Annotated in this window: 47 protein-coding genes (1 of these 47 running past the window's edge); 22 read left to right on the top strand and 25 right to left on the bottom strand. The window is 68.7% G+C overall.

What is annotated here, in order from left to right; genetic code table 11:
- The 5 genes from EIL87_RS18410 to EIL87_RS18390 form a co-directional block, all read right to left on the bottom strand.
- Nucleotides 1-1,261 carry the 5' portion of a BCCT family transporter gene (locus EIL87_RS18410; RefSeq protein ID WP_125091803.1) on the bottom strand. 341 nt of this gene lie to the left of the window's left edge, so the window shows 1,261 of its 1,602 coding nt (coding positions 1-1,261); it begins with the start codon at nucleotides 1,259-1,261; its stop codon lies beyond the left edge, outside the window.
- A gap of 26 nt (nucleotides 1,262-1,287) precedes the next feature.
- Nucleotides 1,288-1,722 carry a hypothetical protein gene (locus tag EIL87_RS18405; protein ID WP_199740497.1) on the bottom strand — a complete coding sequence of 145 codons (435 nt, stop codon included), beginning with the start codon at nucleotides 1,720-1,722 and terminating at the stop codon, nucleotides 1,288-1,290.
- A gap of 334 nt (nucleotides 1,723-2,056) precedes the next feature.
- Nucleotides 2,057-2,953 (bottom strand): DUF4429 domain-containing protein, encoded by an 897-nt coding sequence (locus EIL87_RS18400; protein ID WP_125091802.1) that lies wholly within the window; start codon nucleotides 2,951-2,953, stop codon nucleotides 2,057-2,059.
- 332 nt (nucleotides 2,954-3,285) lie between these two features.
- Nucleotides 3,286-3,684, bottom strand: a complete 399-nt coding sequence (locus EIL87_RS18395) for a ribonuclease domain-containing protein (RefSeq protein WP_125091801.1) — start codon at nucleotides 3,682-3,684, stop codon at nucleotides 3,286-3,288.
- Nucleotides 3,685-3,815: 131 nt separating this feature from the next.
- Nucleotides 3,816-4,757 carry a hypothetical protein gene (locus EIL87_RS18390; RefSeq protein ID WP_125091800.1) on the bottom strand — a complete coding sequence of 314 codons (942 nt, stop codon included), beginning with the start codon at nucleotides 4,755-4,757 and terminating at the stop codon, nucleotides 3,816-3,818.
- Between the two features lie 209 nt (nucleotides 4,758-4,966).
- Here EIL87_RS18390 and EIL87_RS18385 point away from each other — a divergent pair, with 209 nt between their 5' ends.
- Complete coding sequence (locus EIL87_RS18385) at nucleotides 4,967-10,456, top strand: ATP-binding protein (protein WP_125091799.1); 5,490 nt, start codon at nucleotides 4,967-4,969, stop codon at nucleotides 10,454-10,456.
- Nucleotides 10,457-10,497: 41 nt separating this feature from the next.
- Here the strand turns inward: EIL87_RS18385 and EIL87_RS18380 are convergent, their stop codons facing one another.
- The 4 genes from EIL87_RS18380 to EIL87_RS18365 all read right to left on the bottom strand — a co-directional run bounded on the left by EIL87_RS18380 (nucleotide 10,498) and on the right by EIL87_RS18365 (nucleotide 14,566).
- A complete protein-coding gene (locus EIL87_RS18380; protein WP_199740496.1) occupies nucleotides 10,498-11,196 on the bottom strand; it encodes an enoyl-CoA hydratase/isomerase family protein in 699 nt (232 codons plus the stop codon).
- 98 nt (nucleotides 11,197-11,294) lie between these two features.
- Entirely contained in the window at nucleotides 11,295-12,053 is a 759-nt protein-coding gene (locus EIL87_RS18375) for an enoyl-CoA hydratase/isomerase family protein (RefSeq protein WP_125091798.1), read from the bottom strand.
- Nucleotides 12,050-12,970 (bottom strand): SMP-30/gluconolactonase/LRE family protein, encoded by a 921-nt coding sequence (locus EIL87_RS18370; RefSeq protein ID WP_233576356.1) that lies wholly within the window; start codon nucleotides 12,968-12,970, stop codon nucleotides 12,050-12,052. Before EIL87_RS18370 ends, EIL87_RS18375 begins: the two co-directional genes overlap by 4 nt.
- 87 nt (nucleotides 12,971-13,057) lie before the next feature.
- A complete protein-coding gene (locus EIL87_RS18365) occupies nucleotides 13,058-14,566 on the bottom strand; it encodes an acetyl-CoA hydrolase/transferase family protein (protein ID WP_125091797.1) in 1,509 nt (502 codons plus the stop codon).
- Nucleotides 14,567-14,724: 158 nt separating this feature from the next.
- Between EIL87_RS18365 and EIL87_RS18360 the strand changes: the two genes are divergently transcribed.
- Nucleotides 14,725-15,390, top strand: coding sequence for an MmyB family transcriptional regulator (locus EIL87_RS18360; protein WP_267898862.1), 666 nt, complete (start codon nucleotides 14,725-14,727; stop codon nucleotides 15,388-15,390).
- Nucleotides 15,391-15,533: 143 nt separating this feature from the next.
- On the opposite strand, the gene EIL87_RS18355 is transcribed toward EIL87_RS18360, so the two are convergent.
- Entirely contained in the window at nucleotides 15,534-16,574 is a 1,041-nt protein-coding gene (locus tag EIL87_RS18355; RefSeq protein ID WP_125091795.1) for an NAD(P)-dependent alcohol dehydrogenase, read from the bottom strand.
- A gap of 161 nt (nucleotides 16,575-16,735) precedes the next feature.
- On the opposite strand from EIL87_RS18355, the gene EIL87_RS18350 reads away from it, so the two are divergent.
- From EIL87_RS18350 to EIL87_RS18325, 6 genes are all read left to right on the top strand, one after another.
- Entirely contained in the window at nucleotides 16,736-17,080 is a 345-nt protein-coding gene (locus EIL87_RS18350) for a hypothetical protein (RefSeq protein WP_125091794.1), read from the top strand.
- 366 nt (nucleotides 17,081-17,446) lie between these two features.
- Entirely contained in the window at nucleotides 17,447-17,842 is a 396-nt protein-coding gene (locus tag EIL87_RS18345; protein WP_125091793.1) for a hypothetical protein, read from the top strand.
- A gap of 283 nt (nucleotides 17,843-18,125) precedes the next feature.
- Nucleotides 18,126-18,998: a hypothetical protein gene (locus tag EIL87_RS18340; RefSeq protein WP_158628662.1), complete on the top strand. Its 873-nt coding sequence runs from the start codon at nucleotides 18,126-18,128 to the stop codon at nucleotides 18,996-18,998.
- A 10-nt stretch (nucleotides 18,999-19,008) separates the two neighbouring features.
- A complete protein-coding gene (locus EIL87_RS18335; RefSeq protein ID WP_125091791.1) occupies nucleotides 19,009-20,598 on the top strand; it encodes a hypothetical protein in 1,590 nt (529 codons plus the stop codon).
- Nucleotides 20,599-20,601: 3 nt separating this feature from the next.
- A complete protein-coding gene (locus EIL87_RS18330; protein WP_125091790.1) occupies nucleotides 20,602-20,958 on the top strand; it encodes a DUF5955 family protein in 357 nt (118 codons plus the stop codon).
- 21 nt (nucleotides 20,959-20,979) lie between these two features.
- A complete protein-coding gene (locus EIL87_RS18325; RefSeq protein WP_125091789.1) occupies nucleotides 20,980-22,482 on the top strand; it encodes a protein kinase family protein in 1,503 nt (500 codons plus the stop codon).
- A 46-nt stretch (nucleotides 22,483-22,528) separates the two neighbouring features.
- Here the strand turns inward: EIL87_RS18325 and EIL87_RS18320 are convergent, their stop codons facing one another.
- Entirely contained in the window at nucleotides 22,529-23,416 is an 888-nt protein-coding gene (locus EIL87_RS18320; RefSeq protein WP_125091788.1) for a LysR family transcriptional regulator, read from the bottom strand.
- A 111-nt stretch (nucleotides 23,417-23,527) separates the two neighbouring features.
- On the opposite strand from EIL87_RS18320, the gene EIL87_RS18315 reads away from it, so the two are divergent.
- A complete protein-coding gene (locus tag EIL87_RS18315) occupies nucleotides 23,528-24,499 on the top strand; it encodes an FAD-dependent oxidoreductase (protein ID WP_233576355.1) in 972 nt (323 codons plus the stop codon).
- A gap of 44 nt (nucleotides 24,500-24,543) precedes the next feature.
- Here the strand turns inward: EIL87_RS18315 and EIL87_RS18310 are convergent, their stop codons facing one another.
- Both EIL87_RS18310 and EIL87_RS18305 read right to left on the bottom strand, forming a co-directional pair.
- Nucleotides 24,544-25,254: a cache domain-containing protein gene (locus EIL87_RS18310; protein WP_125091787.1), complete on the bottom strand. Its 711-nt coding sequence runs from the start codon at nucleotides 25,252-25,254 to the stop codon at nucleotides 24,544-24,546.
- A gap of 32 nt (nucleotides 25,255-25,286) precedes the next feature.
- Nucleotides 25,287-26,030 (bottom strand): FadR/GntR family transcriptional regulator, encoded by a 744-nt coding sequence (locus EIL87_RS18305; RefSeq protein WP_158628661.1) that lies wholly within the window; start codon nucleotides 26,028-26,030, stop codon nucleotides 25,287-25,289.
- A gap of 250 nt (nucleotides 26,031-26,280) precedes the next feature.
- Here EIL87_RS18305 and EIL87_RS26870 point away from each other — a divergent pair, with 250 nt between their 5' ends.
- From EIL87_RS26870 to eutH, 3 genes are all read left to right on the top strand, one after another.
- Nucleotides 26,281-26,436, top strand: coding sequence for a hypothetical protein (locus EIL87_RS26870; RefSeq protein WP_158628660.1), 156 nt, complete (start codon nucleotides 26,281-26,283; stop codon nucleotides 26,434-26,436).
- 126 nt (nucleotides 26,437-26,562) lie between these two features.
- On the top strand, nucleotides 26,563-27,825 hold the full coding sequence (locus EIL87_RS18300) for a D-arabinono-1,4-lactone oxidase (RefSeq protein WP_125091785.1): 1,263 nt from the start codon (nucleotides 26,563-26,565) through the stop codon (nucleotides 27,823-27,825).
- A 29-nt stretch (nucleotides 27,826-27,854) separates the two neighbouring features.
- Nucleotides 27,855-29,093, top strand: coding sequence for an ethanolamine utilization protein EutH (gene eutH, locus EIL87_RS18295; protein WP_125091784.1), 1,239 nt, complete (start codon nucleotides 27,855-27,857; stop codon nucleotides 29,091-29,093).
- 76 nt (nucleotides 29,094-29,169) lie between these two features.
- Here the strand turns inward: eutH and EIL87_RS18290 are convergent, their stop codons facing one another.
- Nucleotides 29,170-29,961 (bottom strand): DUF1684 domain-containing protein, encoded by a 792-nt coding sequence (locus tag EIL87_RS18290; protein ID WP_125091783.1) that lies wholly within the window; start codon nucleotides 29,959-29,961, stop codon nucleotides 29,170-29,172.
- A gap of 250 nt (nucleotides 29,962-30,211) precedes the next feature.
- Between EIL87_RS18290 and EIL87_RS18285 the strand changes: the two genes are divergently transcribed.
- Nucleotides 30,212-32,044 carry a C69 family dipeptidase gene (locus tag EIL87_RS18285; RefSeq protein WP_233576354.1) on the top strand — a complete coding sequence of 611 codons (1,833 nt, stop codon included), beginning with the start codon at nucleotides 30,212-30,214 and terminating at the stop codon, nucleotides 32,042-32,044.
- Nucleotides 32,045-32,159: 115 nt separating this feature from the next.
- On the opposite strand, the gene EIL87_RS18280 is transcribed toward EIL87_RS18285, so the two are convergent.
- From EIL87_RS18280 to EIL87_RS18265, 4 genes are all read right to left on the bottom strand, one after another.
- Entirely contained in the window at nucleotides 32,160-33,449 is a 1,290-nt protein-coding gene (locus EIL87_RS18280) for an MFS transporter (protein WP_125091782.1), read from the bottom strand.
- Nucleotides 33,446-34,408, bottom strand: a complete 963-nt coding sequence (sbnA, locus tag EIL87_RS18275; RefSeq protein WP_267898866.1) for a 2,3-diaminopropionate biosynthesis protein SbnA — start codon at nucleotides 34,406-34,408, stop codon at nucleotides 33,446-33,448. The genes EIL87_RS18280 and sbnA overlap by 4 nt, the downstream gene beginning before the upstream one ends.
- Nucleotides 34,409-34,649: 241 nt before the next feature.
- Nucleotides 34,650-35,135: a hypothetical protein gene (locus tag EIL87_RS18270; protein ID WP_125091780.1), complete on the bottom strand. Its 486-nt coding sequence runs from the start codon at nucleotides 35,133-35,135 to the stop codon at nucleotides 34,650-34,652.
- A gap of 391 nt (nucleotides 35,136-35,526) precedes the next feature.
- Nucleotides 35,527-36,513 (bottom strand): hypothetical protein, encoded by a 987-nt coding sequence (locus EIL87_RS18265; protein WP_125091779.1) that lies wholly within the window; start codon nucleotides 36,511-36,513, stop codon nucleotides 35,527-35,529.
- Between the two features lie 407 nt (nucleotides 36,514-36,920).
- Here EIL87_RS18265 and EIL87_RS18260 point away from each other — a divergent pair, with 407 nt between their 5' ends.
- Nucleotides 36,921-37,787 carry a GH25 family lysozyme gene (locus EIL87_RS18260; protein ID WP_233576353.1) on the top strand — a complete coding sequence of 289 codons (867 nt, stop codon included), beginning with the start codon at nucleotides 36,921-36,923 and terminating at the stop codon, nucleotides 37,785-37,787.
- Between the two features lie 172 nt (nucleotides 37,788-37,959).
- Here EIL87_RS18260 and EIL87_RS18255 read toward each other — a convergent pair whose 3' ends face one another.
- Together EIL87_RS18255 and EIL87_RS27955 are read right to left on the bottom strand one after the other, a co-directional pair.
- The gene (locus tag EIL87_RS18255) at nucleotides 37,960-38,565 is read right to left on the bottom strand and encodes a DUF305 domain-containing protein (RefSeq protein ID WP_125092032.1); all 606 of its coding nucleotides are present in this window, start codon (nucleotides 38,563-38,565) and stop codon (nucleotides 37,960-37,962) included.
- Between the two features lie 67 nt (nucleotides 38,566-38,632).
- On the bottom strand, nucleotides 38,633-39,028 hold the full coding sequence (locus EIL87_RS27955; RefSeq protein ID WP_407690560.1) for a DUF6153 family protein: 396 nt from the start codon (nucleotides 39,026-39,028) through the stop codon (nucleotides 38,633-38,635).
- Between the two features lie 150 nt (nucleotides 39,029-39,178).
- Here EIL87_RS27955 and EIL87_RS18250 point away from each other — a divergent pair, with 150 nt between their 5' ends.
- Nucleotides 39,179-39,901, top strand: a complete 723-nt coding sequence (locus EIL87_RS18250; RefSeq protein ID WP_125091777.1) for a TVP38/TMEM64 family protein — start codon at nucleotides 39,179-39,181, stop codon at nucleotides 39,899-39,901.
- A 1,260-nt stretch (nucleotides 39,902-41,161) separates the two neighbouring features.
- Here EIL87_RS18250 and EIL87_RS18245 read toward each other — a convergent pair.
- Nucleotides 41,162-42,361 carry an MFS transporter gene (locus EIL87_RS18245; RefSeq protein WP_125091776.1) on the bottom strand — a complete coding sequence of 400 codons (1,200 nt, stop codon included), beginning with the start codon at nucleotides 42,359-42,361 and terminating at the stop codon, nucleotides 41,162-41,164.
- Nucleotides 42,362-42,840: 479 nt separating this feature from the next.
- Between EIL87_RS18245 and EIL87_RS18240 the strand changes: the two genes are divergently transcribed.
- The gene (locus EIL87_RS18240; RefSeq protein WP_125091775.1) at nucleotides 42,841-44,721 is read left to right on the top strand and encodes a glycoside hydrolase family 15 protein; all 1,881 of its coding nucleotides are present in this window, start codon (nucleotides 42,841-42,843) and stop codon (nucleotides 44,719-44,721) included.
- A 405-nt stretch (nucleotides 44,722-45,126) separates the two neighbouring features.
- Here EIL87_RS18240 and EIL87_RS18235 read toward each other — a convergent pair whose 3' ends face one another.
- A complete protein-coding gene (locus EIL87_RS18235) occupies nucleotides 45,127-45,384 on the bottom strand; it encodes a hypothetical protein (protein ID WP_125091774.1) in 258 nt (85 codons plus the stop codon).
- 57 nt (nucleotides 45,385-45,441) lie between these two features.
- Here EIL87_RS18235 and EIL87_RS18230 point away from each other — a divergent pair, with 57 nt between their 5' ends.
- From EIL87_RS18230 to EIL87_RS18220, 3 genes are all read left to right on the top strand, one after another.
- Nucleotides 45,442-47,358, top strand: a complete 1,917-nt coding sequence (locus EIL87_RS18230; RefSeq protein ID WP_199740494.1) for an MFS transporter — start codon at nucleotides 45,442-45,444, stop codon at nucleotides 47,356-47,358.
- Nucleotides 47,359-47,381: 23 nt separating this feature from the next.
- Entirely contained in the window at nucleotides 47,382-48,326 is a 945-nt protein-coding gene (locus tag EIL87_RS18225; protein ID WP_125091773.1) for a PrsW family intramembrane metalloprotease, read from the top strand.
- A 240-nt stretch (nucleotides 48,327-48,566) separates the two neighbouring features.
- Nucleotides 48,567-49,097: a phosphate-starvation-inducible PsiE family protein gene (locus EIL87_RS18220; RefSeq protein WP_125091772.1), complete on the top strand. Its 531-nt coding sequence runs from the start codon at nucleotides 48,567-48,569 to the stop codon at nucleotides 49,095-49,097.
- A gap of 125 nt (nucleotides 49,098-49,222) precedes the next feature.
- Here EIL87_RS18220 and EIL87_RS18215 read toward each other — a convergent pair whose 3' ends face one another.
- Nucleotides 49,223-49,651, bottom strand: a complete 429-nt coding sequence (locus EIL87_RS18215) for a DUF2267 domain-containing protein (protein WP_125091771.1) — start codon at nucleotides 49,649-49,651, stop codon at nucleotides 49,223-49,225.
- An 887-nt stretch (nucleotides 49,652-50,538) separates the two neighbouring features.
- Here EIL87_RS18215 and EIL87_RS18210 point away from each other — a divergent pair.
- Together EIL87_RS18210 and EIL87_RS18205 are read left to right on the top strand one after the other, a co-directional pair.
- Nucleotides 50,539-50,997 carry an Hsp20/alpha crystallin family protein gene (locus EIL87_RS18210; RefSeq protein WP_125091770.1) on the top strand — a complete coding sequence of 153 codons (459 nt, stop codon included), beginning with the start codon at nucleotides 50,539-50,541 and terminating at the stop codon, nucleotides 50,995-50,997.
- 297 nt (nucleotides 50,998-51,294) lie between these two features.
- Nucleotides 51,295-51,861, top strand: coding sequence for a nucleotide exchange factor GrpE (locus EIL87_RS18205; RefSeq protein ID WP_125091769.1), 567 nt, complete (start codon nucleotides 51,295-51,297; stop codon nucleotides 51,859-51,861).
- Between the two features lie 1,138 nt (nucleotides 51,862-52,999).
- Here the strand turns inward: EIL87_RS18205 and EIL87_RS18195 are convergent.
- Together EIL87_RS18195 and EIL87_RS18190 are read right to left on the bottom strand one after the other, a co-directional pair.
- Entirely contained in the window at nucleotides 53,000-53,440 is a 441-nt protein-coding gene (locus EIL87_RS18195; RefSeq protein WP_233576388.1) for a DUF1931 family protein, read from the bottom strand.
- Nucleotides 53,441-54,030: 590 nt separating this feature from the next.
- Nucleotides 54,031-55,140 carry an acetate/propionate family kinase gene (locus tag EIL87_RS18190; protein WP_125091767.1) on the bottom strand — a complete coding sequence of 370 codons (1,110 nt, stop codon included), beginning with the start codon at nucleotides 55,138-55,140 and terminating at the stop codon, nucleotides 54,031-54,033.
- A 373-nt stretch (nucleotides 55,141-55,513) separates the two neighbouring features.
- On the opposite strand from EIL87_RS18190, the gene nhaA reads away from it, so the two are divergent.
- Nucleotides 55,514-57,370, top strand: coding sequence for a Na+/H+ antiporter NhaA (gene nhaA / locus EIL87_RS18185; protein ID WP_199740493.1), 1,857 nt, complete (start codon nucleotides 55,514-55,516; stop codon nucleotides 57,368-57,370).
- Nucleotides 57,371-57,671: the final 301 nt, after the last annotated feature.

Genomic DNA, 57,671 nt, shown 5'->3' with positions numbered 1-57,671 from the left:
CCAGGACGATGACGAGCGCCGTGATCACCGCCGGGATCGGGAGGGCGTTGATGACGGCGAAGATCTGCGTCTCCTCGCCTCCGGCAGCCGTCACGTCGGTGCCGTGGCGCTGCAGGTCGATCGCGGTGCCGCCGAAGACCGCGAACCACACCACGCTGACCGCGCTGGGCACCAGCAGAACCCCACCGACGAACTGGCGGATCGTGCGTCCCCGGCTGATGCGGGCGAGGAAGGTCCCCACGAACGGGGCCCAGGAGATCCACCACGCCCAGTAGAAGATCGTCCAAGCTGACAGCCACTCGTCCACCGCATCGTCCCCGGTGGCCCCGGCGCGCCCCGCCATCTCGGCGAAGTCGGCCACGTAGTTGCCGATCGCCGTGGGGATCAGGCTCAGCACGAACACCGTCGGTCCGGTGATCAGGACGAACAGCAGCAGCGACGCGGCGAGCGCCACGTTGATCCCCGACAGCCACTGGATTCCCCGGGCGACACCGGACACCGCCGAAGCGACGAAGCAGATCGTCAGGACACCGATGATCAGCACCAGCGTCGCACCGCCCGCGGCCCCGATCCACCCTGCGCTGCGCATGCCGCTGTTGATCTGCAGGGTGCCGATGCCCAGCGATGCCGCGGATCCGAACAGCGTCGCCCACAGCGCGAGGACGTCGATCGCCTTGCCGATCGGTTTGGTGGCCGGGCGCGAACCCAGCAGCGGGGTGAACGCGGCGCTGATCGTCTGCTTCCGCCCGCGGCGGAAGGCGCCGTAGCCGATGGCGAGCCCGACCACGGAGTAGATCGCCCACGGGTGCAGCGCCCAGTGGAACAGCGTCGTCGCGAGCGAGGCGCGCACCGCGGCCTCGCCCGTCGGTGCGAACGAGTCCGGCGGAGGCTGCGCGTAGTGCGCCAGCGGCTCGGCGACGCCGAAGAACATCAGGCCGATCCCCATGCCGGCGATGAACATCATCGCGATCCACGACGGCGTGCGGAACTCCGGCTGCTCTCCGTCGCGGCCGAGCGGGATCGCCCCGTAGCGGCTCAACGCCAGCCACCCGACGAACACCACGAACCCCGTGGTGACCAGGGCGAAGACCCATCCGATGTCCTTCACCGCCCAGCGCAGCGCGGCGTCGGCGAACGCCCCCAGCGACCCGGGTGACGACACACCCCACCCGAGGAAGATCAGGACGAGCAGCGCCGCGACGCCGAAGACGACCCGGTCGGTCGGTGCTCGGGTCGGCTCGTCCGGTGCCGGTCGTTCCACGTGCCCACCCCAAGATCAGTTGATCGTCACCGGCCGCGCATGCGGAACGCGAGCACCGTGGTCGTCGCGAGGACGACCACGCCGATCGATTCCACGACCACGGAGGTCGGTGCGAGCGTGTAGTCCAGGCTCGACCGCAGCCCGAAGAGCCCGGTGGGGGTCAGCGCGATCAGCAGTGCCAGGAGCGTCCCGAGGACGAGGAGCAGGCTCAACGCGCTCACCAGCAGCAGTTTCTCGCGGGTGACGACCAGGGCGACCGCCAGCACGAGGGAGGCGACCGCGTTCACCACGAACGACGCGCCGAGCAGGCCGCCGGTGCCGGTGAGCACGAGGAACAGGTGGATCTCGCCCATGCCGAGCAGGAGCAGCGCACCGACCACCCGCAGCACCAGCAGCGGCCGCCTGCGGCCGGCCCCAGCGGAGGCTGCACCCCCAGCACGACGCTCAGCTGGCATCTCCACGGCCTCGTCCTCCGCCCCGCCACCCGGGGGCCTCCACGACACGTACGCGCCCACCCAGTCCACCACACCTCCGCGGGTGCCGCTGAACCGCAGGAAAGATCCACTGTGGACGCGTTCCTCGAGCTCCGGACGGAGGGGTGGGCCGCTGGCGGGCAGTGGGGCTCACGCCGACGAGATCGGCTCACGCGCACTTGGCTCGTGGGCCCACGGTCCCGGACGGTGACCTCCCGGAGGTCCGGCTCCCCGTCCGTTGCGGGGGTGAGCGCCGTCTCCGCACGACCGCTGTCCTAGGAGGACAGACGGCGACACCGATCGCGTCCGGATCAGAGCGCGGTCAGAGGCGGTCGAGGAGTTCCCGCTTCTTCTGCTCGAACTCACCCTGGGTGAGGATGCCGTCGGCGTGCAGCTTCCCCAGCTCGCGGATGGTCGCGAGGATCTCCTCGCGCGACATCTCCGGCCGCGGCGTGGTTGACGGCAGCGCGGGACGGCTCGCCGCGCTGCGCAGCCCGAGGGGGGCCTCGGGTTGCGCTTGCTGGATCGCCGCCTGCACGGCCGCGGCGAAGGGCAGCGAGACGGCCGTGGTGCCGAAGCCGAATCCGAACAGCAGGGTGCGGACGTTGTCCACGGGCGGTGCGTCGCTCCGCTCGCCGTGCGGCACCAGCAGGAGGTGGCCGGAGGTCAGGCCTGGCTTGACCCACTCCACGCCGGCGAGCTCGGTCAGTTCGTGGCGCCGCTTCGGCGAGCGGTGCTTGACCCGAGAAGCGTCCGGGTGCCACTGGAACTCGACCGCGGAGCCGTCGAAGGACGCCTCTCCGTCGTAGCCCTTGAGCCGCCGAGGTGATTGGTCGACCTCGACCAGGAACCGAGGGGCGGGTGAATCGGAATCCGGGTTCAGGTCGCAGTGGTCGTTGATGTGATCGGCGTAGTACGTCGCCAATTCCTGCTGCTCCGGTTCGAGCTCGATCAGGTGCGGCTCGGATTCGTCCGAGAGCTGTCCGGCGGCGACGTCGGTCAGCGGGTCCGCCCCGGGACGCAGGTGCAGCATCACCTGCGGATTGCCGTCACCACCGGACGCCGTGGCGCGGGAAACAGCTTGGTACGGGATGGTTCGGTGCTTGATCTTCCGCAGCAGGCGGGGTTGGCCGAGACCGCTGGAGTAGTTGATCTCGATCCGGTCCTGTTCGAAAACCCACGTGGCGTTCGTCCCCGCCAACTCCAACCCCAGTCCCATGCTGGGCAACCTACCAGCGTGCGAAATCACCCGGCAAAATTTCCGAGCACTTTTCAGGGTTTTGGAGGTTGCGCACACGAAGTTCCTGTGCTGGCAGTTGTTTCCCGGTTTCGCCCGGAGCGGTGTGATGACCACGAGGGCCGTTCACGAGCGGAATTCGCGACAACCGCGCCGAATCTGCACCTCGTGATCGACCACGCGCGAGAAGACGTGTTCTTCCGGGCGAACGGTGCCGAGCGTTCCTCGGCAGGCAGGGCCAGCGGTGGCCGTCGACGCGGGTTCCGGCTGGGCGGATCCGGCCGGAACCCGCGGCCGTCAGGCGTTGTCGACCGTCACAGCAGGTGGAAGGTGCTGTAGTGGTCGGGGGAGAAGTAGACCTCGTTGGTGGTCGTGTCCAGGACCAGGCGGTAGGCCTGGCGCTGGGCGCCGCACTCGCGCGGGGTCACGTCGAACTCGAGGTAGTCGTGGCCTTCGGGGAGCTGGCCCTCGTAGTTGTTGTAGGTGCCGCCGGCGAAGTTGCACTGCCCGTCCGGCCAGTCCACCCAGCCGCGCTCCGACGGGTAGTTCAGCGACGCCCAGATCTCGTTCGAGCTGCGCGCTTCGTCGCAGCCCTTGACCTCGCAGACCTGCTCGACCGCCGGTGCGGCGGGCTGTGCGAGCGCGACGCTGCCCCCGCTGAGCAGGCCGAACACGGCGAAGGCGGCGACGAGCAGCTTGACCACTGGGTTCATGCGATGGAGCTTCACGTGTCCTCCCGGAAGTAGTCGGCGCCTCTGGAATCTAGAGGCGTCTCAGCTTTTCCGGGGCCGATCTGCGACAACTGGACACGCGGATCACCGGGACGTGAACGTTCGGCGACGCGTCAGCTCGTGCCCGGGCCCTGCTCCGTCACCGCTTCGACCTGGGTGTGCATGAGCGCCAGCGTTTGGTCGAGCGTGAGGCCCGAGTTCACGGCGTGGTCGAGGTAGGTCAAGATCCGCTGCGCGTCCTCGTTGAGGACCGCGTTGGTGGCGTCGGCGGTGGCCGCGTCGAGGGTGCCCAGGCCCGCTCGGTGGTGCGCGCCGCGGATCGCCCGCCGCAGGACGGCCGTCTCCTCCGCGGTGGGACGCCGGCGCTCCTCGGTGAGCCGGGCGAGGACGCGGCGCACGGTCGGGTCGTGCCGGACCGTCGCGGCGCGCGCGGCGTAACCGGCCACCAGCTGCGAGTCGCGGCGGGCGTCCGGAGCGTTCTGACCTGCGTTGACGTGGGCGGGCGGCAGCTCGCTGCCCAGAGCGTCCAGCGCCCGCTGCAGCCGGGCGTCGCGAGCGCGTGCCCGCGCGACCGGATCCGGACGGCCCTCGTTCGCGCGCTCTCGCGCCCGCTTGCGGGCCTCCTGACCGGCTGCGGTCAGCTTCCTGGGCCGGGAGACGAGCCCGTCGTTGATCTGCTGCTGACGCTTGAGCCGCAGGTGCATGTCCAGCGACTGGCCGGCCCGGGGCGGCGCCAGGCGGGCGTTGCGCTCGAAGTCGTCGTCCTCGTCGCGGAACCACGCGCGCAGCCGCCGGACCAGGAAGTCCTCCGGCGACTCCTGGTCACCCCGGCGGGGCTGGTAGCCCTCCCGGCCCTCCGGCAGGTTGTCGAGTGCGACCTTGATCGCGTCGACGCACCAGCCGGCGTCGAACCAGCGGGTGAGGACCGCGATGGCCTCCGAGGTCACCGGGTGACCGGGGAACAGGTCGAGGAAGAGCTTCCGGGTGGCGAGCTCGGCCTGCTCCCTGTCGGACGGCACGACTCGGCCGGGCCACGTCTGCGGGGTGAAGGCCATCGACTCCTCCAGAGGTGCTCACGGCTCCGCTCAGTGTGCAGCGGACCACGGTCACCCCGTCGCAGGGGCTCCCGATTGGTGGGTCTCGACTATTTTCGCGGTCCACCACGCGGCGGTAACTACATATCCATACTTCCCGGTAACAGGCAGGGTGAGCTTGGGCGTGGGAGCGGTGTGCTCCTGTCGAGAACTGTGGGAGGTCTGGTTCGGTGTTCCGTCGCGTGGCGATCGTCAACCGCGGGGAAGCCGCGATGCGGCTGGTTCATGCTGTGCGGGAGGTGGAGGCGGAGTCCGGTGAGCGCATCGAGACCGTCGCCTTCCACACCGACGTCGACCGCGCGGCGGCCTTCGTGCGGGAAGCGGACCTCGCCTACGACCTCGGACCGGCGCGCGACCGGCCCTACCTCGACATGGGGGTCCTGGAGCGCGCGCTGACCGACACCGGGGCCGACGCGGCGTGGGTCGGCTGGGGGTTCGTCGCCGAGGACCCGGCGTTCGCCGAGCTCTGCCAGCGGCTGGGCGTCACCTTCATCGGCCCGAGCGCGACGGCGATGCGCAAGCTCGGGGACAAGATCGGCGCGAAGCTGATCGCCGAGGAGGTCGGCGTCCCGGTGGCGCCGTGGAGCCGGGGTGCGGTCGCCGACCTGGATGCGGCGATCAGCAGCGCGAAGGAGATCGGTTACCCGCTGATGCTCAAGGCCACCGCGGGTGGCGGCGGGCGCGGCATCCGCGTGATCCACGACGAGCAGGAGCTCGTCGACGCCTACGAGCGCACCCGGCTGGAGGCCGAACGGGCCTTCGGCAGCGGTGCGGTCTTCCTGGAACGACTGGTCACCGGCGCGCGGCACGTCGAGGTCCAGGTCATCGCCGACGGGCAGGGCACGGCGTGGGCCCTGGGGGTCCGGGACTGCTCGGTGCAGCGGCGCAACCAGAAGGTCATCGAGGAGTCCGCTTCCCCGGTGCTCAGCGCCGACCAGACGCGCGAGCTCAAGAAGTCGGCCGAGCGGCTCGCGCTGGCCGTGGACTACCGCGGTGCCGGCACCGTCGAGTTCCTGTACCACCCGGGTGAGCAGTTGTTCGCCTTCCTCGAGGTCAACACCCGGCTGCAGGTCGAGCACCCGATCACCGAGGCCACCACCGGCGTCGACCTGGTGAAGTCCCAGCTGCAGGTGGCGGCGGGCGACAAGCTGGAGGGCGAGCCGCCGGCTGAGTCCGGCCACGCGATCGAGGCCCGGCTCAACGCCGAGGACCCGGATCGCGACTTCGCCCCCGCACCGGGCAAGATCGTCCGGCTCGACTTCCCCGCCGGGCCCGGCATCCGCGTCGACACCGGCGTCAGCGAGGGCGACACCATCCCCGCCGACTTCGACTCGATGATCGCCAAGATCATCGCCGTCGGCCGCGACCGCGACGAAGCGCTGGGCAGGTTGCGCCGCGCGATGGCGCAGACCACGGTGCTCGTCGCCGGCGGCGCGACCAACAAGAGCTTCGTGCTCGACCTGCTCGACCGGCCCGAGGTCGTCGACGGGTCCGCCGACACGGGCTGGATCGACCGCGTGCGCGCCGAAGGCGACCTCCAGGCGCACCAGCACTCCGCGATCGCCCTGGCCGCCGCCGGCATCGAGGCCTACGAGGACGCCGAGCTCGTCGAGCGGCAGCAGTTCCTGTCCACCGCCCACGGCGGTCGGCCGCAGGCGCGGCACGAGAGCGGGCAGCCGCTGGAGTTCAAGCTGCGCGGCTCGAGCTACCGCGTGCAGGTCGCGCGCGTCGGGCACCAGCGCTTCCGCATCGGCATCAGCGCCGCGAACGGAGGGCCGGTGCACCCCGCTGACGTGGAGGTCGAACGCTTCGACGAGCACGCCGGTCAGATCACCGTCAACGGACGGCGGTTCCGCCTGGTCACCGACACCCACGGTCCCGTGTGCCTGGCCGAGGTCGACGGTGTGGCCCACCGGGTCAGCCGCGACGAAGGAGGCGTGCTGCGCTCGCCGGCCCCGGCCCTGGTGGTCGCGACGCCGCTGGAGGTCGGCGCCGAGGTCGAGGAAGGCGCTCCGGTCCTCGTGCTGGAGAGCATGAAGATGGAGACCGTGCTGCGCGCCCCGTTCCGCGCCAAGCTCAAGGAATGCCTGGTGCGCACCGGCAGCCAGGTCGAGACGGGTGCTCCGCTGCTGCGGCTGGAACCGCGGGGCGACCAGGGTGAGACCGCTGCCGCGCAGGAGGGCTCGGAGGTCGCCGACCTCGCGCTGCCGTCCGGACCCGCTGACCTGGGTGCCGCCGAGCGCGCGGCCCGCAGCCGGCAGGACCTGCGCAGCATGCTGCTGGGCTTCGACGTGGACCCGCAGGACGAGCGCCGCGTCCTCAACGACTACCTCGACGCCCGCAAGCAGCTCGTCGCGGCCGGTCAGCGACCGGTGGCCGAGGAGATCGAACTGCTCGAGGTCTTCGCCGACCTCTCCGAGCTCAGCCGCAACCGGCCGGTCGGGGAGGAGACGGCGGCCGACTCGCGGGTGCACAGCCCGCGCGAGTACTTCCACACCTACCTGCAAAGCCTCGACGTCGAGCGCGCCGGGCTGTCCGAGACCTTCCAGCGGCGGCTGGTGCGGGCCTTGGCCCACTACGGGGTCCACGAGCTGGACCGCACGCCCGAGCTGGAGGAAGCCGTCTTCCGGATCTTCCTCGCCCAGCAGCGCGCCGCCTCCGACGAGGCGGCCGTGTCGACCCTGCTGCGCCAGTGGCTGGCCGAGGCACCTCCCTCGGGTGCGGACCGCCAGGCCGCGGGACTCGCCCTGGAGCACCTGGTCGCGGCCACCCAGGTCCGGTTCCCGGCGCTGTCCGACCTCGCCCGCACCGTGGCGTTCCGCTGGTTCGCCCAGCCGATGCTGCGCCGCCGTCGCGCCGAGGTCTACGCGGACGTGCGCAAGCACCTGCGGTACCTGGACGAGAACCCGGACGCACCCGACCGCGTCGAGCGGATCTCCGCGATGGTCGCCAGCGCCGAACCGCTGGTCCGGCTGGTCGGCCAGCGCATCGCCCGCGAGGACACCGATCCGGCGCCGCTGCTGGAGGTCCTGGCGCGCCGCTACTACGGCAACCGCGAACTCGACGACGTCCGCACCGTCGAGGCTGCGAGGTGCACGTTCGTCGCCGCCGAGCACCGCGGCGCGGGCTCCCGCGTGGTGAGCACCGCGGTGGACTTCGCCGCGCTGCCTGAGGCCGTGCGCGCGATCGGGGAACTGGCCGCGGACGGTGACCTGGTCGCCGACGTCTACCTCGTGTGGGACGGCCAGCCCGACGACACCGCCTCGATGGCCACCCGCCTCGGCGAGGTCCTGGCCACGCAGCAGCTGCCGAGCCAGGTCAACCGGATCACCACCACCGTGGCCGGTCCCAGCGGCGCGGTCATGCACCACCACTTCACGTTCCGCCCCTCGGCGGAGGGCTTCGTCGAGGACCGGCTGATCCGCGGGCTGCACCCGCTGATCGCCGAGCGGATGCAGCTGGAGCGGTTCCGCGAGTTCGACCTCACCCGCCTGCCCTCGGCCGACGAGGAGGTCTACCTGTTCCGGTGCGTGGCGCCGAACAACCCCGCCGACGAGCGGCTGGTGGCGCTCGCGCAGGTGCGGGACCTCACGCCGCTGCGCGAGGAGGACGGCAGGGTCGTCGCGCTGCCCGCGGCCGAAGGTGTGCTCACCGCGTGCCTCGACGCGATCCGCAAGGCGCAGACGAAGAAGCCCAAGCCCCACGAGCGCTCCGGCACCAACCGGATCGTCATCTACGTCTGGCCGCCGAACGAGCTGCCCTTGGACGAGCTCGACGAGGTCGTGCAGCGCGTGCTGCCCACGACCGCGGGTGCCGGGCTGGAGGAAGTGCTGTTCCTGGTGCGGCAGCGCGACCCGAAGACCGGTGAGCTCGCCGAGCACGCCGTCCGGATCGGCTCGGACGTCGGTGCGGCGACGCGGATCTCGGTGGAGGAGCCCTCGACCGAGCCGGTCCAGCCGCTGGACAGCTACCGGCAGAAGGTGCTCAAGGCCGCCAAGCGCGGAACCGCCTACCCGTACGAGCTGACCGACATGCTCGCCGGTGCCCGCGGTTCGTTCGTCGAGCACGACCTCGACGAGTCCGGTGCCCTGGTGCCCGTCGACCGCCCGAAGGGCCAGAACTCGGCCGCGCTCGTGGCGGGCGTGGTCAGCACACCCACCCCGTTGCACCCGGAGGGCGTGGAGCGCGTCGTGCTGCTGGGCGATCCGACCAAGGCGCTCGGCGCGCTGTCGGAACCGGAGTGCGCGCGGGTGATCGCGGCGCTGGACCTGGCCGAGCGGATGCAGGTCCCGCTGGAGTGGTTCGCGCTGTCGGCCGGTGCCCGCATCTCCATGTCGTCGGGCACCGAGAACATGGACTGGGTCGCGGCGGCCCTCAAGAGGATCGTGCAGTTCACCCAGGACGGCGGCGAGATCAACGTGGTGGTCGCGGGCATCAACGTCGGCGCCCAGCCGTACTGGAACGCCGAGGCCACGATGCTCATGCACACCAAGGGGATCCTGGTGATGACGCCGGATTCGGCGATGGTGCTCACGGGCAAGCAGTCGCTGGACTTCTCCGGCGGCGTCTCGGCCGAGGACAACTTCGGGATCGGCGGGTACGACCGGGTGATGGGCCCGAACGGGCAAGCCCAGTACTGGGCGCCGAACCTGGCCGCGGCGACCGAGGTGCTCATGGCGCACTACGAGCACGCCTACATCGCCCCGGGCGAGTCCGCGCCGCGGCAGGCGCCCTCCACCGACCCCCGCGACCGCGACATCTCCGACTACCCGCACCGCCTCGCCGGCAGCGACTTCCGCACGGTCGGGGAGATCTTCTCGCCGACGGCCAACCCGGACCGCAAGAAGTCCTTCGACATCCGCACCGTGCTGCGTGCGGTGGCCGATCAGGACCACGACGTCCTGGAACGCTGGGCGGGCATGGCCGACGCCGACACCGCGGTCGTGCAGGACGCGCACCTCGGCGGCCGGCCGGTGTGCCTGGTGGGCATCGAGTCGCAGCCGGTGGCGCGTCGCGGCTTCCCGCCCACCGACGGGCCCGACTCCTACACGTCGGGCACGCTGTTCCCGCGTTCCTCGAAGAAGGTGGCCCGCGCGATCAACGCGGCCAGCGGGAACCGGCCGCTGGTGGTGCTGGCGAACCTGTCCGGGTTCGACGGGTCACCGGAGTCGATGCGCAAGCTGCAGCTGGAGTACGGCGCGGAGATCGGCCGGGCGATCGTCAACTTCGACGGACCGATCGTGTTCTGCGTGATCTCCCGCTACCACGGTGGCGCGTTCGTGGTGTTCTCCAAGGCGCTCAACCCGAACATGACGGTGCTGGCCGTGGAGGGCTCCTACGCCTCGGTGATCGGTGGTGCCCCGGCGGCCGCGGTGGTCTTCGCGGGCGAGGTCAACGAGCGCACGGCCCACGACCCGCGGGTCCGCGAGCTCGACGAGCTCGTGTCCGCGGCCGACGGTCCGGAACGCGCGGCGCAGAGCCTCAAGCTCGCCGACGTCCGAGCCGAGGTGCGGGCCGAGAAGCTCAGCGAGGTGGCCTCGGAGTTCGACCGCGTGCACAGCATCCAGCGCGCGGTCGAGGTCGGCTCCGTCGACGCCATCGTCCGCGCCGCTGAGCTGCGCCCCCGCATCATCGACGCCATCGAAACCCGTCTGGGCTGAGCGGCGAGTGGTGGCGGAGTCCCTCCGGAACTCCGCCACCACTACCGCGCTCGTGGCTCAGCGTCCGGTGAAGCGCGCCGGTCGGCGTTCCCGGAACGACGCCGCCACGCCCTCCGCGTGGTCTTCGGAGGCGAAGCATTCCTGCATGGCGGCTCGCGTGTCCGAGAGGTGTTGCGCTGCAGAACGTGGCGTCCCGTCGTAGACGAGCTGCTGATCGGGCGAGCTGAGAAGGGCGAGGCGGCGGCGATGCGTCCGGCGAGCTCGGTCGCGGTTCCCTCGGGCTCGTCGGGCTCGACGAGCCCGGAGACGTATCCGATCCGGAAGGCCTCTTCGGCGTCCAGAGGTTCACCGGTGAACAGCAACCTCAACGCTGCGGGGAGACCAATCTGCTTGGGCAGCAACCACGAACCGGCGCCGGTGTCCGGAACCAAGCCGCGCTGCCCGAAGTTCCCGGCGAAACGAGCGCGGGTGGAGGCGATCCGCACATCGGCCTGGCAGGTGAACTCCGCACTCATGCCGACCGCGGGTCCGTCGACGGCGGCGATGACCGGCTTGGCGCAGCCCACCAGCAGCATGTCCGACTCCGACGGCACACCGCCCCGATCCGCGGCGTCCCGCCCGTCGAGGTCAGCGAGGTCGATGCCGGCGCAGAAGCTGCCGCCACGGCCGGTGATGACGAGGACGCGGACGTCCGGGGCCGCACTCGCCCGCTGCACGCCCTCGCGGAAGTCGGCGAGCATGCGGTCATCGCCCCGCGCTTGTCCGGGCGGTTGATGGTCAGCGCTGGGCGACTCGGTACTCGATCTCGGCCATCGTGGGCGGAACCTCCTCGCGCAGCTCATCGTCCGACGTAGTGCGGTTCCCGCTTCTCCAGGAACGAGCGGACGCCCTCGCGGTGGTCCTCGGTGGCGAACAGGTCGCCGAGCGCCGTGCTCACCCAGGTGCCGAGGTCGTGCCAGTCCGGGTCCAACGCCCGGCGCAGGCCGCGCTTGAGCGCCGCCACCGCCAGCGGCGGGTTGGCGGCGATCGCCTGGGCCCGCTCCACCGCCGTGGACAGCAGCGCGTCGTCGGGGACCACCCGCCCGACCAGCCCGATCCGCTCGGCACGCTCGGCGTCGATCACCTCGCCGGTCAGCAGCAGCTCAGCGGCACGTTCCCGGCCGACCAGCTGGGCCAACCGCGCGATGCCGGCGACGTCGCTGCACAGCCCGCGCTTGACGAACAGCTCCCCGAACCGGGCGCTGGTCGCGGCGATGCGCAGATCGGCCACCAGCGCCAACTCCATCCCCCACCCCACCGCGGGACCGTTGACGGCGGCGATCACCGGGACGTCGGTGTGCAGCAGGGCGTCGGCGGCCGGGGTGAGCCGCGGTTCGGGTCGGGGAGGGGTGTCGCCGCTGCCCATGAGCTCGCGGACGTCGTCACCGGAGCAGAACGAGCGGCCGGCTCCGGTGACCACCAGCACCCGCGCCGAGGTGGTGCGCACCAGCTCGGTGAGCTCGTCGTAGGTGCGGCGGCGCAACGCGTTGTGCACCTCGGGACGGTCGAGCGTGACGATCCCGACGTGACCGTCGACCTCGTACCGGACGTCGCTCACGCCGAGTGCTCCAGGTCGAGGCCAGGGGAGTCCCATTCCAGCTCGTAGAGGACGCCCCGCCCGGAGGAGGTGACGTAGGCGGTGCGGGAGTCCGCGCCGACGAAGCAGATGTTGGTGACGAACGGGTCGTGGTCGGGCACCCGGACCTGCCGCAGCAGGGTGCCGTCGGGCGCGATCACGCTCACCGCGCCGGTGACCAGGGTCGCCACGCACACGTTGCCGTCACCGTCGACGGCCAGCGAGTCCAGCAACTGGTGCCCCGCGAACCCGTGCAGCAGAGCGCGTTCCCCGAGCCGCCCGGGGCCCTCGACGTCCCAGCACCACACCCGGCCGGGCCCGGTCTCGGCGACGTAGACCTTCGTCCCGTCCGGGGAGAGACCCACGCCGTTGGGCTGCACCAGCGGGTGCGCGACCTCCACGATCGACGAGCCGTCCGGCTTCGCGTAGTAGAGCGCCCCGGTGTCGTTGTCGCGCTCGCGGGACTTGCCCAGGTCGGTGAACCAGAAGCCACCGTGCGCGTCGAAGACCAGGTCGTTCGGTCCGCGCAGCGGCCGGCCGTCGCACTCGGTGTAGAGGTCGGTGACCTCACCGTCGAGCGTCACCCGCTGGATGCGCCCGCCGATGTAGTCCGCCGGCTGGTGGCCCGGAGCGGTGATCCCGTCGCGGTCGTGCCACTCGAAACCGCCGTTGTTGCACACGTACACGGCCCCGTCAGGCCCGATGGCCGCACCGTTCGGGCCACCACCGAGCTCGGCGACCACGCTCACCTCGCCGTCGGGGGAGACCCGGGACAAGGTCCCGCGCCGGATCTCCACCAGCAGCACTCCACCGTCGCGCAGTGCGACGGGACCTTCCGGGAAGTCGAGCCCCGTGGCGATGACGCGCATCCGGGAACCGATCGCAGGATCGATGGCCATGTCCCACCCTTCGTCGCCTTTGACGAACGATCGCTAACCACTCGAACGTAAGCGGGTGGGCACCGGGGGTCAACGATCGCCGGTCGTTCAGCGCATCGAACCGCGCTGGACGAAGTTGTGGTGCCAGGACAGCGCCTCGTCGAGTAGGTGCGGCGTGTGCAGGCCGAACGCCGACTGCTGAGCGCGCTGGAAGTAGTCGCGCAGCGCGGGCTTGTAGTCGGGGTGGGCGCAGCGCTCGATGACGAGCTCCGCCCGCTTCTTCGGCGACAGCCCGCGCAGGTCGGCCAGGCCCTGCTCGGTGACGATGACGTCGACGTCGTGCTCGGTGTGGTCGACGTGCGAGACCATCGGCACGATCGACGACACGTCACCGCCCTTGGCCTGCGACGGGGTGACGAAGATCGACACGTAGGCGTTGCGGGCGAAGTCCCCGGAACCGCCGATGCCGTTCTGGATCTTGCTGCCCATCAGGTGGGTGGAGTTGATGTTGCCGAAGATGTCGGCTTCGACGATGCCGTTCATCGCCAGGCAGCCGAGCCGGCGCACCACCTCGGGGTGGTTGCTGATCTCCTGCGGCCGCAGCATGATCTTGTCGCGGTAATCGGCGGTGTTCCGGTTGAAGCGCTCCACCGCGGTCGGGCTCAGCGAGAAGGCCGTCGCGGAGGCCATCTGCAGCTTGCCGGAGTCGATGAGCTGCAGCATGCCGTCCTGGATGACCTCGGTGTAGGCGGTCAGCCCGTCGAAGGGACCCTCACCCAGCCCGGCGAGCACGGCGTTGGCCACGTTGCCCACACCGGACTGCAGCGGCAGCAGCTCCCTCGGCAAACGCCCGCTGCGCACCTCCAGCTCGAAGAAGTCGAGGACGTGCCCGGCGATCTGCTCCGACGTCGCGTCCGGCGGGGTGAAAGACGCGTTCCGGTCGGGAGATTCAGTCTCCACGACAGCGATCACCTTGTCCGGCGGGCAGTCCAGGTAGGGCTCACCGATCCTGTCGGACGGGTGGGTGATCGGGATGGGCTTGCGGTGCGGCGGCAGCGCGGTCCCGTAGTAGACGTCGTGCATGCCCTCGAGGCCCTCGCTCTGCCACGAGTTGACCTCCAGGATCACCCGGTCGGCCTGCTCCAGCCACGTCTTGTTGTTGCCCACCGAGGAGGACGGGATCAGGCGACCGTCCTCGGTGATGCCGCTGACCTCGACGACGGCCACGTCCAGGTCGCCGTAGATGCCCTGCCACACGCGCTGCGCCACGTGGGAGAGGTGGATGTCGGTGTAGTCCAGGCGACCCTCGTTGATCTTCTGCCGGCTCACGGGGTCCGACTGGTACGGCAGCCGCAGGTCGATGCCCTCGACCTCGGCCAGCGCCCCGTCGAGCTCCGGCGCGGTCGACGCCCCGGTCCACAAGCCGACCTTCATGGGATCGCCCTGCTCGTGGGACTTGGCGACGCGCTTCGCCAGGGCCTCCGGGACCTCCTTCGGATACCCGGCGCCGGTGAACCCGCTCATGCCCACGTTGTCGCCCGGTCGGATCAGCTCCGCGGCTTCGTCGGCCTCGACGACCTTCGCGGCGAACTGCTGATTCCGAATCCTGCCGGACATACACGACCTCCACTCACCGTTGAGACGCGCCACGCCGTTGACGCCGGCGTTTCGTGTGACGCGGATCCTAAGCACGGAGTTCGCCCGAACTTAACTGTGACGCGGCGCACGAACGCGTTTGCGCGAAGCGCTGGCCGGTTAGTCCCGTCCCTTCCCGCATGGGCCGTGAGCAGGCAAGACAGTGCTCCGGAATCCGATGCGCGGTGGGCCGCTCTGATCATGTTGCCGGGATCGCAGTTGTTCGCTGGGCGACACCAGCGATCGCCCAGCGAACTTCTCGGCTTCTGCTCACGCCGGCCGCTACCCAGATCATCGACGCACACCACCCGAACCCGGCCGTGGTCGTCGACCTGCACGGGCACCTCGTCGCCGCCAACGCCGCGGTCGACCTGCTCGCGGCAGCTGTCGGACCCGCCACTGCTGGCTCCACCCGTCAACGTCCTGCGCCTCAGCTCGCACCCCGCGGACATGGCTTCCCGCATCCGCAACTGCCCGAGTGGCGAGCACACCTCCTCGACCGGCTGCACCCAGCCCGCAGGCCAGCGCGGGCGCCATCGCGCCGGGGCCACCGCCACCCGGCCCTGCGCGGCCTCCACGGAGAGCTCAGCGCCTACCCGGGAGACACCGACGAGCCACAACCGACCACCGACGAACCCCGGTATCGTCGTTCCCCGCACCACCGCCACGGCGACCAGGACCTGTCGCTGATCAGCACGACGACGGTCTTCGGCGCTCCCAAGGACGTCACCCTCGCCGGCCTGGCGATCGAAACCTTCTTCCCCGCAGACGAGAGGACGGCGGAGTTGCTCCGGGCCCTGTCGTGACCGCCGGCCCACATGGCCACCAAGCGGGCAGTTGAGAAGCCGCCCGCGTCGTCAGCGTGCTTGCAGCTCCAGGGAGGCCCTTCGCCTCCAACCTCGGAGGCGTCTGGGCCGACGGAGGCGAAGACCGTTCCGGCGAAACGCGGTCAGCCGTTCGGGACGATGACGGCTCGGCCGTTGATCGTGCCGTCGTGGAGGCGTTCGTAGGCCAGTGGTGCTTCGTCGAGGGAGTAGGTCTCGGTGTGGACCGAGAGGACCCCAGCGCGTGCGAGTTCCAGCACCTCGTGGAGCTCGCCGCGACTGCCCCAGTAGGGCGCGCTGACGGAGGCCTCGAAGGGGAGGAATCCGAAGCCGACGGGCAGGCTACCGCCGCCGATGCCGACGATGCTGATGTCGGCTTCGACCGAGGCGACGGCGCCGGCCATCTCCACCGTCGGTTGCGAGCCGACGAAGTCGAAGACCGCCTGCGCGCCACGGTCACCTGTCATCTCGCGGACCTTCGCGGCGGCCTGCTCGTCTGACCGCACCGTTTCGTGCGCACCGACGGTCCGGGCGAGGGCGAGCTTGTCCTCGTTGACGTCCACGGCGATGACGCGGGCGGTGGTCAGCGCCCGCAGGACCTGGACGCCGATGTGCCCCAGCCCGCCGACTCCGATGACCACCGCGGTCGCACCGGGGACCAGCTTGGGCAGCGAGGGCTTGATCGCGTGGTAGGGGGTCAGGCCCGCGTCGGTCAACGGCACTGCGGTGACCGGGTCCAGCCCGTTCAGCGGGACGAGGTGGCGTGGGTCGTCGACGAGCAGGTACTCGGCCATTGAACCGGGGGCGCCGAGCCCGGGAGGTTGGATGCCCAGCTCAGCGGCCCGAAGGCAGTAGTTCTCCTTGCCGGCGGCGCAGTTGAGGCACCTGCCGCACCCCCACGGCCCGTAGACGGCGACAGCGTCACCCTCGGCCACGCCGGTGACGCCCGCGCCCAGCGCGGCGACCGTGCCCACACCCTCGTGCCCCAGCGTGAGCGGCAGAGCGAACGGGAAGTCGTCGGCGGGCCAGCTCATCACGGAGATGTCGGAGTGGCACGCTCCGGCCGCAGTGACCTCCAGCAGCACCTGACCAGGCCCGGGCTCGGGATCGGGGACGGTCACGACCTCCGGCGCGGAGCCGACCTCGCGGTACTGCAACGCCTTCATGCCTCGCTCCTCCGTTGGCGCGGGTACTTCGCGCATCGTATGCGAGCGGGTTCGCGCACGCGGTTCACCGCAACCAACACGTGGCGACCCGCCGCGCTGAGCAACCGATTTCACCGGATTCGCGGTCGTCGATGTCCGTGAGTCACGAGCACGCTGGGATCGTGACCGCGATCGAGCGTCGTTCGGACCCAACATCGTTGTTGCTCAAGCACATGTCGGAGCGCGAGTGCGCACGGTTCCGCAATCGGAACCTCCGCCAGCCGGGTGCCCGGCGCCGTGTCCACGCGGTCGAGCTTCGCAACTGGATCGGTGGGCTGAAACTCCCTAGCCCAGCCTGCCACCAACCGTTGGACGCACTCGCATTGGCCGGAAGATCCGAAGCCGTGACCGCGCTGGTTGACTGTGCGAAGTGCCTTTCGCGCAATCCCGACCCGTTCGCGCCCTTGACGGTGGTGGACGGCGGGCAACTCGCCCTGAAGCTGGAGACCGGCGACTCCGCTGAGTGAGTTGAGGGTGGGACCTTCGGGTGGTTCTCCTGCATCAACGGGACGTCGTGGCTTCCTCTTGAGAACGATCGGAACGCCACCGGACCTGTGGGAGGGAGCTTCGTGCCGGGAAATCCCGATCAACCGCGAGACAGCAAGGGTCGTTGGACGAAGAAGGCGGGCGGGACAGTCGGCGCGATCATCGCCGGGCTGGTGGTGGCGTCGAGTGGTGGTGCCACCACCGCCTCCGTGGGCACCTCATTGGAGACCTCCGTCGCCCAGCGCGCAACCCAAGCCAAGACGACGAAGACCAGCAAGAACACCGCGCGGAAGGGAGATGTGCGCGGAGCGCTGAACCGGATGGGACTCCGAAAGCTTCGCCACGAGGTGAGTCGCGACCTCCCGTGCGTCGCGCAGTCCTACGGCGAGGTGCAGCAGTACTTCCTGCGCCATCCGTGCAAGAGGCTGCAGCAGCGGCTCTTCCCCGTCGCTGACGCCGAGGGCAACGTCATCGCTGTTTCACTGATGTGGGTGCGCATGCCGTCGTGGTCCAGCGCGTCGGGGTTGAAGAAGGTGGAGGACGAGTACGGGACCGGCGACGTGATCCCCTTTGGTACGCAGCTGTTGGGCTTCGGCGGTGTCCGGTTCACCGCGAAGCACTACGACTCCCAGCAACGGGGTGCCATGCTCACGATCGCCGAGGCGGAACCGGTACGCGGTAACCCGTCGAACGCGTTCCTCGACTCGGTGGCCTCGGTCGTCGTGGAACTCCCACCGCCATGAGGTCGTTCAGGTCATCTCTCAGGAGCTGGTAACGCGGGACAACACCTCGCGCTCGCGCAACGCCTGCGCCGCAGGGGGTTCGGTGTCCGAGTGCTCCAACCGGGGGAAAATGATCGAACCCGTCCTGGTGGTCGTCGGTCTCCGCTACGGTCACTGCTGTTTCGCGGTTCCGCCGCGCGAACGCCCAGTGCTGGACGCGGTGCCGGTTGCCTCGAGCCCGTCGGTCCAGGCACGTCCGGTGCCCGCGCTGCGGCTGCCGTCCGGGGTGGGGGAGGTGGTCGGCATGTCAGCAGGTCGCTGGCCCATGCCCGCCGTGGTGGAGCTGGGTGACCTGGGGCCGTTGTCGGGAACCGTCGCCGAGCAGAGAGCGGGTGTTCACCGCATCCTGCACCATCCCGGGTGGCTGGCGAAGCTGGACGAGCAGCCCGCGGGGCAGGACGAAGCCGTCCGCGTGGACGAGCTCGTGGCGCTGCCCACCGCTCTCGCCGAGGACGATGCGACGGTGCTGCGGACCTGCACGGCGTGGCCTGCTGCTCGCATCACGACGTCTGACGGCAGTGCGCACGGGTGCGTGATCCCAGCAGTTCCCGAGGGTTCCCGCCAGATCGGTGAGCAGCACGTCGACCGGCAGAGCAGGTCGGACCGGCTGCGTGCGTGCCGGAACCTGGTGGCGGTGGCGGACGTGCTGGAGCGCCACGACCTGGTCCACCCGGACTGGTCCTGGAACACCGTGCTGTGGCGCCCGGACGTCTCCGTCTTCGTCACCGACGTCGACCGGTGCGGCCGGGGAGCGGTCCCGAACACCCCCTTCCCGGACTGGGACGACCCGCTCACCCCACCTGCTCAGGAGGCCGACGCCTGCACCGCCCGGTTCCGCGTCGCCTTGCTCGTCACGCGCTGGCTGACCGGGCAGAGCGAAGGGGCTGCTGCGGTTGGCGCACTGGCCGACTCCGACGGTCTCGGCAACCGCGGCCTGCGGGAGGTCCTGCTCGACGTCCTGCTCAGCACGCGGCGCGAACAGCGGCCTTCGACGGCCGAGCTCGAAGCGGTGCTGGCTGGTGAGCTCTACGTGCGTGACGGCGCGTTCCCCGGGCGCCTGCCCCTTCCGGCCAGGCCGGTTCGCGAGCCGTCGGCCTCCGTCGAATACCTGGACTGAGGGGGAAGCGGTGGATCAGATGAAGTGCCACTCCTGCGGCGTCACCAACGAGGACGACTTCGTCCTGTGCTGGAAGTGCGGACGGCCACGGGCTGCGGAAGGGGCCGCCGGTGGAGGCTTGACGCGCCTGGGCGAGCCTGCGGCACGTGTCGTGCCGGGCACCGGCTTCAACCGCGACGCCACCCGGTACCTCTGCGCCGCGCTCCAGATGAACGCGGGTCTCAACGAGCTGGCGCACAAGCACCTCCTGCGGGAGGAGTACCGGTCGATCACCTCCTCGCCGGGCATCGACCTCGTCACGGTCCTCAAGTGGGGCGTGGCGGCACGCAGCAGGCAGTTGACCCGGGACGTGCTGCTCGTGGTCCTGCTGCTGATCGGTCTCGGGCTGCTCAGCAGTCCGGAACCCGAGTGGGTGCTGCTCCCGCTCTTCGCCGGGTGGGCGGTCATGTTCGTAGAAACCCTGTCCACCTACTACGGCGTTCTCGCCAGGCACTTCCGCCGTTCCTGTTTCAACCCGGCGAACGCCCCGGCACCCACCAGCGAAGCGACCAGGAAGCGGTTGGAGGCCGTCTCGGTCCACGACCGCGGGAACGTCACGGTCTTCGCCAACTACGGTCCCTTCGCCGGGCACGGCACCCCGTTCGGCAACTGGTCGTTCACCCTGAACGTGGCCAAGGCGGCCGAAGGCGAGGAGGCCATCGACTTCACCACCGCCGAGCTGCGCGACTTCGTCGCGGACGCGGTGCGCGGCATCGGCCTGCCGGGCGTCATGGTCGAGGACCGGGTCTTCGTCAGCGGCCAGGACCTGTTGCACGGCCTCGAAGCTCCCGTGAAGCAGGCGATCCTGCCGGACGAACTGGCCGCCCCCGCCTCCCGCGTCGACGAACCACTGATCGCGCAGTTGCGCGAGGACCCCCAGAGCCGAGCACGTCCGTACCTGGTCGTCCGCGTGGGCGGGTGGAGCGGGGAACTCGTGGTCACGATGTTCCTCCGCTTCGCGCTGATGCCCCGCAAGGACCAGCTCTACGTCGAGGCGAACTACTCCTTGCTGCGACCGCTCCAGGAGCGCTACCAGCACGTGGACCGGCTGTTGGGCAACCCGACACCCCGCCAGTTCGTGAGGTTGGCCGGGTCGAGCCTGGCCAGGTTCGTCCCCACCACGTTCGGCGCGGTCCAGCGCATCTGGGGAGTCGTGATCGCACCCGTCGTGGCGGAGTTCACGCACCGGCGCGAGAAGCGGGAGATCACGCACGAACGCAGCTTCAACTACGGAGCCGTCATCAACCTGCGCGAGAGGGCCTCGGACTTCCGGTACCACCGGTACTTCCAGAGCTTGGACAAGGAGATGTACTCCAAGCTCGCCGAAAGGCGCGTGGTGGACGCGCTCGAGGAGTTCCTGGAGGCGCACAACATCGACACGAGCGATCTGCGGGAACGCCAGACGACGATCCTGAACAGCGGGATCTACGTGTCCGGGCAGGGCAGCTTCAAGGCCGGCAGCGTTGCCGTCGGCAGGAACCCGATCTCTCACGCGTTCGCCCGGGCAGGGAGCACGTTCGCCCGGGCCGGGGCGGCAGTGCAGAACAGCAGGGGGAAGTGACCCATGAACAACTACGGGATCAACGTCAGCGGATCGGGCCAGTTCAACGCCGACGCCGTGGCGGTCGGCCCAGGAGCGCGAGCCGTCTCCCACGGGAACGCGCAGCAAGTGCGAGAGCTCCAGAGACAGGTCGAACAGCTGCTGGGGGAACTGCGGGCAGCCCGAGCCGACGGGCGGCTCGAAGACGACGAGGTGGTGCGCGACGCCGAAGCGCTCGCCGACGCCGCGGACGGCGAGAACCCGGACCAGGGCAGGATTTCCCGGCTGCTGAGCGGGATCTCGTCGTCGGTGGGGCAGGTGGGGGAGCTGGCCACCGCGGTGACCAACGTGCAAGGAGCCGTGAGCTCCTTGTTCGGCTGAGCGGGACGAGGGCGCATCGGCATGGCACGAGCGGAAGAAGGCGAGCTCGTCGGCGGGCGGTACCGGCTCCTCCGGGGTGCCGGGCAGCGGTGGCGAGCCCGCGACGAGATCAACGGCGAGCAGGTGAGCCTGGAACGGGTTCGCGTGCGCTCAGCGCAGGACGCGAGTGATCGGGTCGCGCGGTTCGAGCAGGACCGGGGCGAGCACGCCCAGCACCGGACCGTCGCGCTCCGGAAGGCTCCGAACCTGGTCTTCGCCGACCACCTGCTCGCCGACGAGGACGTCGTCTGGTCGGTGAGCAGGCTCGTCGAAGGACGCACCCTCGCCGAGGACATCGCGACCTACGGACCTGCCGCGGCCACGACCGTGGAGCCGATCGCGCGAGACCTCCTCCGGGCGTTGTCGGCTGCGCACAGCGAGGGCATCACGCACGGCTCCCTCTCGCCCGCGGCGGTGCGGCTGACGGGCACCGGCGAAGCGCTGCTCACCGGGTTCGACGTGCCCGTCGACGACTCCTCGTACCACCCGCCCGAAGGCCGCGACCCGAGCCCGGCCGGTGACGTGCACGCGCTGGGATCGACGCTGCTCCACGCGCTCGAGGGACGGTCACCGGGGCACTCCGGAACGCCTGCGCACGGCGGCGAACTGGGTCAGCTGATCGCGCGCATGCGCGCAGCGGACCCCGCCCAGCGACCCAGCGCGGACGAAGCGTGGGGGCTCGTGGAGGCTCCCGCGGACCGGGTGGTGGCACCCCGGCCCGAGTCCGAGGTTCCCGCCGACCAGGCGCCGTACCGGTTGTTCCCGGTGGTCGGGGTGGTCGTGGCGATCGGACTCCTCCTCCTGGTCACCGTTGGCCTCATCCAGCTGGAGGATTCGGGCACGTCGTCGTACGACTCGGACGGCGTGTCCACATCGGACAGCACGTCCTCCGACGAGTCCTCGGAGGATGGTGACGAGTCGTACTACTGGGACAGCGACGAGTCTGACTACTGGGACGAGAGCGGCACGACGACGACCACCACGTCGGACTCCACGGAAGAAGCTTTCGACGACGTGCAGGAGGGGAGCTGCCTCCCGATCTACCAGTCGGGTGACGGTGAGTGGAACACGTCGGTCCCACCGGATCCGGTTCCGTGCGACCACGACACGGCTGGTGTCTTCCTGGTCATCAGCACCACGCTCGACAGCACGGACTGCCGGAGCGAGTCCGAGGACCACGTGCCGTGGAGCTACACGGGCGATTCCGGCGACACCACGACGCTGTGCCTCGACCGCGTGTGGGTGCCGCGGTACTGCGTGCTCGCCGAGCTCACCGGGGACGACGGCGTACGCATCGGAACCAGCACCGCGGTCGACTGCGACGAGACCGAGCTTCCCAGCGACTACAACACGGTCCTCGTCGTCGACAGCGTGAAGACCGACCCGACCGCGCCGTGCGCGAGGAGCTCGTCCGACACCGCTCGCTACTACTCCCTCACCGCCGACGAGGGCTCGTCCCTCGTGTGCTTCACCTTCCCGAGCTGAACACAGCGTGATGGCGAGGTCGTTCGACGGGCGTGGGTGAACGCCTTCACCCGCGAAGGCCGGCGATCTGCGCGCAGAGCTCGAGGAAGTGGTCGAGCGCGGGAGTCGTGTCAGGGTGGTAGGCCAAGGCGAGGTCCACGGTGGGGCGCGGTGCCGCGAGGTGCTTGAGCCGCACACCTCGGGTGCGCAGCGACCGCGCCCGAGGCCCCGGCACGGGCGCGATACCCGCGCCGCCGGCGACCGCGCGGAGGAGCTGCTCGTCGTCGGGCTCCTCGCGCACGACGCGCGGGCTCGAACCCGGCCAGAGCTGGTGGACGATCCGGTCGTACATGCCCGGTGCGTTCTCCCGCGGCCACAGGACGACCGGCTCGCCCTCGATCTGGTCGCGTCGAACCGTGCGCACCGGCCCCAGCGCGTGCCCCGAGGGCACGGCCAGCAGGAGTTCCTCGGTGGTCAGCGGCACGCAGCGCAGGTCGTGCAGCTCCAGCGGCGTGCGGACGAACGCGGCGTCCAGCGAGCCGGTGCGCAGCTCGTGGAGGTTGCGGGCGGTCCAGCCGGTGGTGAGCGCGAGGTCGACGTCGGGGTGGTGCCTGCGGAAGCGGTCGACGAGTTCGGCCGCCACGCCCCCGGGCGCCGAGCGCGTGTAGGCCACGCGCAGCCGGCCGGCCTGGCCGGTGGCGGCGTTGCGGATGGCTCGTTCGGCGCGGTCGATCCGGTCCAGCACCTGCTGGGCTTCGGTGACGGCGACCTCGCCGACCGCGGTCAGCGTCACACCGGTCGGCCTGCGCTCGACGAGCTCCGCGCCGAGCTCGCGTTCGAGCAGCCGGATCTGCTGGCTGAGCGCGGGCTGGGCGATGTGCAGCGACGCCGCTGCGCGGGTGAAGCTGCGGTGCTCGGCCAGGCGAACCAGGTAGCGCAGCCGACGGACCTCCATCCAGCTACTATAAGCGCACCTTATGGGTGCATACCAATCGGATCTTGGACAACCGCCTGGTGGGGACGTGGACTGGTGCCGTTCGTGTCGTCGTGGGAGGGCGGAGCAAAGGTGGAGGAGTTCGACGTCGTGGTGGTCGGTGCCGGCATCGTGGGGATGACCTGCGCCGTCGAGCTGCGCCACCGTGGTGCGCGGGTGTGCGTGGTCACCGCCGACGAACCCGCGAGGACGACGTCGTGGCTGGCGGCCGCGGTCTGGTACCCGGTCGGCATCGGTGGCAGCGAGCGCGCGTTCGCCTACGCCCAGGAGAGCTTCGACGTCTTCGCCGACCAGGCGTCGCAGGGCGTGCCCGGGGTGCGCATGATCGACACCCGCATGCTGCACCGGAACCCGCTGCCGGCAGACCCGTGGTGGTCGACGGCGGTGCCCGGGTTCGCGACCGAAGGCGCGGAGCACCCCTTCACCGGCACGTGGCGCTTCTCCGTGCCGCTGGTGGAGGTCCCGGTGTACCTGCCCTGGCTGCACGCGCAGGCGCTCGACCTCGGCGTCGAGGTGCGGACCAGGAGCGTGGAGTCGCTGGCGGAGCTCGCCGACCGCGCGAGGACCGTGGTCAACGCCACCGGGCTGGCCGCGCGCACGCTGTGCGGCGACACGACCGTGCAGCCCGTCCGCGGGCAGGTCATCCGAGCGTCGAACCCGGGGCTCTCGACGTCCGTGCGGGACGAACAGCACCCGGGCGGGCACACCTACGTCCACCCCCGGCACCGCGACGTGATCATCGGCGGCACCTTCGAACCCGGGACGACCGACACCACACCGGACCCCGCCACGGCGCAGCGGCTGTGGGCGCGTGCGACCGAACTCGTCCCCGAACTGCACCGGGCCCGCGTCCTGGAACACCACGCCGGCCTGCGCCCCCACCGCGACGACGGACCCCGCGTCGAACGGGACCACGACCTGGTCCCCGGCCGCGCGGTCGTGCACAACTACGGCCACGGTGGAGCCGGCATCACCTTGTCCTGGGGAAGCGCCCGCGACACGGCTGATCTCGTCGAGCACGCGCTGGAGGCAGCTGCCGTGTGAACGCCGTGGACGGTCCACAGCGTTCGTCCGAAGAGGACTGCTCGTCAGCGGGGTGTGGCCACCAGGCGCCAGCGCAGCTCGCCGCCGAGGTCGATCTCCTCGGACCACTCGGCACCAGCATCCCCGCGCAGGAGAGTTCCGCTCCACCACCGGGCGCTGGTCGAGGCCACGACGCGGTCGTGCTCGTTGAGCAGCACGGCGTGCGGTGCCCGTGAGCTCGACTCGATCAACAGGCGCTCGACGCACTCGACGGCGACGTCGGCGCCCAGCACGTCGACGAAACCGTCGTCGTGGATCACCGGAACGGCCAGGGTGATGGTGTGCTCGTTGGTCCCGGCGAAGTCGACGAACGGGCCGACGACCGCCGGGCGCATCGTCCGCCGGGGCAGTGCGAACCAGTCGTTGCTGACGTAGTCGTAGAAGTGGCTGTGCTCCGGGTCGAGGTGGTGCCGGACGAAGCGGGCCGGCTCGTCGTCCTCGCTGCGCCACCACTCCATCCAGCGCGGTGCGTCGCTGAGGTGGCCGTCGTCGAGCGCGAGGCCCACGCCCTGGACGAAGCCGCGGTTCTGCTCGAGCACCCGCAGCAGCGGCGGTTGCACCTGCACCACGTCGGCTCGGCGCAGCGGACGCTGTGCCTGCGCGAGCAGGCGGACGATCTCGGCCTGGGCTGAACCGAGGTCATCGAGCGCGCGGTCGACCCGTGCTCGGATGCGTTCCGCGCACCGGCGCAGCCTCGCGAGATCTCCGTCGTTCACGATCCTTCACCTCTGCTTGCGCGATGTCGCCATCATGGTTCACCGCGCGCCGCCAGGTCCAGGTGCAGGTCCATCAGGTGCTGCACCCGGCCTTCCACGTCGCGCATCACCACAGCACGCGCGGTGTCCCCGTCGGCACCGTCGATGGCCGTGATGGCGGCGTTGTGCGCGGATTCGGTCATGGGGTGGTGCTCGGCCTCACCGCCGACCATCCAGAACAGCGACGCCAGCTCGTCGTGCAGCTGGACGATGGCTTGCGTGAGGCGGGCGGAGTGCGCGATCACACCGATCTCGATGTGGAATCGGCTGTCCGCCCGGCGCCGCTCATCCGCAGTGGACGCGGAGCGGAAGTGCTCGGCCAGCCGCCGCAGCCGGTCCACGTCGTCGCTGACGGCCCGCTGCGCGGCCAGGTGGGCGGCCCCGCCCACCACGGCGGCGCAAGCATCCCCGAGGTCGCGGATCGAGTCGGCGCTGCGCTGGCGGAGCTGCTCGAGCACCTCCGCGGGCGGCAGCTTGGAGGCGTTGCGCACGAAGCTGCCGCCGCCGCGCCCGCGGCGGGTCTCGATGGCGCCGCGCTGGCGCAGGGTTTCCAGTGCTTGACGGAGGGTGCCGGTGGAAACACCCAGCTCGCCCGCGAGTTCGGATTCCGGTGGCAGCCGATCGCCGTGGCTCAGCAGTCCGACCGCGATCGCGGTTTCCAGCTGCCGCGCCACGTTCTGGGGGAGCCCCGGACCTTCGGTGGCGTCCAACCGCAGGTACGCAGCAAAACTCGACACCGCTGTGCTTCCTCTGCTCACCAACTGATCCGGCGGGTTCGGCGTGCGGGAAGACCGTTCGGACGCCCCGCACGCCGTGGCACCGGAGGAGCATACCTACCGAGCGGCCGGGCTCGAACACTCTTGTCATTTAAAATTGAGTTTTGTATGTTTTCTGCGCCGCTGTCCACCCGGAGGCGCCGCAGGCAGAGTTCACCGCTGCACTTGCCCGCTGGTCCGCGTCTTCGACGAGTCCTCAGGGAGCAGCTCGATGACGATGGAGCTCCGCTCGACCGGTGCGCTGGGCCACGCCCGCGCCGCCGGGTGCGGAGCGCTCGCAGAACGACCCGGCCGCCGGCGCGCTCAGCCCGCCCGCGAATCGGCCGACCACTTCCGAACGACGCACGTCACGGTCAACGGGTCCTGATCGGTCCGCGCACCACTCAGCGCTGACTCCGCGCGCCGCGCTTGTCCGAGCACGCGCCCCCGAACGCGGGAGGCGCGCGCCGACGACTGATCGGAACCTGTTGCGCAGCTAGATCGGAGCATCCTCTTGACCGAGCCCTCGCTGTCCGCACCCATCAGCTACGACCGAGTCTGGACCAACTGGGCCGGGAACCACACCGCCACCGCGGCGATGTACGTCCAGCCCCGCGACGAGTCCGAAGTCGTCGACGCCGTCCGCTACGCGATCCGGCAGGGCATGAACGTGCGGGTCGCCGGAACGGGGCACTCGTTCACGCCTGTCGTGCCCACCGGTGGGCTCATGCTCGACCTGACCCAGCTCAGCGGGGTCACGGCGACCGATCCGCAGCGCCTGCGGGCCAGCGCGCTGGCGGGCACCACGGTCGGCCAGCTCGGCGAGCCGCTGTGGGACGCCGGGTTGTCGCTGTCCAACCAGGGCGACATCGACAAGCAGGTCATCGCCGGTGCGCTCTCGACGGCCACGCACGGCTCCGGCATCGAGCTGCCGAACATGTCCGCGGCGATGCGCCGGGTGCGACTGGTCAACGGGCACGGCGAGGTCGTCGAGGTCGACGAGAACCAGATGCGGGAGCTGCGCGCTGCGCAGGTCGCGATCGGCTCGCTCGGCGTGATGCTCGAGGTCGAGCTGGCGGTGTCGCCCTCCTACTACATCAAGGAGGAGATCAGTTACCGGCCGTGGCAGGAGATCGAGGACAACTGGGACGACCTGATCGCCCACCACCGGCACTTCTCGTTCTTCTGGTGCCCCGCTGACCACTCCGTGGACCTCTACCAGCTCCCGGCGCCGCCCGACCAGCCGATGAGCAACCACTGCTACGTCAAGATCTACGACGAGGTCGAGGTCACCGAGCCCGAGGGCCTGGTCTCCGACGACGTGGGCAACCGGACCGACCGCGCCTACCGCGTCTACCCCGGCGGCTACGACGAGCCCTTCCACGAGATGGAGTACATGGTTCCGGCCGAGCACGGCCTGGAAGCGCTCAACACGATCCGCCGTCTCATGCTCGACGAGTTCCCCGACCAGCTCTACCCGATCGAGGTGCGCTGGACCGCGGCCGACGACGCCTACCTCTCGCCGAACTACCAGCGCGCCACCATGGTGATCTCGGTGTCGGGCGCGCCCGGGACGGACTACTGGCCGTTCCTGCGCGCCGTGGACCAGCGGCTGCAGCAGTACCACGCGCGTCCGCACTGGGGGAAGATCCACTTCATGACGCGGGACCGCTTGGGTGAACTGTTCCCCGAGTACGACACGTTCCGGTCCGTGCGGCGGGAGTTCGACCCGAACGGCACGTTCCTCAACGACCACCTGCGCCCGCTCCTGGGCTGAGTCGTCCACCACCGAGAGGAGGAGGGCGCGTGGAGTCCTTCGGGAACCTGATCATCTACGTGATGATGGTGTTCGTCGTGATCGGCGCCGTGGCGTCGATCCGCGACAGCGAGAGCGGGCTCGGCCAGGAGTTCAAGGAAGGCCTGCACTCGATCGGCGCCATCTTCATCCCCGTCGCCGGGATCATGGCCGCCATCCCGTACTTGTCGGCGCTGGTCGAGAAGGTCGCCGGACCGCTGTTCGGAGCGATCGGAGCGGACCCGGCGATCGCTGCGACGAGCTTGATCGCCGTGGACATGGGCGGTTACCAGCTGGCGAACGAAACCGCGGGCAGCACCGGCGGCTGGATCATGGCCACTGTGGTCGGTTACATGGCCGGAGCCACCATCATCTTCACCATCCCCGTCGGTCTGGCCATGTTGGACCGTCGCGACCACCGCTACATGGCGCTGGGCGTGTTGTCCGGCGTGCTGGCGATCCCGGTCGGCGTGCTGGTCACCACGGGGATCCTGCTGGCCACCGGGACGACCGTGCGCGGTGAGGTGTCCGCCGACAGCGCGTCGAACGCACCGCTGTCCGGTTTGGACTTCGGAACCATGATGTTCAACGTCGCGCCGCTGGTGGTCTTCGTGGTGCTGCTCGCGGCGGCCCTGTGGTTCGTGCCGACGATCATGATCCGCCTGTTCATGGGGTTCGGGCGGGTCCTGGACGCAGCGCTGAAGGTCGTGCTGGCCTTGAGCATCGTCGAGCACTTCACCGGTGTGTTCTCCACCGTGCTCGGCGGGTGGGGCTTCGACCCGATCATCGCCGACGCCGAGGACCAGTACCGCGCGTTGGAGGTCGCCGGCAACATCGGGATCATGCTCGCCGGGGCGTTCCCCATGGTCTACGTGTTGCGCAAGGGACTCGTGCGTCCCCTGGGCGCGCTCGGGCGCCGGGTGGGCATGAGCTCGGAGGGCACGGCCGGCCTGCTGGCCGCCGCGGCCAACGTGCTGGCCCTTTTCCGGCTCGTCCGCCACATGCCGCCGAAGGACAAGGTGCTGTGCATCGCCTTCGCGGTCTGCTCGGCGTTCCTCGTGGGCGACCACCTGGCGTTCACGGCGAACTTCCAGCCGAACCTCATCCTGCCCCTGGTCCTGGGCAAGCTGGCCGGCGGCCTGGTCGCCATCGCACTGGCGGCGCTCATCGCCCTGCCCGCTGTGCGAGCGATCGCGGCAGAGGAGTCGGAGAAGGACACCGATCCCGACGCCGCACCGGCGACCGCGTGAGCGGTCCCGGTCGCTGAACGGGTCACTGCAGCAGAAGGCCCCTCCGGTTTCCCGGAGGGGCCTTCTCGTGCGGCGGTCAGGATTCGGAGCGCTCGTAGGGGAGCAGCTCGCCCGCGGTCACCTCGAACGGAAGGTGGTTGCCGTCGGGCGGCAGTGGGCAGGTGGCGAAGTCGGTGAAGGCGCAGGGGAGGTTGAGCGCGCGGTTGAAGTCGAGGGTGACGGTGCCGTCGGCGGCCGGTTCGTCGGTGAGCACCGAGCGGTTCGCCGGGTAGGTCGTCACGCCGCTGGTGGCGTCGGTGAACAGGATGTTCAGGCCCTTGCCGGTCTTCCCGTTGAACGCGGTCAGCGCGTGCTCGACGCCGTCCCGTTCGAAGCGCACCACCCCCGGGGCCTGGTACACGTGGGTCAAGCCGGGCGTGACAGCGCCGACCGTCGTCGGGCGCGGCTCGGGGAAGGGCTCGAACGTGCCCGTGACGACCCAGATCGGGTCGGGTTCGTAGGTCGGCACACCCCGGAACTCGCACAGCACAGGCGCTTTCGGCGAGTGCACCCGGATCAGGTAGCCGGATCGGCGTGCCACCTCGACTTCCACGTCACCGGCGGACACCCGGGTACCGGCTCCGCTGTTGACCAGCTCGAAGCGCTGAACCCCGGTGATCGGTTCGCCCTCGTACGACAGCTCGGCACCTCGAGGGTCGACGTAGGCGGCCTCCTCGTCCTGCCACCACACGCCCGGAGCTCCCGGGTAGGTCGCGGGAACGTCGCTCAGCCATTCCAGGGACACGATGGCCAGCCAGCCGTACGGATCGGCGAGCTCCCGCTCCCGGTTCGCGTGCCACTCCTGCCACTGCTCGATGAACGTGCTCACGGGGCCCTCCACGAGGTCGCATCCGGCCGATGCCTCCGACGATACGGAGCCCACCCCCACCCCGCGAAGCCGTCCACACCGTGGAACTGCAGTTCCGGGGTGGCCGGGCGTCGAGACCTGCGGCCGGTTGCGGCCGTCGCCCCGGCTGCTCCCCCGGCTGCCGGGTACTCGCCCGCCATCCGCTGACCTGCCGCGGTGTGACCGCCCAGACGCTGCGGTTGCCCCGCGCTGATCGAGGATCTTCGATGGGGTGCTGAGCAAGAACCAGTCGCAGGAGGCCCGCATGTTCCACCCCCGCCGAGCCGTTGTGGCGCTGGCACTGCTCCTCGCGGCGGCGCCGACGCACGCGCTCGCGGAGCCGGTCCCCGCTCCGCCACCTGCGCCGGAACGGCCGAGCGCGGACAAGAGCATCGCCTTCTACGTGGGCAAGAACCGCACCGACAGCGGCTCGACCTTGCTCGGCGGCTTCGGGCACGAACCCTCGGGGCACTGGCTGGAGATCGTGCCGCGGCAGCAGCACCCGCCGGGCGCGACGATCACCGTCGGCGCCACCGAAGAAGCCGACCTGCCCGGCAAGCTCACCCAGATCCCCCAGGCGCCGGAGACCGCGAAGTACATCACCTCGAACTACTCCGAGTTCGCCGGATTCCCGGCCCCGCTCACCAACGGTGGGTTGAACGAGCACGGCGTCGCCGCGCGTGACGTGTGGTCGGACTCCCGTCCGGAGCTGGTCGCGATGACGCCGCCTGGACAGACCGGGCCGAGCTACAGCGACCTGTCCCGGATCGCGATGGAGCGGGCGCACACCGCGCGCGAAGCCGTGGAGATCCTCGGCGACCTCATCAACCGGTACGGCTACACCACCTACGGCGGCAACTCGCACCTGTTCGCCGACGCGAACGAAGGCTGGGTTTTCGTGGAGTTCGCGGGCGGCCAAGGCTTGTGGGCCGCGGAACGGCTCGGTCCGGACGACGTGCGGGTGTCCTACCCCGGGTACATCGGCGACGTCCCGACCGAACCCGGGAATCCGGACTTCCTCGGTTCACCGAACCTCGTGGACTTCGCGGTCCAGCAGGGCTGGTGGAACCCGGCGAGCGGGAAGCCGTTCAACCTCCAGGAGGTCTACGGCACCCCGTTCCCCGGTCACCCGGGCAAGTCCCTGCCGACCGACAAGGCCCCGTGGCGCCACCCGCCGACGCTGGAAGCCGAGCTGAGCAGGCTCGGCAAGGTCTCGCTGGTCGACATGCAGCGCATGGTGCGCGACCCGCGTTGGTCTGACGACCGTTCTGGCTACGGGCACGTCGCCGAACTCCGCTCAGACCTGCCGCACCCCGAGCTGGCGACGTTGTGGGTGGCGAACACGGCGGCGGTGACCGCCCCGTACATCCCGTGGCACATCGGAGCGACGGACGTGCCGCCGGAGTACGGGCAGCACCGCTACTTGACCGCGGGCGCGTCGGCGAACTACCTGAACCCGGAGTACGCCGCGCAGGAGGCGACCCGGTCGGCGACCTACCTGTCGAAGCGGCTCATGTACTACACCTGCGACCGCCCGGAGGTCTTCCTCGACCGCGTCACCAAGGCCTACGAGGGGTTCGAGGCGCAGATGCTCGCCGAGATCGGCGATGTGCAGCGGCGCGCGGCCGACAGCTACCGCGCCGGGAACGCCCCGGAAGCGCGCGCGACGCTGACCGACTGGAGCAACCGGTGGGCCATGAACGGGGTCGAACTCACCGAGCACCTGGTCGAGCAGGTCGAGGCTGAGACCAAGGAGCGGTTCGGCGTCCGCCCTCCGCACGTGGCCCCACCGCCCGGGGTCACCGCACGTCCCGGCAGCCTCAGCATGTCGCTGCCGGAGGACGCCGTCAGCGCACGGGACCGGATGCACTGCGACACGGGCAACGGCTGGGCCGACGGGAACACCGTCGACCGGAAAGGCCAGGTCGGCGACCCCGCGAACGTGCCCGACTACCGCGCGGCGCAGGAACCGCGGGACGGCTTCCCCTGGGCCGTGGTGGTGGGGGCGCTCGCCGGCCTGGTGATCGGCGCAGCTGGGATGTTCTTCCTCCGACGCAAGGGCTGAGGCCGCAACCTCACTGGCGCTGGACGGTCCCGAGCCGTCAGTCGTGGCGGGAACCCAGACAGCACAGCGCCCCTCGAGGAACCCGAGGGGCGCTGAGCTCGAGCCGAAAGCGGGGCTAGGACCGCACGACGTTCCCCGCGCCGGGATGGGCGGCGAGGGAGTGCTTCTCCTCCGCGACCGGCTTGAGCGCCAGCAGAAGCCCCAGCGCACAGGCACCGGCCATGACGAACACGGCGCCGGGTGCGGGCATGAGCCCGACCAGCGGACCGGCCACCAGGGGTCCGGCGGATTGGCCGATGAGCAGGTAGCTGTTGGCGGTGCTGACGAAGCCGCTCTTGTGATCAGCGGGTGCATGCCTGCTGAAGTGCAGGAACAACGACTGGGCCAGCGCCGCGAAGCAGAAGCCCTGCACCAACCGCAGCGGGATCATCGCGAACGGATCCAGCGGTAAGGCGACGACGGCGATGGAGACCGCGCACCCGGCCGCGCTGAGGGCGAACGTGCGCAGCGGTCGTCCGGTGAGGTCGTTGTGCTTGCCCCACCAGAAGGAGCCGAGCAGGGTCGCGCCCCACATCACCGAGTGCAGCACGCCGACCCACACGCTCGCGCCGCCGTCCTCGGTGACGACTCCTTCGACGTGTTCGGCGTAGACCGGGATCAGGCCGTAGACGCCGAAGTAGGCCGCGATCGCGGCCGCTGCCAGGGCGGCGGCCCCGGGAACGCCTCGCACCGAAGGACGACGCCGACGCTGTGACGTGCTCTCGGCACTCCTGGCCGCGCTTCGCCCAGGCTCGCTCAAACCCACCGCGCAGGTCACCGCGAGCACTGCCGCGGCTCCCGCGATGACCAGCATGAGGTGCTGCAGGCCGCCGGAGCCGACGAACAGGCCACCGGCGATGGGGCCGGCCAAGGCTCCCGCCGCTGTGGCGCTGAACGACTTGCCGAGGGACCTGCCGCGCTTCTCGTCGGAACCGGTGGAGCCGGCGAAGGCGGCTGCGGCTTCGACGACGCCGCCGAGGGTGCCTTGCAGCAGGCGTCCGGCGACGAGGAGCAGGGGAGTGGTGGCGGTAGCCATGACGACCATGGCCACCGCGAGTCCGAGCAGTGCGCGGACGACCATCCACTTGCGGCCGATGCGGTCGCCGAGGCGTCCCCACAACGGTGTGGCGACGGTGAGGGCCAGTGCCGGGGCCGCGATGGCCACCCCGGCCCAGGTCTGCGTCTCGGCGAGGCCGGTGGTGCCGATCTGCTCCAGGTAGAAGGGCATGATCGGCACCAGCATCATCAGCCCGGCGGTGTTGACGAACTGCCCCGCCCACAGCAGAGCGAGGTTGCGGCCGTGACCGCCCTCCCGCTCCCCGGGCCGCAGGGGCTGGGTGGCTCGCGTGCTCAGTGCGCGGGTCATGGCGTCACCGCCTCAGGTTCTTGCCACGGGTCCGGCAGGCTGGCGGCCCACTCGTCGTCGTAGACGAGGTCGAGGTAGCGCTCACCGCGGTCGGGCAGCACCGTGACGATCCGAGCGGGCCCACCCAGCCGGGAGATGAGGTGTTCCACTCCGGCGATCACGGCACCGGAGGACCCGCCCGCGAAGACCTTCTCGGTGGTCAGCAGCCGTCGGCACCCCGCGGTCGACTCCGCGTCGGCGATGTGCAGGACGTCGTCGATCTCGCCCGGGTCGTAGATCTCGGGCACGCGGCTGGCTCCGAAGCCGGGGATCTGCCGCGGTCCGGCTGGTGCGCCGAAGATGACCGAGCCGACGGCGTCGACGGCGATCACCTCGAGCTCGGGGTTGTCCTGACGCAGTCGTCGGGCGATGCCCTGGATGGAGCCGGTCGTGGACACCGCTGCCACCAGGTAGTCGATCGGTCCGTCGACGGAGTCGAGGATCTCCTCGCCGGCCGTTTCGTGGTAGGCCTGCCAGTTCAGCTCGTTGGCGTACTGGTTGATCTGGACCGCGTTCGGGATCGACCGCACGAGCTCCTGCGCCCGACGCACGCGCGCATGCAGGTAGCCGCCCGCTTCGTCGGACTCGCTCACCACCTCGACGTCAGCGCCGAACAGTTCCAGCAGACGCAGGTTGGTCGGCGAGGTCTTCGGGTCGACCACGGCGGTGAAGGACAACCCGTGCAGTCCCGCGGCCATCGCCAGCGCGATGCCGAGGTTGCCGGACGTGCTCTCCACCAGGCGCATCCCGGGACGGAGAGTTCCGTCGGCCAAGCCTTGTTCGACGATGAACCGCGCGGGACGGTCCTTCATGCTGCCGCCTGGGTTGAGCATCTCCAGTTTGGCGAGGACTTCCACGTCGGGTTCGGGGAAACACCGGCTGAGTCGCACCATCGGGGTCGAGCCGACACAGCCGATCACCGAATCGTGGATCACTGCGAACCTCCAGGTTTCGGGGCGCACGTCGGTGCGCCTCCGCGATGAGAAGTGCGGGGGAGCGTGAACCGGTGCGCGGACGCTGACGCGGTCGCCGGAGGTCGGCGACGGGGGAACGGCGTCACCGTCGCGCAGAAGGCACCGCCCGTGCGACGCGCGGTGGTTGCAGGAACGCACGAGGTTCGCTCTCAGCTGCGGTCGGCCGGACGAGTGCCTGGGGCGGGGATCAGGTTCGCGCGACGCACGCGAAGTGGAGGAACGCTGTTCCGGTTGGTCTCCACGGTGGCTGGGACAGCCAGTGCCGCAGCCGTGACGCCCAGGCGGCTTGCCTGGGCAGCAGCGCCACCGTCGTCGCGGTGAGGACCAACGCGAGCAGGAGGTGGTCCAGGTCGTCTGAACTGTTCAGCGTTCTCGTGAGCACGGCTGCGCTGAAGTCCGGCCCGGCGTCGCAGTGCGGCGCCCCGTCCTCGAATCCGTGGTCGTGGCTCGACGCGGACGCCTCATCCGTGAACGATGCCGAGGACTGGGCCTCACCAGCGTGCGAGTGCTCGGGTGCTGCGCCGTGGTGTGAGGTGGTGGAATGCGACGCGGACATCGACTCCGCGTGTCCCGGCAGCCCGTGCGCAGGCAGGAGCGCGAAGGGCACGAGGAGGAAGCCCAGCACGAGCAGGGGAAGCACGAGCAGCTTCCCCACGCCGTGTTGCCGGGTCATCGACTTCCTCACGGGCCCCACACTAGAGACGCGAGGAAAACCTGGCGAAGGGGTATGCGCCCTCTCACACGACCGATTCATCTTGCGCTGATCTCGAATTCGTTGGTGTGACAGGCTCGTTGGACGGGGAAACCAAGTCCTAGCTGTGGGCAGGCGAGTCGTGGCTGGGTGCAGCGGAGCGGCAGCTCAGACCGGCCGCGTGGAGGAATCACCGGAAGTGCCGTGAAAAATCGGGCGTGAGGTGGGGACTCACGGTTCGGCATCGCGCGTGCGCGTAGGCGTCGACAACGCGATCGAGTGCAGCGGTCACGAAGAACTGCACGTGGTCTCAAGCCGCACCTGAGTGGTCTGAGCGCTGGCAGGGCTCGTGGTAAGGGTCCGAAGTGCACTGTCAGGACGCCTCGCAGTGGACGAAGTCCTCCAGCGAGACCGAGACCTCCTGCCGGGTCTCGCTGTGACGGGTGCAGTAGGTGGTGGGGTACCAGCCGGGTCCCTGCCAGGCGGCGGGCTGCTTGTACTCGTGGCAGCCGTCCTCGGTGGCGCCGGTGCGCAGCCCGTCGAGCCAGGCGAGGCTGATCATCGGTTCGTAGTAGGTCACCTCGCGGTTCCAGGTGCCGTAGATCCAGGTGTGCCGGAAGGGCTGGCCGTTGAACTCCGGTGCCGTCGGGTCGACCAGGTGGTTGCCCATCGCGGGCTCGATCGCATCAGCGTCGGTGTGGTCGGCGGGCACGTAACGGGGCTCGGGCAGGCGCTTTCCCAGCTCGTAGTCGTCGCAGTGCACCAGCTGCGGGCACGGGCCGGGGCGGATCGCCAGTCGCTCGGCGTTGTCGTTGAGGTAGAAGTGCACGTCGTAGTGCGGCTTGTCGTACACCCCGAGCGGGATGTGACCGTGCGGGTTCCAGTTGTTGAGGATGTAGGTGAACGGGAACTCCCGCTGCTGCCGCGCGTGTTCTCCGAGTTCGAGCACCTCCCCGTAGCCACCGGAGCACTCCTCCACCGGATCGCTGCTGCCGTCGCCGTTCTTGTCGAAGCACAGCGTGCCGTCGGTGGGTGGGTTCTGCGGCAGCCCGCTGAAGCTCGCGTCCGACATCCGCACGCCGATCGACACCGGTCGTGAGCCGAGGAACTGGGTGTAGGCGGTGATCGTGCCGTCGCCGAGCGGCGCGGACTCGCCGTACTCGGCGCACGGGCCGCGGTAGGACGGCGTGGTGGCGACCAGGCGGTCGACCGCGGACCCGGGCAGCAGCAGCGACTGCTCGCGATCGGACACCGCGCACACCCATTCGAGCTTCTCGGCCGCGGCGGGCCGCGTGGTGGTGACTCCGCCCGCCGCGATCACGAGCGCCCCGGCGAACGCCATCACGAACCGGATCTTCATGGGCCCTCCGACGTGGTCTTGGTCGATCGCGCCAGAGTCCCGCCCGTCGCTGTCCCGCCGCTTACATCCGGCTCGTGACCGCCGGTCCGGACGCCGCTGCGGAACGTGCCCTTCAGCCTGCCGCCGCTCCGCTTCTCGCGCGTCCCGTTACTCTCCGACACACCAGGGTTCGAGCCACCCGTCGTGATCTGCTAAATCCAGGTACCCGGACACGTAGAAACCGCGAGGCGTGATCACGCTGTGTTCTGAAGTGTGGTCCCGTGACCCCCGAACACACGAACGAACCCCGAAACCCCGACAACCACCTTCCTGGTAGGGCAGCACCGGCGGCGCGGCGCTCCCGGCGGAGGGGTGCCGCGCACCTGACCGCCCTCCGCGAAGGGTTCCCCACCCCGGGGAGGCGCGCGGTGCAGGCTGCGGCAGCAGTCGCTGCGGTCGGTGCCTTCGGCCTGGTGACCGGCTGCGGCAGCGACCAGCAGGCCGAGGTGCGAGACGCCGCGGTGGCAGCCCCGGTGCACGCGCCACCGGCCCCGCACCAGTCCTCCGCTCCGGTCGCACCTGAGGCGCCCGCCCCCGCACCTCAGCAGCAACCGGCGCCCGCTCCGCACGAGACGCAGGCCGAGCCCGAAGCCCCGGTGGGCCCGCCTGTCGAGGGCATCGACGTGTCCAACCACAACGGCAAGATCGACTGGGGCAAGGTGGCGGCCGACGGCAAGAAGTTCACCTTCGTGCTGGCGACCGACGGCACCGGTTTCACGAACCCGCGCTACAACGAGCAGTACCACGGCGCCAAGGACGCCGGCCTGATCGCCGGCGCCTACCACTTCGCGAGGCCGAGCTCGTCCTCAGCCGAGGAGCAGGCCGAGCGGTTCTTGGCCACGGCTGACTACCAGGCTGACGGCAAGACCCTCCCTCCGGTGCTGGACCTGGAAGTCGCCCCGAAGGCCGGCGGTTGCTACGGGATGAGCGTCGAACAGATGCAGCAGTGGACCACGACCTTCAACACGAAGGTCAAGGAACGCACCGGCAAGGACGCGATCATCTACGCCAACCCGTCGTTCTGGAAGGAGTGCATGGGCGGTACCGACGCCTTCGACGACCACGCGCTGTGGCTGGCGTCCTACGGCGTCGAGAGCCCCTCCGTTCCCGGCGGTTTCGGTGACTGGGACTTCTGGCAGTACACCAGCAAGGGCGAGGTCCCCGGAATCAGCACCAACACGGACCTCAACCAGTACAAGGAAGGCCTCGCTCGTCTCGAGCGCTTGGTGCGCTGACAACAGCGAACGCTGAAGGGCGGCCGGGATCATCCCGGCCGCCCTTCCTCATGCGTGGCCCGAACGCGAGTGTGCGGGGTACCGGAGGAGTCCACCGGAAGTCGCTGTGCGACACGGACTCGCGTGGTCGTCCCCGGGAGAAGCGTTCTCCCTCAAGCCAGGCTGATCGAGATCAGGTCGAAGCAAGCAACCGCTTCATGGTGTCGATCTCGGTCTGCTGGGTGTCGATGATCTGCTGGGCCATCTGCTTGGCCTCGGGGAACTGCCCGGCGCTGAGCGCGGTCCGCGCCATCTCGATCGCCCCTTCGTGGTGCTCGATCATCATCGTCAGGAACGCCCGGTCGAACTCCGGCCCGGAGGACCGCCCGAGCCGGTGCATCTCCGCAGGCGACATCATCCCGCCGCCATGGCCGCCGTGCTCCACCCCGGAGTGCTCCCCGACGCCCCAGCTCTGCAACCACCCGGTCAACTTCTCGATCTCCGGGCCCTGCGCCGCCTGGATCTGCTCGGCCAGCGCCTTGACCTCCGGAGACTCCGCGCGGTCGGGTGCCATGCGCGACATCTCGATGGCCTGCTGGTGGTGCGGGACCATGCCCCGTGCGAAGGTGACGTCGGCCTGGTTGTGCGGCGCCTGCCCGGTTTCCTGCTGCTGGTCGGCGCTGGGCGGGGTCCCGTGCCCTTGCACGTGGTTCATGTCGTCACCGCCGGAACATCCGGCGGCCACGGCCGCTGCCATGGTGACGACCGCCGCAGCGGTCGCCACACGCGTGCGCTTCATCATGAAGAACTCTCCACGTCTCATCGATGGGTGCTGGAGGAGCAAAAACGCTGAGGAACGCCTTTGATCAGCACCGCATCACGCACAGCACGGCGAGACGTCGAGCGGTAGGAGCCGGAGGACGCCCGCGAACACCCGGCGGAGCGAGGCTGCGCACACGACCGGCGACGACAGCCCCCCACCTGCGTCGGAAGGCCAGGACCACCGACGCGGCGAACCCGATCACGACCGCCAAGCACAGGTGCAACACCTCGTGTCCGGACGGGAACGGGACACCGCTGTGCTCGCCGGGGTGGTGGCACTCGCAGCTCTCGTCAGACGCGGCCGTGATCGGCGCCGCGCTCACAGCGGAGGTGTGCGCTTCTGGGTTCGTGGAGGCGTGCGGACCCGGGGTGTGGTGCATGAGCACCACACCCAGAGCGAGGGCGATCAACAGGCCCCACCGGACGATCCGGGACCGCACGAGCACGCACCTGACGATACCCGGGGCGGGTATCCTGGATCAGGGCAAGGGGTGACTTCTGCAGGGAGAGCCGGGCGGAGGAAGCACCGGCTACAGTGGCCGTCGACGAACGTCGACGCTTCGACCGAGCGCTGGGTGCGAGCAGTGGTGATGTCCCCGATCAGGAAGGCCGACATGGCCCGCTCGGCCTCCTTGCGACTCGCACTCCTCGGCATCGGACTCGCAGTCGCACTCGCCGTAGGAGCGTGGTCAGGACCCGACGCGCCACTGCTGGACGTGCAGACCTGGCACGAGGCGAGCAGTGGGTGGACACCACTGCTCTTCGTGCTGGCTTTCGGGGCAGCCGCGCTCGTGTTCGCGCCGAGGCCGGCGCTGTCGACCATCGCCGGAATCGTGTTCACGATGCCGGTAGCAGTGCCCGTAGTGGTGGCGGGCACCGTGTTAGGTGCGGGCCTGGCGTTCGGCATCGCACGCCTGCTCGGCCGCGAAGCCCTCGCGCCCCTGCTCCGCAATGGCCGGTTGCACGCTCTGGACTCCGCGTTCGCGCGGCGAGGGTTCACGGCCACCGTGATCTGCCGACTGCTCCCGATCGTCCCCTACGGCGTCGTCAACTACGGCGCCGGCGTGACCCGGGTCCGCCCGCTGCCGTTCCTCGCCGGAACGGCGGTCGGGACGCTGCCCGCGAACCTCGCCTACATCACCGCAGGCAACGCCCTGGCCGCCGGCGCAGGCTGGATGCCCACGCTCTGCTCCGGACTCGCCGCGGCAGCCCTGCTCGGGATCGGATGGCTGGCGCGACGACTCGCGCGCACGCGACCAGCACCCGGTGCCGCTGACGTGGTGAGCATTCCGGCCGCAACCCCGCCACAGTAACCGCGACCCGCAGCACGACGCGGTGTGGTTGATGTGCTCTACACACGAAGCAGTTCCCAGTTGTCGGCTGATCCATGCGGATCGTGAACCACTATGAGGCGCCCACCGATCGTGATGGTGGGCGTAGCGAACAGCTCGTCGCTGTGACCTTCGAAACGGTTTTGCAACTTCGGTACCAGATCCGCTAACTCGGCGGGCCTAAGCTGCTCGTTGAGCACGCCCGGAAAAACCGCTCTGACCCCGCATTGACTAGATCGGAAGGAGCCCAGCCGCCCCGTAATTCTCGTTGAGCGAACTCGACCGGGGCTGGTTCGAACTCTGCCGAATCGAAGAGTTCGGCTTCAAGTCTCACCGGACCCCATCCGCGATCGCCGACGTGTACGCGGATTCTCGATCGTCGGTGATGAGCTGCTGATGGACCTGAGTGATGGCCATACCCTCGTCGTTCTATGAAGACGTGTGCGGATCACCAGGTTACCGCGAAGATCGTTTCCGATGGGACAGATTTCCAGACGTCAGCGTGGCTGATGACCAGTAAGAACTTGCCGAAAGGCACGGAACACGCTGGCGAAGCCGCCCCAAGCTAAGCCCGACGTCGTCCGCTGATCCATGACATCGTGCTGAGGACTCGCCACGAGGCGGATTTCGGGAGGAGTGGCGTAGGGCGTGGAGGTGGGTGATGCCGAGGCGGTCGGCCATGTCCTTGTAGCCCGCATCCGTGGAAGCAATGCCGGTGCGATCGGCCACCACTGGTAGCCCTGCTGCCTTCCGAGCAGAGCCAAGCCGAGCTTCGCGAAGCTCGGCTTATCGCACATCTGGGCTCTCGTGCAGACCCAAGCGACTCCCGACAAGGGCACTGCCATCCCGATCCCCCAGGGCCAGGTCCAGGCTCCCCACGACCGCGGACGGGTCCTGAGCGCAGCCCACCTGCGAACTCGACGACTTCGTCGCCTCAGCAGGAACTTGACACTGGAACACCGGCAGAGGTGATCGTCCTGCGTACCCACTCGCGTACCGCCGAGAGACCCAGTGGGTGGGGGAGCTTGGTCCGGCACTGCGGACCCGGCTGAGGTACGGGCCCACCGTTCGATCAAACGCAGCTCGACGGTTGGTCGCGGGCATGGTGGACCAGGACGACTAAGCCGCCCTAAGAAAATGAGCCCGACTCCACCACGGAGAGCAGCGAACAGCCTCGCCCTTGACTCTTGAGCGGCGGCCCCTCCCCGTTTCGAGCGCCCGCGCTGTCGCTGGCATCCGTGCCTATGGCCGTGACTCGCCGGGCTCGCTCGGGGCCACTTGGTGGGCCGCGGAGCGTTGTCCCCGGCGGGCGAACGCGGCGGAGGCGACCATCAAGATCAAGCCGGACAGCACGAAGGTCGATCCGACCACACTGGGCGCGGTGAGGCCGAGTCCGGCGTGCAACGCCAAGCCACCGGCCCACGCGCCCAGGCTGTTGGCCACGTTGAAGGCAGCTTGCACGGCTGCAGAAGCCAGCGCGGCAGCCTCGTGGGCGAGTTCCATGACACGGGTCTGCATCGCTGGCGCGACAGCGAAGCCAGCTACGGCTACTCCGATGAGCGTGAGGAGCACCGCAGGCTTGCTCGTGGCAGTCACCGAGATCAACGCCAGGCACAGCGACAGCATTGCGAGGAACCCGATGATCGCGGGCACCAGCGCTTTGTCCGCCACCGCACCACCCAAGTGGGTCCCCACCGTCATCCCGATGCCGATCAGCACCAGCAGTACTGGCAGTGTCCCGGGGTCGAACCGGGAAGCCGTGGTCAGCAATGGCGCGACGTAGCTGTAGCAGGCGAAGACCCCTGCGAAGCCGAACACCACCACGGTCAGCATGAGCAGGACCTGCGGTCTGCGGAGCATCGCGAACTCTCGTCGAACACCCCCCGCCATGCCGCGTGGTTGGTGCGGTATCCAGCACAGCACTGCGACCAAGGCCATCGCCCCGAGGGCCGCCACAGCGAGGAAAGTCCACTTCCAACCCAGCCGGGCGGCGATGAGGACACCTGCGGGTACACCGAGCACGTTGGCGGCGGCCAGGCCGCCCAACATGCGGGCGACGGCGCTCGCTCGCTTGCCGTGACTGGCGAGGTGCGCCGCTACCATCGCACCGGCCCCGAAGAAGGCCCCGTGCGGTAATCCCGTGACGAACCGCGCTACTACCGCCGAGGAGAAGCTCGGCGCGGCTGCGGTCAGCACGTTCCCGATGAGGAACAGGACCAGCAATGCGACCAGGAGCATCTTGCGTGGCCACCGGGAGGTGATGACCGTCAACGAGGGAGCACCGACCACCACGCCGACGGCGTAAGCGGCGATGAAGTGGCCACCGTCCGCGATCGAAACACCGAAGTCCGTCGAGAGGATGGGCAAGATGCCCAGGGGAACGAACTCCGTGGTTCCGATGGCGAAGGCTGCCAGTGCCAGGGCCCACACTCCAAGCGGCATGGCCTCACCTCCTTCTCAGGACGTGAACACGTGCTGAATTCGGAAACCAATGGGTGTCGCGCTCTCGGTTAGCAGTGCGAGCAGCATGCTCCAGCCCGGACCACCGTCCACTCGAGCAACGGGGAGCTCGCGGCGTTGACTGGCGAACGTGCCACCAAGCCCGTGGCCGCCCGGCGTCATGTTCGACCATGGTGAGGAAATCGCGGCGCTCACGCCTCGACCTACGACCACGAAAAGCCGGGTGCCCGCTCGACCCGCGGCAGCAAGTGCGCGGAGGGGTACGGAGCTCACCGCTGTCGGGCTCGTACTGCTCTCAGCACAGCAGTACGAGATGGGGCACGAATCGGGCTGTGCTCGTGGTGCCGTCGTGTGCACACGGGATTCTGCGACGACAGTTCAGCACAGCGGGGTCAATTCCGGCCGCCGATTCGCCAGGGCGGGTTGACGCGCCAGGCCCTGTCGCAGCGAACCCTTGCCACATGGGTGTTGACTCGAGAGTTGACTCGCACGAGGAGGCAGGCCCTCACGCGGGGCAGTACGACCACGAGGCGGGGTTCGTACCCATCGCAGACCACGGACTGATCGGTGACTTGCGCACCGCTGCCCTCGTCGGCCTCGATGGTGCCATCGATTGGTTCTGCTGTCCGCAGTTCGACTCGCCGAGCGTCTTCGGCTCCATCGTGGGTGCGGAGCGCGGCGGTATGTGGAAGATCGCTCCGGAGTCACACGTCGACAGCAGGCAGCAGTTCTACGTCCCCGACACGAATGTGCTGATCACAAGATTCCTCACCGATGACGGTGTGGTCGAGGTCCACGACTTCATGCCGATCGTGGTGGCCTACGACTCGGACCACCGGCAGCGTCTGGTGCGCAAGGTGGTGTCCGTGCGTGGCCGGATGCGGATGCGCATGGATGTCGAACCTCGGTTCGATTATGGGCGGGCGCAGCACAAGACGGTGAGCGCCCAGAACCGAGTCCGCTTCCGCGGTGCGGGTGAGAACTTGGTGCTGGATGCGAGCGTTGACCTGACGACCGATGAGCGTGGGGACGCGCACGCCGAGTTCGAGATGGACGACCGTCGCACCGAGGTTTTTGTGCTCGAGGTGCTGGGCGAGGACGTGGAACCGGAGCCGCATGGCACCGAGCAGGAGGTCGACGAGCTCTTGCTGCGCACCGTCGAGTTCTGGCGGAAGTGGCTGAGCAACTCGGTTTACCGCGGGCGGTGGCGGGAGATGGTGAATCGATCGGCGCTCGTGCTGAAGCTCCTCACTCATGAACCGAGTGGATCGATGATCGCGGCACCAACGACCTCGTTGCCGGAACGGTTCGGGGGAGCGCGGAACTGGGACTACCGCTACGTGTGGATCCGGGACGCGGCCTTCTCGCTGTCGGCTCTGCTGCGCCTGGGGTTCACCGAGGAGGCCGAATCGTTCATGAGGTGGCTGACTTGCCGGTTTGTCGAGGTCAGTGACGGTGAGGAAGAGGAAGATCCGCTGCACGTGATGTACGACGTCAATTGCCGCAGAGATCTGACGGAGGTGCTGCTCGACCACTGGGCCGGGCATCGCGGTGCACGGCCGGTGCGCATCGGAAACGACGCCGTCGATCAGCTCCAGCTCGACATCTACGGCGAGGTCATCGACTCGATCTACTTCTTCAACAAGCACGGTCGTCCTATCACGCACGACAGCTGGCTTGACCTGATCGACATGGTCTCCTGGTTGCAGGACAACTGGAACCGCCCGGATTCCGGCATCTGGGAATCGCGCGCGGTCCCTCGCCGGCACACCTTCTCCCGGCTCATGTGCTGGGTAGCGCTCGAACGGGTGGTGCAGATCGCTCGCGAGCGCGGTCTCCCCGGAAACCTGGAGAAGTGGATGAGAACCCGGGACGACATCTACTGGCAGATCATGCGAGAGGGATGGAGCGAAAAGCGAAAGGCATTCGTGCAGCACTACGACGACGACGTGCTCGACGCGTCGTTGTTGCTGATGCCGATGATGGGGTTCATCTCGCCTACCGATCCTCGGTTCGTGTCCACCCTGGACGCGATCACGGAGACCTTGGTCACGGACAGCCTCGTGTTCCGCTACGACTACGAGGGATCTCCCGACGGGATGGACGAAGCAGAAGGCACCTTCTCAATCTGTTCTTTCTGGTACATCGAGGCGCTCACCCGCGCGGGGCGACTCGAGGACGCGCGCCTGGTGTTGGAGAAGATGTTCACCTACGCCAACCACCTGGGGCTCTACGCGGAGCAGATCGGGCTCACCGGCGAACAGCTGGGCAACTTCCCGCAGGCTTTCACGCACTTGTCGTTGATCACCGCCGCCACGAACCTCGATCGTGCCCTCGGTTGATGCCGCGTTCGGTGTTTCGCCCTTCTGCAGGCACGACCTCGTGAGCCAGCCATCACCGATGGTCGCCCCACGGTGTCGGGAGCCCGACAAGCCGTAGTTCCGCCGGCTGGCTGAACAGTGGAGTGTGCATTCGCAATCCGCCCACGCCGGGCGCCCGAGGCCCGGGACCGCCGCCATGGTGGCCGCGTCCCCCTGGGCGGTCAACAGCTCACCCTCCACGGGAGGGCAACTCACCGGGCGCGGCAGACGTGTCGCCGGGTGTCGCGCAGCCTCGCGGTCTCGCCATCGCGACCGGCGGCATGCCCTGATCAGGGAAATCCAGTGCGTAAGTTCGGCCCCGTGGGTGCAAGCGGGGCAACGAGGGGTGCTGACACGGTGGGAGCAACGCCGTCCAGCAACCGGAGATCACTGCGGAGGTTGTTGCCGGCGGCTGGCTCGGCGGGCGAAGTGCAGGATGCGCAGCGGGAAGAGGCCGAACAGCGGGGCGTTCGCCGTATCGCTCCCGTACTCCCGGTCGAAAGCTGCCGCGTATCGGCGAGCGTGCTCGGCGCTCGGGTACTGCTTCGAGCCGTCAGCGCCGCACCCGCGCTCGCAGGCCCACCGCATCATCGCGCCGTCGCTGCGGAAGCGGAAGCGGTGGCCGAGAACACGACAACGAAGCATCGCCTGCAGGTTATCCGCGATGGGGGTTTTAGCCAGTCGACCGTCAGGAGGTTCGCTGTGACCACCCAAGAGTTGCGCACCATCCGAACGCAGATACCGGCCCGGTTGGACCGACTGCCGTGGTCCCGCTTCCACTGGAAGATCATCATCGGTCTCGGCACCGTGTGGATCCTGGACGGGCTCGAGGTGACGATCGTGGGCTCGGTCGCGTCCCGCCTGACAGAGCCCGGCAGCGGCGTCTCGTTGAACGCGGCCCAGATCGGTATCGCCGCCGCGATCTACGTCGCCGGCGCTTGCACCGGGGCGCTGTTGTTCGGTCAGCTCACCGACCGCTTCGGGCGCAAGAAGCTTTTCCTGCTCACCCTCGCGCTCTACATCGTGGCCACGGTGCTCACGGCTTTCACATTCGTGCCGTGGTACTTCTTCCTCATGCGATTCCTCACAGGAATGGGAATCGGCGGGGAGTACGCAGCGATCAATTCGGCAATCGACGAGCTCATCCCGGCGCGCAACCGCGGTCAGGTCGACATCGCCATCAACGGAAGTTACTGGCTCGGCGCGGCGTTCGGGGCGCTCGTCACGGTCGTCCTGCTGTCTAACCTGGTGCCGATAACCCTGGGGTGGCGGCTCGCGTTCGGCCTCGGTGGGGTGATCGGCCTCGCGATCCTGCTCGTGCGCCGCAACGTGCCGGAAAGTCCCCGGTGGTTGTTCATCCACGGTCGGGAGCAGGAGGCCGAACGAATCGTCGACGAGATCGAGTCCGAGGTGCAGGCCGAGATGGCGCGGCCATTGCCGAGACCAGGCGCGACGATCGCCGTGCGCCAGCGAAAAGCGATCCCGTTCCGGGAGATCGCGCAAACGGCGATCGAGCACTACCCGAGACGTGCCACACTTGGCTTGGCGCTGTTCGTCGGCCAGGCGTTCTTGTACAATGCGGTCACCTTCGATCTCGGGACCCTGCTCGGCGCCTTCTTCGACGTGAGCTCGAAAATGGCGCCGTACTTCGTCGCCGCGTTCGCCTTCGGCAACTTCCTCGGGCCGCTGCTGCTGGGACGGTTGTTCGACACCGTCGGCCGGATACCGATGATCTCCGGCACGTACTTCGTGTCGTCGGCGCTCACCTTCGTCACCGGAGTGCTCTTGTTGACTGGCTCGCTGACGCTCTGGACGTTCATGCTGCTCATCCTGCTGACGTTCTTCGTGGCCTCCGCGGGCGCGAGCTCGGCCTACCTGACCGTGAGCGAGGTCTTCCCGATGGAGACCCGAGCACTGGCGATCGCGCTGTTCTACGCGATCGGCACCGCCGTCGGCGGCATCACCGGACCTGCCCTTTTCGGCCAGCTCGTGGAGAGCGGACAGGCCAACCTGCTGGCAACGGGATTCTTCATCGGAGCAGGTGTCATGCTCCTCGGGAGTGTCGCCGAAATGCTGCTCGGAGTGCGTGCGGAGCGGCAGTCCCTGGAGCACATCGCCCGACCGCTGACCGCCGAAGAAGTGGAAGTCGATCCGGATCAGCACGCCGCACTCGTCGAAACCGAGCGCAGTGCCGAGTTGTCGGCAGCGGACCGGCAACGGCTGCACGAACGCGATGAGCGGGTCCGGCAGCGCACGACCCGGGTCCAGGAGCGCGAGCGCGCGGGGCGGCGACGGTTCCGACCCGGTCCGGGATCGGGGTTCTACTCGCCGGGCATGGTCGGCACCGCCACGACTGGTAGCCGCTGGTCGGCGATTTCGGACGAGGTGCTGGACGCGGAGATCGACGACGTGGCCCGGGTGCTCCGGGACGGTGGATCGGCAGATCGGCGCGAACTCGAAAAGCGCCTCGAGGGAAGGTCCTGGGGTCCCGGGCGTTTCCGCAGGGCGCTGAAGGAAGCCGTCGAGGAAGGTCGTGCGAAGCGCCTGTCCTCGCGCCGGTACGGGCCCCAAGAGCCGAGCGAGGGCGCGGATGAGCGAGGCACCTCTGCCGATCGGTGAGGACGTACGAGTCGGGAGCCACTATGACCACCGGCCGGCGTTACACGTGGGCGCGCATGTTCGGAGCGGGGTTGGTGCTGTGGTTGCTCACGGTAGCCGTGACCTTCCTGACCGCCAACCCGACCCTGGTTCCCACCTTGGTGCTGCTCGGCAGCTTCCTGGTTCCGGCTTCCTTCATCGCCTGGGCTTTCGAGCACCGCCTCACCGCGGAGATCACCGCGACCCTCTTGTTGAAGATCTTCGTGCTGGGCGGGGTACTCGGGGTGCTCGCAGCGTCGCTGCTCGAGAGCTACCTGCTGCGTCCGTCGGTTGGGTTGTTCGCGAGCGTCGGTCTCATCGAGGAAGCGGTCAAACTCCTCGCCCTGGCGGCTTTGACCCGCGAACTGCGGGTCAAAGCTCCGCGTGACGGCATGCTCCTCGGCGCTTGTGTCGGTTTCGGTTTCTCCGCCTTCGAATCAGCGGGCTACGCCATGATGGCCGCGCTGACCGAACAGGGCCTCTCCCTCGTCGACCTGGTGGCCACGGAGCTCCTGCGCGGCCTCGTCGCACCCTTCGGGCACGGTCTGTGGACGGCGATCCTCGGCGGTGTGCTGTTCTCCCGAAGCGGCCGCGAGAGCTTCTTGCTGACCGTTCCGCTCGTGCTTTCGTACCTCGGCGTGTCGCTGCTTCACGCGCTGTGGGACTCTGCGCACAGCGTCGCAGTTCTGATCACGGTGGTCCTCTCGTCGCCGAACGGGTGGAGTCCCGAGACCGCCCCGGGGTGGATCAGCGACCCCACACCGGGGCAGGTGTGGCTCCTCACCGCGATCACGTGGGTTTGGCTCGCCGTGGTAGCCGCGATCGGTGTTGCCTGGTTGTCGGCGGTGATCGTGCACTACTGGCGGTCTCGTGGAACGCCGAAGAGTGGTTACCCCATCTCAACTCGCGGCCGGTGGTGGCCGCAGCGGTGGTCGGGTGAACCGGGGTGACACGACCAGAGCCGGAACGTCCGCGGGTGGTGACTGCGGCGACGGCAGCGCCGGAGCTTCCTCGGCAGCTGGGCTTCCGGTGTGGCGGCTTTCCGGCTGCTACCGCGCGCCGCGCGCCGCGCGTGCTCACGTGCGACGGTTCGTAGCACCTGGCGACTCGCAGAGCTGGTCAGGACCGGTCCCAGTTCTAGGGCGTGAGTTGAAACGGTGGCAGCACGGACGGTGGGGAGGTGATCTCGGATGACAGGCATGCCATCGGAGGAATCGACCTCAGAGGACGGACGTCACGAAGCAGTGGGCGACGAGTTCGCGCGCCACGCCCGCAGCGCCTGGGGAACGACGCTGGTACGAGCACTCTCGACGGCCGAGTACGCGCTGCTGGTCCTGATCTCCTCGGTTCTGCTCGTCCTCGCTGCCGGCATCCTGGTCGCCGCGGTCATCTCCGTCGTCGAAAGCCAGGGCTCCTGGCAGGAGCAGTTCATCAGCCTGATCGAGGAACTGCTGCTGGTCCTGATCGTGCTGGAGATCTACATCACCGTCATGCACCACCTGAGAGGCGGACGCTTGCGGCTCGAGCCGTTCATCATCGTAGCGGTCATCGCTGTAGTCCGGCACATCCTCTCGATCGTCATCCGGCTCACCTTCCCGGGTGCCCCGCCGGTGAGCCACGACCAGCTCGTCGAGCTGTCGATCAACTCCGGCGCGGTGGTTGTGCTCGTTGCGGCGCTGGCGTTGGCCCGCTGGTCGTCAAGACGTCCACCCGACAGGTGATCACGACTGGGCCCGCACAAACGGCGGTTGTTGAGCCTGAGGTGCGGGTCGGAGGACCTTGATCGCTGCCCCGAGCCCGCCCGTCCAGGTCAGTGCGGTTCCGAGGAGGAACCTGCTGCGATGGTTCAGGGCAAGACCTCGGCCACTTCCTTTGGAAGGCCGTCCTTGATGTCCGTCCACTCGCCCTCGGTGATGTGCGGCCGCAGAGCTCGGAGCGTCGTCTGCACCAAGTCTTCGACCTCGCCCTCCACCTCGTAGGGCAGTTGGGCGGCGACGCGCTCGAGGAACTCCTCCCGGTGGAGCTTGACCGGTACGTGACTGGGATTCCAAGCCTCGTAGTAGATGCCGCGGATCAGCATCGGCAACTGGGCCGAGAGATCGGCGCACTCTTCGACGGTGAGGCGATCCCGCAGCGCGTGCAGGACCGAGCGCAGCGCCGCGTACGAACGGGAGCGCTGCTTCTTGGTCCAGCCGTAGTGCTCTTCGACATCTCGGAGCACGCGGTTGGTCTTCTCCAACGTGCTGTCGAACGAAGCGAACCCTGTTGTTGACATGTCTGGCACCTCTCGAACGCGTTTCCGGCTGCTTGACGAGAACGGCTTTCTGCGGCGGGCACCGCGCGAGAGAGCTCGGCGGAGTCCGGCGCAATGTCCGACACTTCTGGAATGGTCCCGGGCCGTGCCCCGTCTGGCTTCACCTTGCCCGGACGAACGGGTTCGGCATGGCTGCGTACGGCAGGCTGAATGAGCCGCTCGCGCGGGTCTGCTGGCGCTGGTGGTGTGGACGAACGCGGGCGAGAGCTGATGCGCGCGACCAGATTGCCGTGATCTGACGAAGGAGGTTCTCGCTCAATCATTCGGCTGGGCCGTCCACCTGGGTTCGGTGAACGCGCCGAGCAGGAATCGATCGCGCGTGCCGCCGGTGCGGAGTGGGCCCGCACGAGTCCAGCTGACATCCGCGATGAAGGGGGTGCTGTCCACGACGTCGTCCGGCAGTATGAGCTCTATGCCGATCCGTGGGGCGGTTTCCTTTGACGCGCGTCTTGGTTTCAACCGCGCTTCACCACGCTCAGGCCCTGCCCCGACGTTCAACTTCCGAACATCCACGTCGACAGTTCGAAGCGCCGGTGCACGGCCGGTGAGCCCATGGAAACTCCCACGATCACGCGGGTTCGCACTACTACGCCTCCCGAACGGGTTGGGCCCATGGCTGCCCAGCGCCTGTGCTGGTGCTTGGACGGGTCGATTCCGCGGGATGAACCCGCGGGCGGATTTGGCCTTCACAGGCGGAGGCGACCAACCGCGCACGAGGTGCAGGCTGGCATGCAGTCGGTACGGACGCGTGTCGGTCTCCCAACAGTGGTGCTCCGACTGCCGTGGACGACGGTTGAAGCTGCCCGCGAACCGGCAGCAGTAGAACGCTTCGAGCAAGGAGACCCGTGATGACGTTGATGCGTTTCGACCCGCTCCGGGAGTGGGACCGGTTCACCGAACAGGCCTTCCGCGGTACGCGCGCAATGCAGATGATGCCGATGGAAGCGTACCGCCGCGGCGACGAGTTCCACGTGGCATTGGATCTTCCGGGGGTGAACCCCGACGACATCGACGTGACCGCTGAGCGGAATGTGATCAACATCCGCGCTACACGACGTCCTGCCCACTCCGAGGACGACGAGGTGCTCGTGGACGAGCGGCCACATGGCGAGTTCTCCAGGCAACTCTTCCTGGGTGACAACCTCGACCCGAGCAACCTCACGGCCAACTGCGAATCGGGCGTGTTGACGCTGCGGATCCCCGTCGCAGAATCGAGCAAGCCGCGCAAGATCCAGGTGGGCGCGGAGGTGCCGAACCAGCAATCCGTGGAAGCCCAGCAGTCACAGCGCGAGAAAGCGCGGGCCTAGACGTCGTTCGCCGCTTGACGGGCAGTCTTCCTGTGACAGGACGAAGTCTCCGAGGTCGACGCGCTGGAGGTGTGGTGTCGTTCTCGTCGGCGTGGAGACTCGCGCTGGAGTGAGGGCCAAGCTGGGCGAGCGCGAACACCACGCTTCCGGCGCGCCGCCAGGTGTTCTCGACCGCCCCGGGGTGGCGAGCCCGGATCCCGGCCGCGGTCAGGCGGGCTGGTCGTCCTCCGCGGCGATGGGGCCGCAGTCTCAGAGTGACGACTCCGATGACGTGGCCGGTGACGACTCCGAGCGGACATGAGGAATGCGATGACGACATCCTGGGAATCTTCCGAACCGAACGCATCTGATACCGAACAGGTCGAGGCCGAGCGCGACGAGCCCGACCCTGAACGGACGCAACCCGAACGCACCGCGCAGGAGGAGCCGGCGGAGCCGAGCCGGGAGGAGTTGTGGGATCGCCTGAGGCGTGCACTTGCTGATATCGAGAACCTGCGCAAGCGCTACGCCCGTGAGCTGGAGCGAACCCGGGCGCAAGAAAGGGCCAAGGTTGCCGCGGAGTGGTTGCCGGTGATCGACAACTTGGAGCTGGCGCTCGAGCACGCTGAGTCGGACCCGCGGTCGGTGCTGGAGGGGGTGCGCACCATCCACGACCAGGCAATCGACGTGGCGACGCGGCTTGGGTACCCGCGCCAGGACGAGACCGGGGTCCCGTTCGACCCGAACCGCCACGAGGTTGTCAACGTGGTCGAGGCACCGGACACGGAACCGGGCACGGTTGTGCAGGTGCTGCGACCGGGTTACGGGGTTGCGGAGAACCAGCTCCGCCCGGTCTCGGTGGTCGTGAGCAGGCCTGCGGAGTGATTCGCACGTGACGTGCGACTTCTACGAGGCACTCGGGGTTTCCCGAAACGCCAGCGCCGAGGAGAGCCAGCAGGCGTAACCGGCAGTTGGCGCGCCAGTACCAACCCGAGTCAGCTCTGATCCGGCAGCTGAAGACCGCTCGACGAGATCAAGCGGCCTACAACGGTTCTCGCCGACCCCGAGACCCGCAGGCGCTACGACCGGGTCGGCCCGGACTTCTCTCCATCCCGGAAGGCTACGAGAAGTGGAGCGAAACCGGAGGAGGAAGCAGCGATTACCGATGACTTCGTGTGGGCAGCCCTTCCGGTGTGCGGGTAGCGGGCCGATGACGGTTTCGGTGGCGTCGATTTTGAGAACCTGTTCGGCAGCCTGATCGGGGCTTGTGGCGCCGCGGGCACGATTCGAGGAGCCGACCACGAGGCTGAACTGGAGCTGTCGGTGGAGGAGGCTTACCTGGCGGCAAGCGCAACCTCGCCCGGTCGGTGGCGGTCAACGTATCGTCGAGGTGACCATCCCCCACGGAGTGGGCGACGGTCAGCGCATTCGGATGGTCGGTGAAGGAGGCTGGGGGTCCGCAACGCATCCGCGGGTGATCTGTGCTTGGCGGTTCGCATCGCACCGCACGACCGCTACCGGGTGTCCGGACGTGACCTCTTACGTGCACCTGCCCGTTTCGCCTTAGGCGGCGGTGATGGGGGCGACGTTCCCGCTTACCACTCCCGTTGGGGAGACGAAGGTCCACGTGCCGGCTGGGACGGTCGAGCGGTCGGCTACTTCGCCTGCGCAGGGAAGGCGTCCAACCCGCGGGTCCCCGGGCGACTCTGCGTCGAGGTCCAGATCGTGGTAGCGACGGGACTGACCGACCGCGACGCGAACTGTTCAACCAACTCGCCGCGGAGAGGGATTTCGACCCGCGGAAATGATGGAAGGTTATCCGCGCAGCGCCCGCACCCACGCATCATCAGGACTCCTGAGGACATCCCGAGCAGGGGGTTCGAGCTGGTCACGGGCTCGACTGCTGCGCCGCTCCGTCCCTGTACGCGGAAGGAAGCCAAGATCGACCAGTGGTGCGCGGTTCGGCCCGCGATCGCGGATACTCTGCGGGTGGACCGGGACGCGGACCTTCTCAAGCCGTCGTTCACAGCAGCAGGTCGAAGATGTGGAAAACGCGTTCCCATTCCAAGGTTCCAGGATTCTTGTCGTCCGGCTCGATCACTTTGAACGTCCGTGCGAGCGCCACGCTCATGCCGCCCGCCACCCAGGGCAGCATCTGCTTCGTCTCCTCACTGAGCTCCACCTCCAGCGGCGGCTGCGCGAGGATGTGTTCGAGGATCGGTTCAACCTTGATTTCTTCCTCCAGCTCGTCGAAGGCGTGAATGCTCTCCTGAAGCCCCTTGGTGATGGGCAGGTCGGACACCTGCATCACGTCGCGCGCGTTGGCCATCGCGGAACTCCGTCCCAGCAAGCACAGGTCGTACAGCTTCTGGTTGACGAAGTCGTTGTAACGCTTGAGATCGTTCTTGTCGACGTGAAGTCCGGCAGCGGCGCGGAAGAACCGCTGGAACTTGGTCACTCCCATCACGGGCATGTCGATCCCCCCTCACGGTGTGGTGGGCTCGGCGACTCGATGCCCACCGACTTCGTCACCGTGGCAGGACTTGCCGTGTTGCACACGGGCCCAGCAGGACGAAACGCGCCGCGACGGGAGGGCCTCTGCGGACGAGCCCGTCGCTCGTGACGCGCCCTAGAAGAACACCACGCTGAACCGACGCAACCCAGTCACGGAGCGATGGCGCTCGACCCGCTGGCGACGTCGAACACGGGCCTCCAGACACCCACGGCCATCGCCGCCGTGTTCGAGGGCGGTCCGACTCGACAACAAGCGGGGAGGTTGGCAGGAGGGCCGGTGGCCATGCATCTCCGTACGCATCCGTCGGTGGCCTTCAGTCGGCTCGGACCAGCCGCGTAGACCGGTCGTGGGAATGACGGTGTAGACGTGCAACGCATCGCAGACGTGGTCGAATGCTGAGGACCGGGTCAGCCGGGGAACACCATCGGTGGGAGCAGGCGGCCTTCGCTTGTCGCGGGAAATCGTCGATCTCGCCCGAGGTGCTTGCACCTCAGCGGGGCCGGCGCAACCTTCCAAACGGCATCAGACGTGGTGCGGCTTCAGCTGTGCAAGGCGGTCATCGTGGACCTGGCGATTTCGAGCTCTTCCCGCGGACGCACGACGAGCACGGGTACGGCCGCGGAAGGCGGGCTGACGGTGCCGTCGTCGTCGCGGTTGCCGCTCAAGCCTCCGGAGATGCCGATCACACCCAGTCCAGAGCACACCGCTTCGCGCAGCTCGGGCTGGTCCCAACCGATCTCACCGGTGAAGATCACAGCATCCACCCGGTCCAGGCTGGTCGCCTCCGCTGCGAGTTCCCGCCGGACGCCGTGGGCGAACACGTTCATCGCCAACTCAGCCCTGGAGTCGCCACTCTCAGCCGCTTTCACCAGCTCACGGGTATCCGAGGACAGTCCCTCGGAGAGCCCGAGCAAGCCAGACCTCTGGGAGAGCGCCTCGGTGATGTCGTCGATGCTGAGTCCGGCTTCGCGCTGCAGCCACAGGAGCGAACCGGGGTCGACGCTTCCCGAACGTGTGGTCATCGGAACGCCCTCAAGAGGAGTGAAACCCATCGACGTCTGCACGCTTCGCCCGTTGCGCACCGCGCACACCGAGCAGCCCCCACCCAGGTGTGTCAACAGGAGTTGCAGGTCTTCCTGCCGCCGACCGAGCAGCTGGCCAGCGCGCCGCAGTGACCGGGAATACGAGTGCCCGTGGAAACCGTAGCGTCGAACACCGTAGCGGCGTCGCCAATCCACGGGCACCGCGTACGTTCTCGCGACCTCGGGAAGATCGGCGTGGAAGCCTGTGTCAGGGCACAGCACGTGGGGAAGCCGGGGATACCGCGCGCGCAAGGTCGTGATGAGATCGAGCACCGGTGGGATGTGCAACGGCGCAAGCGATTCGAATGCTCGAGCTGCGTCGAGCGTGGAATCGTCGACAGTGGCAGGAGAAAGGAACCTGTTGCCGCCATGCACGAGACGGTAACCGACTCCTGCGATGTGGTGGTCTTGAACGCGTTCCAGAAGTCCTTCGAATTGGAGGCGAGCTTTCTCGCTCTTCGCAGGTTCCTCCACTGCGGATGAATCGAGCACCTCTTCTGCTTGAGCATCCACGAGATGCACCTGCAAGCTGGAGGACCCTGGATTCACGGTGAGCACCAAAGCCATCCCATCACACCCCTCTCAGGTCAGGGCCGGCACCGCTGTCGCCGTTGCACATCAGGTGCTTCTCGCGGGATCCGCGATGCATCAGCGTCTGCCTGGCTCCTTCGCTTGGTCTCCCCCCTTCAGGAGTCAAGTCGTGGGTTCGCCGACCCCCGAAACCGCGCGGCTACCACGCTGACAACAGCCGAGTCCGCTCGCGACCTCCCGGCGGGTTCAACCCGGCCGGCTCCGTTCGGCCCGGCAGCGCGAAGTGCTCGGACCTCGTGAAGTTAAGGGCAACAGGCGATCGCAAGATGCTTCCCATGCAGGTCACCGTGCAGAGTGGGTGTGCCGAAGGGAGCATGGCACCGGGTGCGATGAAAGCGGGAGGCTGCGGATGGAGGTGCCCGGCGTAACCCCTGAAAGGGGCCCGACGCGGGAAATCCGCGCCTTCCTGCGGACCGAGTCGGGCGGGACCGTGGTGCTGCTCGCCGCGATGCTCATCGCGCTGGTCTGGGCCAACTCGCCGTTCGGAAATACCTACGAAGCCTTGTGGCAAACCACGTTAGCACTGCGTCTGGGTGGTTTCGAGTTCGACCTGAACCTCCGGCATTGGGTGAACGATGGCTTGATGGCGATGTTCTTCTTCGTGATCGGGATGGAGGTGTCGCGGGAGTTCAGCATCGGCGAGATGCGCGACAAGCGCCGAGCACTACCGCCGGCCCTGGCAGCCGTGGGCGGATTGATCTTCCCCATTGGTTTGTACCTGGTTTTCAACCCGGCCAACCCCACGGCAGTGGGTTGGGGTATTCCGATGGCTACGGATACCGCGTTCGTCCTCGGGGTTCTCGTCGTGGTCGGACCTCGGTGCCCGGATCCGCTGCGGGTGTTCCTTCTGACGTTGTCGGTGGTCGACGATGTCGGTGCGATCGCGGTCATCGCGTTGGCGTACACGCGGCACATCGACTGGACAGCGGCTGGCATCGCTCTCTGCCTGTTAATCGTTCTACTTCTGCTGCGGCGCGTCGGTGAGTGGCGTTCGCCCGTCTACGTCTTGCTGGGCTTGGCGACGTGGGGCGCTGCGGCGGAGTCCGGCATACACCCAACCGTCATCGGTCTCACCCTCGGGGTTCTCGTCCAGGTGTACGAGCCCCACGAGTCACATGTCCTCCGCATGGGTGAGCTCACGCAGATGTTCCTGCGGGAACCGACCCCGGAACGCGGCAGAGAAGCGGTGTTGGGGGTGAGGGCGGCGGTGCCGCCGAACGAGCGGTTGCAGCTCTTGCTGCACCCGTGGACCAGCTACCTGATCGTTCCACTGTTCGCACTGGCGAACGCAGGGGTCCCGATCAACGCCGAAACGCTCTCCCGTGCGGTCTTCTCGCCGGTGACGCACGGTGTTGTCCTGGGCCTCGTGGTCGGGAAGTTCGTCGGGGTCTGCACCGGGACCTGGGTGGCACTGCGTTCCGGGTTCGGTGCGCTGCCGGGAAACCTGGTGTGGGGGCAATTGGCTGGTGGCGCGGCCTTGGCGGGCATCGGCTTCACCGTGTCCCTGTTCATCACCGAGCTGGCGTTCGAGCGACAGGTTTGGAGCGGGGATGCCAAGATCGGGATTCTGGTCGGATCGCTGATCGCTGCGACGCTAGGGCGGCTGATCTTCGCGTTCGCCTGGAACAAGGGCGCGGCGTGTGAGCCGCCGCTGGCAGAGGGTGGAGCTGAGGAGGAAGACCGACCCGCGGTGCTCACGGAACCGGTTACCGGGCGCGATCACTTCATCGGCCCTGGGGCGGCCCGAGTGACCGTAGTGGAGTACGGCGACTACGAGTGCGTGAACTGCGGTCGGCTGCACCTGATCGTCCAGCGTCTCCAGGAGCGGTTCGGAGATGATTTCCGGTTCGTCTTTCGGCACTTCCCCCTTGACGAGGTCCACCCGCGCGCAGTTGCCGCGGCACTGGCCAGCGAGGCCGCCGACGAGTACGCGCGGTTCTGGGAGATGCACGAAGAGCTGTTCGCGCACCAACGCGAGTTGGACGATCGCAGCCTCGCTCGTCACGCGGAGCGGGTCGGCGTACCAGGTGATGCTGTGGTGGGCGCGCGCTCGCGCGTGCATCTTCCGCGGGTGGCGGCGGACATCGCCTCCGGTCGAGCGAGCGGTGTGAGGGGCACGCCGACCTTGTTCATCAACGGCAAGCGGTATTCCGGCCCGCTTGCCGAGGCGTCGTTGGCTGCGAGGGTCGAAGACCTTCTGGGCTGAAACTGTCGATCGAGTGGCGAGCCGAGCGTGCCGCATCGGGTGAGGCGATCTCATGCGGAACACCGCCTATCGGCTCGGCACCCGAGGACACCGGTGGAGGTGACAACCGCAGGACGGCCAACCAAGGAGTTCGGTGAGGACGGAGTCCCGAGTTCTCGGGTTGCCGGTCGCGCGGATGAGGTTCGGGGTCGATGTCCGGTCGGCAGCGCTAGGAGCTGTTTAGGAACGTGGGGCCCGGTGGTTGAACATAGTGAGGTCTCCGGTAGATGGATCAGCGACGAAGAAGATCAACATCTATCCG

This window comes from Saccharopolyspora rhizosphaerae (genome assembly GCF_003931915.1).
Classification (GTDB): Bacteria; Actinomycetota; Actinomycetes; order Mycobacteriales; family Pseudonocardiaceae; genus Saccharopolyspora; species Saccharopolyspora rhizosphaerae.
The sequence above is the reverse complement of the archived record's forward strand: the minus strand, read 5'-3'. Positions and strand labels throughout refer to the sequence as shown.

What these genes read in the sequence shown, in the direction of transcription:
- EIL87_RS18400 (WP_125091802.1), bottom strand. Translation starts at nt 2,953, where the DNA reads ATGGGACTGGGGTTGGAGTTGGCGGGGACGAACGCCACGTGGGTTTTC.
- EIL87_RS18395 (WP_125091801.1), bottom strand. Translation starts at nt 3,684, where the DNA reads ATGAACCCAGTGGTCAAGCTGCTCGTCGCCGCCTTCGCCGTGTTCGGC.
- EIL87_RS18390 (WP_125091800.1), bottom strand. Translation starts at nt 4,757, where the DNA reads ATGGCCTTCACCCCGCAGACGTGGCCCGGCCGAGTCGTGCCGTCCGAC.
- EIL87_RS18380 (WP_199740496.1), bottom strand. Translation starts at nt 11,196, where the DNA reads ATGCTCGCCGACTTCCGCGAGGGCGTGCAGCGGGCGAGTGCGGCCCCG.
- EIL87_RS18370 (WP_233576356.1), bottom strand. Translation starts at nt 12,970, where the DNA reads ATGGCCATCGATCCTGCGATCGGTTCCCGGATGCGCGTCATCGCCACG.
- EIL87_RS18365 (WP_125091797.1), bottom strand. Translation starts at nt 14,566, where the DNA reads ATGTCCGGCAGGATTCGGAATCAGCAGTTCGCCGCGAAGGTCGTCGAG.
- EIL87_RS18360 (WP_267898862.1), top strand. Translation starts at nt 14,725, where the DNA reads ATGGGCCGTGAGCAGGCAAGACAGTGCTCCGGAATCCGATGCGCGGTG.
- EIL87_RS18355 (WP_125091795.1), bottom strand. Translation starts at nt 16,574, where the DNA reads ATGAAGGCGTTGCAGTACCGCGAGGTCGGCTCCGCGCCGGAGGTCGTG.
- EIL87_RS18340 (WP_158628662.1), top strand. Translation starts at nt 18,126, where the DNA reads ATGTCAGCAGGTCGCTGGCCCATGCCCGCCGTGGTGGAGCTGGGTGAC.
- EIL87_RS18330 (WP_125091790.1), top strand. Translation starts at nt 20,602, where the DNA reads ATGAACAACTACGGGATCAACGTCAGCGGATCGGGCCAGTTCAACGCC.
- EIL87_RS18325 (WP_125091789.1), top strand. Translation starts at nt 20,980, where the DNA reads ATGGCACGAGCGGAAGAAGGCGAGCTCGTCGGCGGGCGGTACCGGCTC.
- EIL87_RS18320 (WP_125091788.1), bottom strand. Translation starts at nt 23,416, where the DNA reads ATGGAGGTCCGTCGGCTGCGCTACCTGGTTCGCCTGGCCGAGCACCGC.
- EIL87_RS26870 (WP_158628660.1), top strand. Translation starts at nt 26,281, where the DNA reads ATGACGATGGAGCTCCGCTCGACCGGTGCGCTGGGCCACGCCCGCGCC.
- EIL87_RS18280 (WP_125091782.1), bottom strand. Translation starts at nt 33,449, where the DNA reads ATGACCCGCGCACTGAGCACGCGAGCCACCCAGCCCCTGCGGCCCGGG.
- EIL87_RS18270 (WP_125091780.1), bottom strand. Translation starts at nt 35,135, where the DNA reads ATGACCCGGCAACACGGCGTGGGGAAGCTGCTCGTGCTTCCCCTGCTC.
- EIL87_RS18265 (WP_125091779.1), bottom strand. Translation starts at nt 36,513, where the DNA reads ATGAAGATCCGGTTCGTGATGGCGTTCGCCGGGGCGCTCGTGATCGCG.
- EIL87_RS18255 (WP_125092032.1), bottom strand. Translation starts at nt 38,565, where the DNA reads ATGAAGCGCACGCGTGTGGCGACCGCTGCGGCGGTCGTCACCATGGCA.
- EIL87_RS18250 (WP_125091777.1), top strand. Translation starts at nt 39,179, where the DNA reads ATGTCCCCGATCAGGAAGGCCGACATGGCCCGCTCGGCCTCCTTGCGA.
- EIL87_RS18245 (WP_125091776.1), bottom strand. Translation starts at nt 42,361, where the DNA reads ATGCCGCTTGGAGTGTGGGCCCTGGCACTGGCAGCCTTCGCCATCGGA.
- EIL87_RS18240 (WP_125091775.1), top strand. Translation starts at nt 42,841, where the DNA reads ATGGGTGTTGACTCGAGAGTTGACTCGCACGAGGAGGCAGGCCCTCAC.
- EIL87_RS18235 (WP_125091774.1), bottom strand. Translation starts at nt 45,384, where the DNA reads ATGCTTCGTTGTCGTGTTCTCGGCCACCGCTTCCGCTTCCGCAGCGAC.
- EIL87_RS18225 (WP_125091773.1), top strand. Translation starts at nt 47,382, where the DNA reads ATGACCACCGGCCGGCGTTACACGTGGGCGCGCATGTTCGGAGCGGGG.
- EIL87_RS18220 (WP_125091772.1), top strand. Translation starts at nt 48,567, where the DNA reads ATGACAGGCATGCCATCGGAGGAATCGACCTCAGAGGACGGACGTCAC.
- EIL87_RS18215 (WP_125091771.1), bottom strand. Translation starts at nt 49,651, where the DNA reads ATGTCAACAACAGGGTTCGCTTCGTTCGACAGCACGTTGGAGAAGACC.
- EIL87_RS18210 (WP_125091770.1), top strand. Translation starts at nt 50,539, where the DNA reads ATGACGTTGATGCGTTTCGACCCGCTCCGGGAGTGGGACCGGTTCACC.
- EIL87_RS18205 (WP_125091769.1), top strand. Translation starts at nt 51,295, where the DNA reads ATGAGGAATGCGATGACGACATCCTGGGAATCTTCCGAACCGAACGCA.
- EIL87_RS18195 (WP_233576388.1), bottom strand. Translation starts at nt 53,440, where the DNA reads ATGGGAGTGACCAAGTTCCAGCGGTTCTTCCGCGCCGCTGCCGGACTT.
- EIL87_RS18190 (WP_125091767.1), bottom strand. Translation starts at nt 55,140, where the DNA reads ATGGCTTTGGTGCTCACCGTGAATCCAGGGTCCTCCAGCTTGCAGGTG.
- nhaA (WP_199740493.1), top strand. Translation starts at nt 55,514, where the DNA reads ATGGAGGTGCCCGGCGTAACCCCTGAAAGGGGCCCGACGCGGGAAATC.